Below are 55,296 nucleotides of genomic sequence, written 5' to 3'. Positions count from 1 at the left end.
CCGCGAATACGCGGCATTGCTCTGCTTCCTCCCTACCCGGATTCGATACTGCAGCCACCGGACCCCCACCGCATCTCTGCCAGGTATGCGGCATGGCCACCGCGGCAAAGAACTGTTCAGCCTGCGTCAGCTCCCGCTGCAGTGCCACTTCCACCAGCTGAAGGGCGTCAGCGTCTGCAATCGGCTGGGTCCACGGTGACAGCATTGTGATCGGGTCCGGGGATAGCAGGATTCGGGGGGTTACGTCGAAAGTCACCCCAATATGCAGGCGGCGGTATCCATCTTCGTTCTCCACCTGGATCATGACGAGATCCCCGCGCTGCAGGAACAAGATCTGCTCTCGGTAACTCTGCACCACCGGCTCGTGGTCCAGGCGTTGCCCGTGCGGAATCCCGCTGATCCGAGCCGTTGACAAAACCGCGTCGTCGGACGTAAGCACCAGGGGAAACGTGTTTTCGAGAGCGGCCCGCGGAGCCTTACCGGTGCGGGCCTGCAGAATTCGCATTGCACCGATGTACTTGTCGACCGGCGCTGTCGTAGAGATCTCCCCGGCGAGATCTCCATTGGGCGACGTGTAGAGGTGAACAGAGCGGGGAGGAAGCATTCTGTACCTGGTGACTAGATGCGAGGCCGCGACGCGCGCGGGCCAAAGTCAGCATCGGCCTCGCGCGCGATCTGCTGGACTTTCACCGGATCTTGGCCGGTGGTCAGGATCTGATAGTCGAGCCTCAAAGCTTCGATTTTTGTGCGCTCCTGCTTGTACTCCTTGCGCAGCCCGTCTACTTCCTTCGCCGTTGACGCATTGAGCATTTCAATCTTGATGTCTTGTGCCCGCTCTTCCGCCGCCAGTAGCTTCAGGTGCGTGTCGTAAAGGCTTCGCTGCGTTTGCCAGCTCTCTGCCACATTGCCCACGTACAGCTTTGCGGGATCATAGTCGTTGCTCCCAACGCCGAAGGCGACTGCGCCGCTAAGCGCCACGACGCTGGCACCAAGATATGCCTGCTTTAGCTTGTCATGAAGTCGTAGTGCGCGAGGTGTCAGGTCAAAGTTGCGAACAAGGTGTTGATCCTCGGCGAGGACCTTTTGCTGCAGCCGTTGCAATGCACGCATGGGCGATCTCCGACTCAATGAGCGAGAAACTCGCGGATGTGCGCGAGTCTCCTGTTGAAGACTGCGTCCGGAATGCTCTTCCTATCCCGGAACGCGTCGTCTTCGGTGTCCACTTCCGCCTTGACGATGGAGAGCGCGAGGTCTCGCAGGGCGGGGGCATGTCGTACATCCGAAAGCGACTTCTCGGTCTCGGCCTGCAGCTTGGCGTCGCCAGACGGCATCACGATCTTTGCAGCGAGGAGCGCGCGCGCTGTCGACGTTGTGACTCGATGCACCAGGTCGGTCCGCCGCAAGATCTCGGCACGGGAATGCGTCTCGTAGACGAAGCCGCTGAGCTTGGGGCCGAGCTTCGGGTCGAGAGCGATGAGCGCTTCCACTACCTCACGCGTTTCGGGGTCCGGCAACATGATTCGCATTTCTTGACTCCAGTTTGTGTTTTATGTATCGTAGCATCACTACGGAAGATTATAGCGCATTCGTTCCCCCACGTTCGCCGTTGTTCTCCGTAGGGTTTCGCGTTTTCACGCACTGTTTTTGGCGGCTCTCCCTCCCCAGACCATGAATTGACCCGATTGGCTCTGCCTCGCTGCCACCTACGCCCCAAAGCGACGAAACCCTCGGCTTTGGGGCTTCTTTTTTTTGGAGTCGTCATGAAACGACTGGACATCGAAGTATCCAGCTCAGCAGAGGCCGAGTTGCTTGGTGGTTGCGTCAAGGTCATCAGCTATGACCGCCACGGGAACGTGACGGCGACGATCACGACTGAGAGCGCCGACAGCCTGGCAGATGCGCACCTCATGGCTGGCTTTCTCGAGCTGGAGCGCGCATCCAGGCTGCGGGGAGCAGTCTTCGAGCGTTATGAGATGGGGGGTCTAACCGTCATCCCGCGCTTTGTCACGTCTCAATCCGCGCTGAATTCGTGACCATCATGCTCAGCCAGATTTCCCCTTCATGCTGGCGAGTGGCTCTCCACGCGCCTCGAATCCCGGTGAGGGCTGTCCTGTTCAAGCCCGACATTGAAGACCTGGTCGAGTGGCCTGTCATCCCGGTGAACGTGGGAAAGCTACTTTCCTGCTGGGAGCGCGACAGCTACATCGTTGGTCCCGTAGGACATTGGCCCAGTTCAAAACGGGCTGGCATCGTAGCATTTCTCGATGAAAGAGGAGGGGCGATCAATGTCCCCCGCGCTGGCATTCACATGCAGCAATTCCCACGCCCCTGGTGGTCGCTCCGGCCCAAGCCTCCCGCGCCCGTCGTCTCGTTCATCAACGGAAGGCATCGCACCCGGTATCTGATCGATGCCGGGGTGAACTCTCTTCCCATCCAGGTACACGCAAGTCAGGCCGCGCTCCTGCGCGAGGTCTGCGCGTAGCCGCATACCGCTGGTCATCGGGAGCCTATATGTCCGAACAGAATGCCCCCATAACCCTGAGCCGGCGACTTGAGCTGGATCTGCATGCCGACGACTATGCGAGGCTCGAAAGAGCAGCGCAGAACGTTGGGATCTCAATCGAGGAATACCTGCGCGTGGCCGCATCCCGATGGTTGGCCGAGGCTCCGATGCCGGGCCAGTCGGCCCCATCGATGAAGCGGAGGCTCGAGTTGCTTATGCACCCGGACGACTACTCGCTGGTCGAGCGAGCTGCTCATGCTGTTGGCTACACCGTAGAAGAGTACAGCCGCCTGTCGCTCCATCTGCAGAGCAGGGGGATGTTGGAACGGTCTGTGAAGCCATCAGTGATCGAGAGACCAGCTGGTATGGTCCAACAAGTGGCGTCTTGGCTAACCTCTATTCCTCCCACGCCTGCCCACGCACCTGGCCGAACGTTGCAGCGTATCGGAGAACGCAACAACGTGGGAGTCCCACATGAGTAGCAAGTACGTGGAACTCGGTGCGGGATTCTTCCTGACGGACGTTGACAGCTTCACATTTGAAATCTGCGACGCCAACTCGTCAGACCCTGACGTCTACTACGGCCCACTTGCCTGGAATGGCGGCGTGGGTCCCGCTTCCTCCCGACGTCTCGCCTTGGTCGAGCCGTCCCAAGCCAATGTCTACCTGGCAGCGATGATGGCTTACGACAGAGACGAAGGCGAACACCCCGGAGACATGCCCTCTTGGCCAGCTACGGCAACCGTCTGCGCAGCGGGATCGGAAGCAGGCCTCGGTGATCTTCATGGTCGCCAGTTCGACAGCGAAGAAGCGCTGGTCAAAGCGGTCCGTCGCCTGACGCGGTCTATGCCGCGGAAGGTCTGGTCGGGATCGTCAAGTGCTGCTCGCCTGGAGTCTCTCAAGTTCGCCACGGAACGAATTCTCGGTAGCAACGCCGAGTCCATCAGCCGGTACGAAAAGATCCACTGACCCACCAAAAACACCCATGGACGGCTATTTCATCAAGACAATTGGTGCCAACCGCGGCAAGCCGCGTGTTTGGCTTCAGGGACTCGAGCTGGAGCGCGCCGGCTTCGCGCCGGGGCAGAGTTATGAGGTTGAAGTGAAGGGAAAGAGCGTGGTGCTCACGCTGAGCAAGGACGGGACGCGTACTGTGACCCCGAAGCAGATTCGATCCCGCACGATGCCCGTGATCGACCTGAACAGCAACCAACTGCTGGCTGCGTTCGATGGCATGGCTGCGATCCGGATGGTGGTCAAGGACGGCCAGATCTACCTGCTGCCGCTGGCATCCGAGCTGAAGAAGCAAGAGCGTCTGCAGCGCCTGAGATCGCGCATGGAGAATGGCGAGCCCTTGCGCATCGGCAGTCTCTCGCACGGCGGCGGCATCATGTCGCATGCCATCCATGCAGGCCTGCAGCGGGCAGGGCTCAAGGCGAAGCTCGAATTCGCGAACGAGATCCGTCCCGAGTTGCTTGAGCACGCGTCTGAGTTTAATGATGCCTGGTCAGACGATACCGTTCCCCTGGCCGCACCCATGCAGGAGCTGGCATTCGATGATCGAGGCCTGGCCCACGTCCCGAAGGTGGAAATCCTGGAGGCCGGTATCCCTTGCTCGGGAGCGAGCCGCGCGGGCACGGCCAAGCGCGGGCTCAAACATCCGGAGGCGCATCCGGAGGTGGGTCACTTAGTCGTCGCGGCTCTTGTGATCCTCAACAAAGCTGCTCCGGCAATTGTGACTATCGAGAATGTGCCGACCTACGCGAATACGGCCTCGGCCAGTATTCTCCGCTCTCAGCTCCGCGATCTGGGTTACACCACACACGAACGCATTCTGAATGGAAAGGAGTGGGGCGCCATCGAGGGTCGTGACCGGTGGTGCATGGTTGCCGTCACGCAGGGGATCGATTTCGATTTCGAGCAGCTGATGCCGCCGAAGGCGATGCGCCAGGTGATTGGGGATCTGCTCGAAGACATCCCACCAGAGGACGCTCGCTGGGGAACCATGAAAGGCCTCGTTGAAAAGGAGGCGCGCGACTTGGCCGCAGGCAAGAACTTCAAGATGCAGGTCTACACGGCTGAAGAAGAGTCCGTTGGGACCATCACAAAAGGCTACGCCAAAGTCCGCTCGACTGATCCGAAGCTGCGGCATCCGGATAACCCGTCGCTGATGCGTCAGTTCACCTCGGTCGAGCACGCGCGCTTCAAGCAGGTGCCCGAGCACCTGCTTGGTGACGCGTCAGAGACCTTGAAACACGAGATGCTCGGCCAATCGGTCATCTACGAGAAATTCGCCGACGTGGGGCACCACATCGGCAACTCCGTCAACCGCTTCGCCGGACGCCCCGAAGTCGAGATGCGCGACCGGATTGCTCAGGGCTTCCAGAACCAACTTGGAGTGGACCAGGATGTCGCTCAACTGGCGGCGCATGTTGTCGCCGACCTGCGGCGCGCGGAGCCTGGCGACAGCCGCTATGTCGGCCCGATTGTCGCTGTACGCGAAGATCTGGTCGTGCAGAAGATTGATGCGTGCTTATCCGGTTGTCTCCCAAGCCTTCTACCGATAGTATGTTGGGCATCTGTGCCAACCCGGGGCAACCATGGTTATTGACGTGCTTGACCGAGGCGATCTGCCGTTTCCAGGCTCGCTGCCGGAGTTTCAGCGGATGTTTCCAGACGAAGCGGCATGCATGGCCTACCTTGAGCGCGCTCGATGGAGCGATGGGTTCATTTGTGACCACTGTGGCTTGCTTGGTGAGCCGTATCGCTTTGCCAAGCGCCCCGGCGTTTTCCGTTGTCGCCATTGCACACGCGACACGAGCCTCACTGCTGGCACCGTCATGGAGCGCACGCACACACCGCTGTCGGTTTGGTTCTGGGCGGCGTATCTGGTCGCCAGTCAGACGCCTGGCATGTCGGCCGTTCAGTTCCAGCGCCAACTCGGCCTGTCGCGTTACGAGACCGCCTTCCAGATACTCCACAAGTTGCGCGCCGGCATGGTGCGCCCCGACCAGGATCGGATCGGTGGCAAGCCTGAGGAACACGTCGAGGCCGATGAGGCCTACGTCGGTGGGCGTACTCGCGGCAAAGGCAGGGGCGTGCACGACATGGTTCTTGTGGCCGGCGCTGTCGAGGTTCGGCAACGCAAGCTTGCCGGCAGCCGCAACAAACGCAAGAGCGCACGGTATGCCGGACGAGTTCGGCTCGCTCTGGTTCCTGACCGAAGTGCCCGGTCGCTGGACGGATTCATCGAGCGTACCGTTGCATCCGGCGCAACCATCATCACCGACGACTGGAGCGGTTATGCCAAGCTGGGCGAGCGCGGCTATGGCCATATCGCCATCGCGCAGCGCGGTGACATGCAAGTGGCCGAAACCTTCCTGCCGATCATTCACCTTGTGTTCTCCAATCTCAAGACCTGGCTGCGCGGTATTCAGCACGGTGTCAGCCCGCAGCACCTACAAGCCTATCTCAACGAATTCACTTTCCGCTTCAACCGCCGTTTCTATCCCTTCAACGCGTTTCGCTCCCTGCTCGGCATCGCTGGTGACGTCACCGCGCCGACCTATGCCGAGCTCTATGCCAAAAAATCGCTACCCACTACATCTAGTGGGTCTGGGAGCTAACCGGATAAGCACGGATTGATGATGTCACGGGCGTCCTCCATCAGGCCGTGTCGCTGCGCGAGATGCCGAAACTCGGTCAGGCCGTGGAGATCCGCTATCGCGACGGCTGCGCTGTCGTGATGGCCGCGACCAACACTGCCGCACTCCCAGCCCCGGCACCGACTGACTCGCCTGCTGTCCGCAGCGCGAAGGAACGACTGCTTGCCGAGACGCGACCAGCCATTCCAGATGACTACAACGCCTTCGATACGCTTCCCAAGTCCACCAGGCTGCGGATGTAAGTTTCCCTGACCGCTTTTACCACATACATGTATGAATGATTTCAAAGGCATTTCCGCCGAATTCCGGGACATGGAGGCACGTGAGGCTCGCGAGTGGCATGCTATGGAGCAACGACACGCGGAGGGGCGTGCGAATATGGTTGCGCGCGCGCGTGCTACTTTCGAAGACACTGGCGTCTACCGCTATCTCCGTGAACAGGCGGATTGCATTGAGCACGAGGGCTACTTCTGCCGATATGAGCGCGACGTTAACGTTCACCGCGCAGACGTTTCCATCGCCTTTGTCGCAAAGCACGGCGAACGTATTGAGGACCGAAGCCGGTTCGGCCATGGATTCTCAGGAGAGACAAATACCCATACCCTGAGTATCGCCGCGGACGGGGATGGCGCTGTCCGCTTCGAAACCTGGAATGAGTTTGACCGCAGTGCCCGAAAGACCTCCACGAAGGCCTTGAGCGATCTATCGCTGGACGACGTCGAGGGGGCTTTCCGGACTTTCGTGCGGGAAGCGTTCGTGGATCGCAAGCTGCACGACGACCGCAAGCTATCCCCCCGGCTTACCGGGGCTGATCTCTCGTAGACACGGGCCTGAGGCTGCGTCGAAAGCGCCAGGCCCGTTGGATTGCCTTATTCCGTGCGACGGCGTGCCGGCGCAGCAGTAAGGTCTGGCGCTGATATGCGGTTTCAATCTCTGTGATCTTTGATCGGAGCGTGGCAATCTCCACTGCAGTTGTTTGCAGCACGCTGTCCCTGTCGCTTCGCGCCTTAGCAAGATCTCGCTGCAGTTGCTCGATCTGTCCAGCAAAGCGCTGTTGCTGGCCCTCGGCCGACTCCTTGGCCGCCAGAAGTGCGTCACAACGGTTTTTCGCTTCGGTCAAGCGGCTTTCCGCCCCCTCGCGGGCGACTCTGTCCCGTAGGGCGGCTTGTTTGAAGTCATCCGCTACCGTCAACAGCCGGCGCTGTTCACTCATCAGCTGCGCGACCTGTTGTTGGACCCCATTTAGGGCTTGCGCCGCCAACTCGGCCTCCTGCCGGCGTATTTGCAGGGTGTTCTCCAACTCGGCCTTCCACTCGCCAGCGCTTGCCTCTGAGATATTGTCAAATCTGGTGTACGAGGGCTGATCGTGGCCGGCTGTCAGGCGGCGAGTTTCTGCTGAACCGGCGGATTGTCATGCGCCGGAGTTCCGTCCTTGAAGGGAACGCCCTTCAAGAGCAGTTCGATGTGTTCGGCACCGTTGATGCGGCGCCAGGTTTTCTCGGCTTCCTCGATCAGCTTGAAGGCCAGGCCAAGGAAGGTCGCTCGGGACACGCAATTGCGCGTGCGCGTCGTGCGGTGACGCACGGTCGCGAAGGTTGATTCAATCGCATTGGTCGTGCGGATGTGCTGCCAGTGCTCGGCCGGGAAGTCGTAGAACGTCAGCAGGCTGTCTCGATCTTTGGTGAGCACGCCGGTGGCCTTGGGATACTTGGCGCCGTAGATCGTTACAAAGCGATCGAAGGCGGCATCGGCATCGGCCCTGGTGGCTGCCATCCAAATCGCCTGCAGATCTGCCTTGGCGCGGCCATGCTGGGATTTTGGCAAGGCGTTCAGGACATTGCCCATCTTGTGGAACCAGCAACGCTGGGTACGCGTGGCCGGGAACACCTCTTCCAGGGCAGCCCAGAATCCCATGGCGCCATCGCCGACCGCCGCCAGCGGGCCAGCCTGCAAGCCGCGGGATTTCAGGTCCAGCAGGACTTCCACCCACGATGCCTTCGATTCCCGATAGCCGTCACCGATCGCCACGCGCTCCTTCCTGCCGTCGGGCGTAACGCCGATGATCACCAGCAGGCATTGCCCGTCCGAGCCTTCGCTGCGCAGACCCGTATGGATGCCGTCCACCCACCAATACACATACCGCGCCGCTGACAAATCACGCTGATTCCAACTCGCATGCTCGTCTGCCCACTGCGCCTTCAATCGGCTCACCACGTTGGCCGATAGCCCTTTGGCATCCTCGCCCAGCAGCACCGACAGCGCCTCGCTCATGTCGCCTGTCGAGACTCCCTTCAGGTACAGCCAGGGCAGCGCCGCACTCACCCGCGGCGACTTCCTCACATACGGCGGCACGATCGCCGAGTTGAACTTCACGCCGGAACCGGACCGGTCGCGCACCTTGGGCACCTTCACGGCAATCGGTCCGGCGCCCGTCAGCACCTCCCGCTCCGGGAGGTAGCCATTGCGAACCACGGCGCGCTGCCCGCTCAACGTCTTGACGTTACTGAACTGCTCAAGCAGCTCTGCCAGTTCCACTTCGATCGCCTCCTGGATGACCCGCCGGGCCCCGCGCCTGATCAACTCCTCGAGCCCAAGCCCGATTTCCGATAGACCGACTGCTTCTTTACCCTTATCCTTGCTCATGGTGGTGGACTTTTTTTGTGCTGGTTTCCGATCTCGACAATCAGATTCTCAGCGAAAAGCTCCACCGCCCTCGACTCCGCGCCTCAAATCCCCCGCCGTACACCACTTTCGACTTTAGCTCCTTGCCTCTGCTGCGAACCGCCTAGCTCTCTCCGCGGCGACCGCCTGATCCAACTCCGCAACCTTTTGCTGGAGCAACTCAATCTCTCTTGAGAGTGTTGTGTTGCGTGCCACGACTTCGTTGCATTGGGCTTGTGCCAGATCTCGTTGCTCGGTGATGGCCAGCACCTCGCGGACGGCTTCCTCCCGCACCTCTTGGGTCGTTGCCTCAGACTGCGCTACCGCGCTTTGCCAGACGTCAGAGGCCAACTGGCCGAAATGGTCCAGCAGGACTTCGGGCACATCTGGACGCTGGATTCGGATCCGGGCTGTTTTCCGCAGGTTCTCCCAGAAGCCGTTGATCTCTTCCTGAGCCGTGCTCATGCTCGGCGACCGCCCGTTATCCGCCAGCAAGCTGACGACCCGCTGGGCGCTTGGCCGCTGGCCGAATGTGAAAAATAGGTCTCTTGCTAGCTCCCGAATCTGGTCGCGGTAGCCGGCGCGGCCTGGGAAGCGCTCTTTGATGCGCAGGACCAGTTCGGAGAGCTGTGTTTCCGTGGAATCGACAGGGTTCATGGCTGATATTCCCGGTGCTGAGGGCTGGAAGGTTGCGAATACGACACTCGCCGCGCGTGTCGTCGATAGCGTAATTATACGCCGTAATACGTTATAGATGTTACTTCAGTCTGTTCATTCTTGACATAGTGCTACTTATGTTCATTTCTGATAGCGTAGTAACGATACGTAAGTTATACTGCCCATGCAGCTTCCGCTGCACATGCGCTCGGCCTGCTGGCCGTCTTCACGGGAGAATCAGATGACCAACACGAATAAGCCGCTGCCTTCCTTGAAGGCGATGGCAGAGAGCAAGCTGATGGACGGCGTCAGCAAGCAGACGATCTTCAAGCTCGATCCGCGCATCGTGAAGGTTCGGCCAGGACACAATGGCCGGATCAAGAACAGCGGCCTGCGTGCCCACATCGACGCCATGAAGGTCTCCATGCGGACTGCTGGCACAGCGGCTTTCCCACCGATTGACGTTGAAGTCGATGACGGCGAGATCTTTCTGGTCGACGGCGAGTGCCGCACGACCGCCGCCATCGAGCTTATGGACGAAGGCCATGACCAGCTGTACCTTGACGCTCGGCAGTTTCGCGGCTCGGAGGACGAACGCATTGCCCACATGCTCACGTCCAATCAGGGTCGGGGCTTTAATGGGCTGGAACTCGGGCACATCTACCTGCGCCTGCGGCGCTGCGGATGGTCGATTCAGCGAATCTGCGAGCGTAACGGCAAGTCGGACACTCACGTCCAACAGATGATCGTGCTCGCCGAATCCCCTTTGGAACTGCAGGGCCTGCTGGCAGCGGAAAAGGTCGGCACGGATGCCGCTGTAGCAGCCATCCAGAAGTACGGCGTGAAGCGAGCCCTTGAGATCCTCCGCGCCATGGTCGAAAAGATCGGCGGACAGAAGAAGATCACCAAAACCGCGGTGCTGGGGCGAGCCTTCTCCCGAACCACCGTCGATGACGTAGTTGCATCCCTCGACACCTTCTACAACCGCCTGTCGAAGCAACAGCTTTCTGAGCTTTCGACCGTTCTTGAGAACAACGACGCCGAGTTGGAAGGTAAGACGATTACGCTGCCCGCAGCCAGTTTGAAGGCATTGCTCGATGCGCGTCAAAAGATCGAGGGCGAACGCCAAAAGCACAGGAAGAAGGACGCGAAGGTGACTAGCGCCAAGCCTGCTACGCAGCTCGACCACGACGACGAGATGTTCGACGTTGAGGATCTCTGCAGGGGTTGATCCGTACGAAACCAAACACACTAAGCTGACGGAATGTCGGACAACCTCGCCCTGCGCCCTACCCTCATCACTCCCAGCGACGCCTACGCGACGCTGAGGAAACTCGCGCTGCCGCAGCACCTCGACGGCAGTGCCGGCACCAATCGGAATCCGGGCAGGCAGCAGATCTCCGCTGACCGGGATTGGGACGCCATCCAGGTCTGGCTGAGCCAGTACAGGGACCGGCAAGCGACTTTCCTTGCATACGAGAAAGAGGTTTCCCGCTTCTATGTCTGGGTAATCCTCACGTTGAAGAAGCCCCTATCTTCCGTTGTCCATGAGGATTGGTTGCGCTATACCGATTTCCTTCTCGACCCGCAGCCGGCTGCGCTTTGGGTTGGTGCCAAGCGGCCTCGTTTTGGACGAGATGGCCGCGTTTCGGAGGCATACAAGCCCTTTGCCGGCCCGCTCCAGCCGAAGAGCATCTCTTTTGCCGAGCGCGCCATCTGGCAGATGTTCGCCTGGCTGCGTGACGCAGGTTATTTGGCCGGCAACCCGCTACTGACGCTGTCCCGCCGTCGCGGAACGCCCGTCCTCAAAACGAAGCGCACTGACCGGATGCTGGAGGACGATCAGTGGCTTTCCCTGCTGAACTGGCTTGCCGCCTTCAAGCGCAACACCATCAATGCGCGACGGCAGTACGCACGGAACCGCTGGTTGATCGCTCTCTTCTACTCAACCGGAATTCGCAGCAGCGAAGCCTTGACTGCGCAAATGGGCGATATCGTCCGAGTACGAGACCCAGTCACGCAGAAGACCCGAGCATTCCTCCAAGTCATTGGGAAGGGATCGAAGCCACGCGACATCCCGCTGACCGACGATGTGCTTAGCGAACTGAGCCTGTACCGACAATCGTTTGGACTGCCCGTCACGCCCGCCCCTCGCGAGGCCACTCCGCTCATCTTCTCCATCCAGGTGAAGAAGCGATTCCGCCCGATCACTCGGCAAGCCCTATATACAGTCTTCAAAGGGATGTTTGAAGCAGCAGCCGAAACGCTGGAGGACAAACAGGATGCAGATCACCTCCGTGCAGCGTCGACTCACTGGCTACGGCATATGGCCGCTTCCGCCATGCTACGGAACGGCACACCGCTTCTCGTCGTTCGGGATGTGCTCGGCCACGCTGATCTGGCCACCACGTCACTCTACTCGCACTCGCAAGCGCTAGACATGCACAGAGAGGTGGAAGCTCACAACCACCTGGATCTCCACCAGGTGGGCAAGTAATGAGCGGGCTAAACCGCCCATTAATGTTTGCACAGTACACGTCGATAATTTGTCAATTCCGTATCGTTATACTTATACCCAAGGAGCAAGAAGATGAACAAGAATGCCGCCGCTACCATCGCCACCGGGCTCGCAATTCTGTTGAGTGCCAATGCGCACGCCGAGCAGAGTGTCATCTACGTCAGCCCGCCGCATATCGCCTATGAGATCCAGGTGCTGGAGAAGGGCCGCGTAATTCACGCCACTACCGTGTCGGCGATTCCCGGGAGTTCCTCGTCGTCCAAGACGGGACAGACAATCAGCTACCTGGCCTCCTGCGATCGCACCGCAGAAGCTCTCTCGTGCAACCCCGGCACGGTATGGAATGGATTCGAGATCGAATTGACGCCTGCGCTGGCAGCCAATGGCGATGTCACTACTGAGGTCGAAATCAAGGATAGTCAGGTGATCAGCATGGATACCGTCATGCAGGATGATGGCTTCCTGGTCCAGGCTCCCCGTGTCAGCACCGCTACCGCAAAGATGCGGGTCGCCATGCTGGACGGTAAAGCCATTCAATTGCCGTATGCGGACGTCTCGACCGGCGTATCGCGCGAGATCAGCATCATCGCCCGGAAGATCTGACCATGGGGCGCGACACCAACAGAGTTGTCCTCAAGGGCACCGTGGCCGGCGCTCCGGAGACTCGCAGTAAGGCCTCTGGCGAGAAGGCCGTTACGCTGCGTATCGCCACGGTGGAGCGCGTGCAGCGCAATGGCGAATTCACGGACTTCACCAACTGGCATCGTGTGGTGTGCTTCGGCATCGTGGCCGAGGAAGCCTGCAATCTGGTCCAGAACGACCGCGTCAGTATCGAGGGAAAGCTGCAGACGCGGAAGTACGAGGTCGAAGGTAAGACATCGTATATGACCGAAGTCATCGCGTTCGATGTCGACAAGCTCGCCCCCGGCCTTGCGACCGGTGAGCGCAATGCCCCCACTCGTTCTACCGAACGGCCAGCGAGCCGGCCCGCTGCCAACCCGCCTGCGGATACGGCCTGGGATGAGGATCGACCGTTCTAGCCAATGCTATGACAGCCTCCATGCAGCGAGTGTCCGTCGCATTCTTTCACATCGTCACCCAGAGTGGTCAAGATCTCGGCTGGGTTGGCTACTGCGAGCAACTGGATGAGGCAATGGTCCCGGCTCTACTGCATATGGGCGGCGAAGACGGGGCGAAGAAGCGTGCTGAGACAGATCCACCGAAGCCGCTTTCCTTTCACGGAGGCAACGTATTTGCCCCGGCCTCATGGATGTTCAAAGGCGTCCGTGACGAAACGTATGTACCTGTCGTCAAGGCCATGGACCACGCAGCCCGCGCAGCCTTTGCAGAGAGTAAGGGTACGCCAGAGAATCCGTCGCCGCGGCGGCCCAGTGCACCTAACGCATTCTGAAACGAAGCACTTTTTTATGGAGAGCGAATGATGAAGAAAACCATGCTTGTGATCAGCCTAGCTATGGCTGCTGCCCTCGCCGGCTGCACAACGACTGGCTCCAACAACACCATCACGGACCAATCTAAGGTCGCCATGATCAAGCCAGGCGTTACAACTACGAAAGATGTGGAACGCATCTTTGGTCGCCCTAGCAATGTGCAGTACCTCGAGAAGGGCGAGCAAATCTGGTCGTACCAGAACGTCAGCACTGGGGCCCTCGCCTACATTCCGTTCGCCAACATGATGGGCAACAGCATGAAGGAATCGACTCTGGTCTTCCGCTTCACCGGTAAGGGCGTGGTGAAGGAATTCCAGCAAGCCGAGAACCGCCTGTAAGGAGACCCAATTGGGGGTGTCGTTGAGGTACTGCATGTAGACGCTGCCGCCCTCCCCGGAGACGAGATCGCCGCCGCCCCTGCAGAGATGAACCCTCAGGGCTTGCGACCCCCCCGCGGCCTGCTCTTGTCGGCGTCGCCCGTGGCCGCGCTCAGGGCGGTAGGGGGTGGGTGATCCGCGGTTTCGGCCTGGATATGAGCGCGCAGCTCTTTCAACTCGGCCTGTGCCCCGGCAGCCAAGCCGACCGCCTCGGTCAGTTTGTCGCGCGTGGCCTGGTGCGCGGTGTGCGACTCAGCCAGTTCCTTGCGTGCCTCACCTTCCCGCGCCTCGGCGCTGCCAAGGCGCGCCTCAGCTCGCTGACGAGCAGTTTCTTCTGCAGCGCGCTGCGCCTCGGCGACCGCCGCGGCCTTGTCAGCCGCCGCGCGCAAAGCTTGTTCGCTTGCGAGTTGATCCCGCAGGGCCGCCAATTCGTTCTCCAAGCGAGGCACTGCTTCCAAACGCAATTCCGCCTGGGCAAGGGTGCGCCGTACGCTGGCCAGCTCCTCCTGTTGCCGCGCTGCCTCTTCCTTCAAGCGCTCGATTTCTTCGGCCTGTTCGGTCGCCTTGCCGGCTACAGTGTCGCGCTCAGTTGTGACTTCGAGCAGTTGCTGTGCGAGGTCGTCTCGCTCTGCTTCCAGTGCTTCGCCGTTCGCTGCCATCGCGGCCAATTCGCTCAGTGCTTGCGCTAGGGCGGCTTCGGCTTCAGCAGCTGCTTCCTCCGCGACTTTCGACAACTCGGCCCCCAAGGCAGAAAGTAGTCGCGAATTCGGTTCGCTGAGCTTGCGCGGCGTCGGTTTCTGCTGATCCTGCCATGCGGACCAATGGCGATGGATGGTGTTCATGCTGCCGCTACCCAATCGTTCGCGCACGGCGGTCAGCGTTGGCTTCAACTGGTCAGCGACCAGTGTTTCCGCGACCGCAGCCACTTGCTCGTAGGTAATACCTGGACGTGCCATATCGTATCGCCCCGCTCGTTTGATATCGTATTGGCCGATTATACGATACGATACGAAACGCCAGCGTGCCCCGCGGCGTTACCCAATCTATGGGAATGTCGCGCAGGTCCAGTCGCAAAAGCGGGGCTTACAGGTAACCGCCCACCAGCCCGCCAGCCCCATCCAGCATCTCGCGCAGCCAATCATCGAGGTAATCGGGTGGGTCGGGATCCTCGCGCAGCGACAGCGCCTCGGCGAACGACGCGGCGGCCTGGTTGCCGGTGACAGCCGCCGCCGCGACGTTGGCTTGTGTCACCCAGCCGCCCGCCTGGCCGGCGAGCGTGAGTGCCCCATCCAAGTCCAGTGCGCGGAGCGCCCCTCTTTCGGTGGCGTAGAGGGTCTGCCTGTAACTGTCGGCGGTGTCGAGTGCGGCGAGCGCCTCGGCCTGTCGGGCGCGATAGATCTGTGCATCCATGATTGGCCCCTCCTCTCGGTCACGTCGTCCCTTGAACGACAGACAAAAGGGGCCGATCAAGCCCCAACTTGGTTGATCACGTCTGTGACTTGGATGAAGTATCGGCCAACGGTGCGGTCGCAGCCAAGAGCATCTCTCCAAGCAAGCGGGTGAATCCTTTCTGCTGTGCCAGGTCCATGGCAAGTTCGTGCATGGGATCGTGAGTCATCTTCGACAGGTCACGAGTCACACTACCGTAGACGGCTAGCTCCGCTAGCGCTCTATCGCGCGTTCGGGTATCGCGGGTTTCGACCAGGCTAACGGGTGCGTGTAGCCGGGTCCACGCAGCGCCGTGTCTCGAGCCATGCTCGTCAATACGGCGCGCTGGCGGACCTGCGGTCACCGACGTAGTACCGGCCACCGACGAGCTTCAGCGCGTACAGGTAATAGGTGAAGTCAGCCTGTTGATTTATACGCACGGTCAGCAACTAGATGCCCATCAGTGGGTAGTCCACTATCTCGCTGCAATCGAAGACCGAGCGCGCAGCGCAGATGGAAGCGCCAAACTTCGCGAGTAGACCGGGCGCGTGACTATCAACGGTTACGACGGGGTACGATGCAAAACCTAGCGTCGAGAGCGCTACGGTGCGATGCCTACCTGCTTTGAACACCACCTCATCATGTACGTACCAGATCTCAGGCAGTTCGAACCACCCGTTCACGGGGATCTCCATTACAGTCGCGAGACGTTCAGGGTTCGCCTTAAAGCCGGACAGTCGCCGCTCTAGCTGAAGACGGAGCTTCTGGGGGTCGAGGATCACGATTACAGGCTTCACAACCTGGCCGTTCGCCAACTCCCACGCGCCGTCCCATTGGTAGTGGTGTGGCTTTATGCATTTGATCATGGACCGCATCGCAAATTTGGAGTGTTTAGATTTCCTGAGTACATCAGCCGGAGCTGGCCATAGGCTTAGTGAATCTCCCCGACCAGTTCGCCCTTTTCGTCCTTGAGCTTCAGCTGTACCAACTGAAACTGAATGACGCGGGTGTTCTTGTCCGCGGCTTGGGCGTAGAGGAACATCTCGGCCTTTGTCGGGTACACGTCTCGGATGACGGATCCTGGCACGCCATTGGTGACGATGGCTTCCATTGCTCTTGCACGACCCTCATCCGCGACCTTCAGCTGGCGGAAATCTGCGCCGTTGCTGATTGCGACGCGGTAGTTGGCGCCGTAGAAGTGCAGGTACTCACCGGGTCCGAGCGGCAAGCCCTTAACGGGAAAGGACTGGGATGGCAGATCGTAGTGGCCCAGCGAGCTGTCAGCCTGCAGCACGATGAACGGATTGGCCTTCAGAGCCGCAATCTTGCTTTGAATCTCCGGGCGCAGCGCATCGAGCATCTCCTTTTTCTTGAAAGTGTCGGTGGTCCTCCGGTATTCCTCCGAGACATCCGCGGCGAGCGCGTCATAGTCCACCGGGATATCCGTCAGTGCGAAGTACAGATATGCCAGATCCACCCCCGAAGTGGCTTTGTGATACGCGCGGGCCGGGTCCACCTGGACCGTGGGCAAGCTAGGTGCGCTCTCCGCGGGCGGTTGGAAGACCCTGACGTCTCCGCCAGACGGTGGACGCAGCGATGCCGCATCCACCTGAGGTTCGTCCTTCTTGCCGCAGGCCGCGACGAGCGTACCGGCCAGAATAGCGATTGCGAGTTTGTTCACAGGTGCCATCACCTCTCCGGAAGTTGTAGTCGTGGCGGGGGAAGGAGCGCACGCGACTTGCAGTGGCGGGGGCTTGCCCCCTGATCATCCACCTATCGGCAAAAAACAGCGGCGATTTACACCGAATCGTTACCCCTGCAGAGGGGTATTTGACGCGGCCATCTGGACTTTGAAGTTGAGCTAGCCTCCCTCATCTGCCTACGACACGGACGCGGCTACCCTACGTGAACCCGGGCAATCGAGATTGAAGTGTCCTGCATCCGGGCTGGAACCGAATCAATCCGCCACGGCGGCCAGACGAGCCGATAGCCCAATGAAGTAGACTGCCACGGTGGGCAAAGAATCAGGCCTGAGGATCGAGGCGCTAGACCGGGGTGGGCGAGGTGGCCGGGGCGCCAAGCCGCTGGCCGTGAGCCTTATAGGCAGATAAAGTATCCTGCAATGATTGCAAATCAACGACGTGGCGTGCATGACGGTATGTTCGAGGTCAACTGCCTCAAGAAGCTGGCGAGCCGTGAGGCAGGCTTCCCAACAGGGATCAGTTGGCGAAGTCAGCTGAAGCTGAATTCAAACCAGCCCAAGCTCTAACCTCGGGGGTATTTTTTTGCCGTTGACCGACTGAAACACTAGCAGATCAGCTTTCCAATGAACATCGCACTAGTAGAAGAAAAAGTTAAGACACTTGCGGGACGCATCAATCGGGATGAGTTTCTGTTTGAATTGTTGGAGTGTTACGGCAAGCCCAAAGCTTCCATTACCCGGCTGAAAATGGTTGGCAAGGGCAGCTATAACCTGTCCAAAAATGCAGAAGAGATTCTGTGGAAGAAGCAGGTCTACTTCAAAGCAACGAAGAGTGACAAACTGACAAACTACATCCTCATCCGAGGACGCGCTGGGACGCTTTCTTCTGCCCCCTGCTCGCGCTCTACGGGCTCGCCGGCCTGTACTGGCGTACCACCATAGACGAGGACACCGCAGCACGGGTCGAAATCCGGATCGGCCGGTCCTCGCCCAACGGCATCGACGCTGCAGGTAGCGTAGGTATACATTTCCGCGCAATCGCGGCGCAGCTGGTCCAGCGATACTGTTGGGTTGTCCATGACGGGGTCATACCCTACGGTCTCGACATACCAGGCCACGCATTGAGCCTGGCTCATTGTGGTGAAGTCTGGATTGCTCATAGCATCTGCTCCCTTACATTCTCATGGCTGGCGCGTTCTTGGCGGCATCCTTCCAGAACATGCCGAGCTTGCCGAGCTTCTCCTGCGCTGTGCGGCAAAACTCGCCGAAGTCCCCAGGTGAATGCGCCTCCAGGCGGTCCACTTCCGTCCGGAGAAGTCCGACCCCCTGCTCGAAATCACCCAGAATGCCCCTCATAACGCCATTGATCGCGCTGGATGTGTCGTGGCTGATGACACCCGCCGCCTTGGCGGCATCTTGTGTCTCCTGCAGCGCGCGAAAGCTCGCTACGAAGGCCTTGACTAGTGCCTTCACGGAAGCGGAAGCCGCACGCTCTCCGGACACCGAGTCATCCACCACTGCGGCGAATGCCTGCGTCGTTGCGGCTATTGACTCGACCGCGGTCTGGACGCGCCCGCGGCGAAATGCCGCGATGGCATCCGCTGGACTGGGCACTACGCTGTTCTGCGCGCTGGCAATCTGGTTCTCGTTCATGTGTTCGCCAATCGTCATGTTGCTCACGATCATGTTCTGTGATGACTCACTTGCTGCCGCTGCCTATCGGGCATTTGTGCTTTGCGCACGCAACAGCTGGGCCTCGATGGACGGTCGCATTTCCGTGCGCGTCTGGGCCGCGAGGAGTTGACCAAGAGCGACGCCAACCTTCTCCATCATCCGCAGATTCTGCAACTGCACTTCGTTGGAGTAGGCCTGCATGAAGATCATTTCGCGCTGCAGTTTCTCCGGACTCGCTTCCGCCGCCATGGCAACAACCCAGTAGGGGTTTCGGAAGCGTCGACCCGACTCGAAGTCCATCATCTCGGCGAGGCTCATCGAGCCGTTCTTCGCCTGCTTGGACGCGGTCATGTCGAAATACTTGGCCGCGTGGTCAGCCTTCTTGATCTCCTGAATCAACCGGTTGCTGCCCGGGAACGGCATACGCGAGGCGATCAGGTCAAACTGGATCTTTTCTGCGGCACTCATGTTGGCCTGGTACATCTTCTGCAAGGCGATGTAGCTCTTGCCCTGCTCGGTTGCTGCCTCGGCCTTCGTGATGTTCTGGGGCGGATGCGGGTCTAGTGACAGCCGCGCATAGGCCCGCGCAGCCTCTTCCTGCTCTGTCGAGAAAGTAAGTTCTGGATCCTTGCCAGGCATGCCCGCGCCGGTCAGGATGGATTCGACGTTAGCGTCCGCATCCGGCATGGATGAACCGCTGCAACCCGGGTAGCCCAGTCGCATCTCCACCGCGTTGCAGTATTTCGCCGTGTGAATTGCGTGCGATTGCCGACGGGCGACCTCCGGGGATGGGATGGGATCATTCAAGGCCTTGTTGAGCACGGGGCTGCTGACCGAGGATCCACCGCCACCACCTCGACGGTATCCAGACGACTTGGCGCCAGTGGCGACCGTGGCCTGGCTCGCATAGTTGCCGCTGGAGTTCGAGCACGGGTCGATTGGAAGCTCAGTTTCCCGCTCGACGCGTTCCTTCTCGGCTCGCCGCTGCGTCTCGATCTGGATCTCGCGCTGCTGATTCGCGGACTGCACAACAGCGTCTGAGATCTTGGAACCGACGTTTGCCACGTTGGTACTGAGCATATTGATGGCGTTGGTCAGGGTCCCGGCGAGTGAATTGGTCGAGGTAGTGATCGTTGTGGTGATCATCGTACTAGCGGCCTGGACCGCCCCTACAACGCATGAATCGCACACAGCGTAAGCCGACGGCGAGGCCATCGCCGCGACAGCGGCGCTGAGCGCGAAGAGCTTTCGTTTCACTGGAAGAACCTCCTAAGGGAGTCCACTAACCCGCCTGTGCTACCGGAGGATGACGAGCTGCTTTGGCCAGCGATCCCGCCACCGTTGATCACTCCCGGCAGGTTATTTCCGATGCCCCCTGGCAAGGAATTTGTCGCACCCTTGATCGCATCGTTCGCGGTATTGCGTGCTGCCTGGACGGCGGCGTCGTAGTTCTGTTGCGCCTTCTTGGTCAGGCCCTCGCAGGCCTGCTGTTTCACGCGCCTGAAAGCCTCCTGCAGGATCGTGGTAGACGGCAACTGGGTCGGGTAGCTTGGGAAGTTGTCCAGGCACATCTTCATAAGGTCGTTTGCCTTCTGCAGGACCTCGAAGCGCGTATCGATATCGTTCATGCGACGATCACGCTCTTCCTGCCGCTTCTGCTCCATAGCAGTGGACATGTCGCAGCCCTGCTGCGCCGCGCTTGCATACGGGCACGCCGCTGCGGCAATCAAGGCCACCGTCACGCAACGGGCGCGTAGTGTCATCCTTCTCATGCCTTCCCCAGATGCATAGCGTGTCCCGACGAGTGGATATCTGTATCGGTTGGCTTGTCGCCCATGCCCTCCACCTTCGTCTCCAGCACCGCGACTTTCCGCTCAAGCTGCAGGACGAACAGGGCATTGCGGAGGTTCGGTGCACCGGCCTCCGTTGCCACCCATGCAAAGGTTTTGAGCAACTGCCTGTCGGCTCCGCTGTCGGTAGTCTCATGCAGGTCATAGCAGGGATCGGCAAGCCAATCCTCAACGGCCTGCTTGTGGCGGTAGACGGCGTCCTCAATGGCATGCACGTTCATTTCCGCCTTGCCGCGACGCTCAACAGCTTCTGCCAGGGCGTGGACGCTCAGTTGCGTTTCCATCCCCACCGCGCCAAATCGCGTTGCCTGCGCATGCGCTTCGGCGATCACCGCCATTTCGCTCGGGGCGAGCTGTACGCCAAACGCGTCGGCAACGCCGCGCATGCGTGCCAGATTTTGTTCAATATGTGCCATCTTCTTCTCCAGGTCCCTAGATCACGGTCGGCTGCCAGCTAGCCCGCCGACGCTGTTCCGGAGGCAACCAGGCATACTCGAACATGGGGTACAACTCGACCGTCTTCCCTTGTTCCGGAGTGAAGATCAACTCCGCCGCCCGGGATAGCAGCAGGATCACGGGTTGCGTGCCCTCATCCTCCAGATCGACTCGCCTCCCCAGCAGGCTCTGGTCCGACGCCGAGTAGCGCGCCTTGAGCGGCGCGCCGAAGATGCGCTCGCTGAGCACGCTCGCGACGTCCACAACCATGGGAAGAAAGCCGCCATGGTGGAAAACCTCATCGTGCCCAAACTCCTGTCCGTTCAGGACAAACGAACAGCCCAGTGCACGCTCGTAGTAGACGGCGAGCGCGCGGGGATGCTCCACGGGAATGCGGAAGGGGTCCATTCGATTATGTACCGTTATATGGATACGTATGTTACAGCCAACGGAGCTTCGGGCGCACAGTCGCCGCACAACAGGCATTTGCTTCCGTGGCAAGGTGCTCCGACGCCCGTGGACCCTGCTCTTCTCGCTTGGCGAACAGGCGCAGCTTTTCAAGTAACGTTTTTGGGTCCGACAACAGTGCAGCAGCGACGACTTGCGGATCAACACCCAAGGCATCGCAGCAGAGTGTGAACGGGATGGTAGCCGCGTCGCCGGCCTTGTCGGCGATCCAGTGCTTGGCCGACTCGTGATTAAGTCTGGCCTCATGCGCCCCCCGTGTCTGATCCTGGTATCCCGGCAAAGGCCTGGCGAGATCTGCAGCTGCCAGCTCAAGCATCTCGATAGCTAGATGCTTGAAGATCGATCCGCCCGCTAGGCGTTTCTCGTCCGCCTCAAGCACGGCCAGCGACATTGCTTCTGCCCTCCCTGAGTTTGCGCAGGATCTGGTCCCTCATGTCTGCAGCCGGTTCCCCATCCGCCACCGGCACGGGGGCGGTGGCGGACATATATCGGCCCTTGAAGAACTCCCATTCCTCGGGTGACAAGCGCTCCTGAGCGGCGCTCAGGAACCGGATCAGCATCGTCATTGGGCTCCTATGCGGCCTTTGGCCGCTGCGTTTGAATGGCCTGTGGTGCCATCTCGAACTTGGACCGCGCAACATCGAGATAGTCCTTCATGGCGGCGTTGATCGCCGCTCGATCCCGCCCGACGGGATACGCCGAGTGCGGACGCGCGTCATGGGCGGCTTCCTCGGTGCCGTGTACAAGATAGTCCTCGCGCCAGCCGTTGGCCTCGATTTCGTCCTGGACGTAGCTCTCGAAGGCGCGGGCCGACAGCTCTCGCATCTGGGACCAGTAGGGCTGGGCCTTCTTCTTGTCGAAGTGTTGCGCGCTGACGGCATACTGCGTATAGGTGCGATTTTGTGCATGGGCGCACTCCCGGCGCAGCGCATCGTCGCTGCAGAAGGCGTAGGCCTGAATGTAACCGCGGATATGCTTGCCCAAGACCATCAGACGGACGTCATGATCCGCTTTTGCCTTGCCGGTCAGTCCCGCCACTGGCAGTTCTCGCAATGCGTCCTGCAGCGGATGCTTCGCCCAAATGCACTTTCGTGCGTCCGGATCGTTGGCTTCAAGTCGCAGTTTGTCGAGATACTTGCGAGAAGTCTGCTTGACGACTTCCATCGACGCACCGGGCTGCGCGGCCAGCAGGATGTTTTCCAGCGAAGTGAGAAGCGCACGCTCTTCCTTCGCCAGGTCATTTTGCACCGCGCGCAGGACTTCCTCGTCTGACCACGGCCTGATACTGATCGTATCGACCAGTTTTAACAGCGGACGCATCTCTTCCATATCCGCTGGCAGCTTGTTCCAGTTCGCGTAGATCACCGTCTTGAAGTCACCGCGTCGACGGCCGCGCTGCTGAGCAAGAAACAACTCAGAAGCGAAGTACGTATTCGTAAGCGTGGGCGCCATGGGCGCACGCTTGTCAACCGCCTCCGCTTTCAACTTGTCGCCAACATAGTCATCGAACGCGTGCCACCATTCATGCGCCAACGAGCCGGCGCCGCGTAGTCGCGTGAGGTTGATAACCTTGCGAGCGCACTCATAGTGCGCGAGGGCCCGCCCGACGCCGCGCGAGCCGAAAGCCAGAGCCAGAGTGCCGTCAAGGCTTAGGGCCTTCTTGTCGACATCCAGCACGCGCGCCAGCGTGCACAATGCATCGTAGGCACGGTTCAACACGTCTTGCCGTTCGGTGTCTGGAAGCCAGTTTCCGAACTCGCAAGCGCGGAAGCCAAAATCGTCCAACAGATCATCGGGCGCGATGTTGCGGCCACGGCGCTCGTCCGGCAGGCCGTCACGGATCACCTTTGCGAGGTGCGGACGCGCCAGCGCTTGCTTGTCGGTATCTCCGCTTTGGCGGTTTTCCATGGTCTGACGGCGCTTGTCCGCGACCTGTTGCCGTTGGGCTTCCAGAAAGTCGTAGAACCCTTCCGAATCCATGTCTCGCGGTCGCAGCCACTCTTCTCCGATCCTGAACTGCTTCGAGTGGTACGGATAGACGGCTCGCCTGAATCCATCCTCAGCGTCGAACAGGTAACGGTTGACGAACCGGAAGCCACTGCGAGATGCCGCGTAGAGCATGTCGCCATACTCGCTGGGCAAGGAACGCGACGTGCCATACTGTCGCTCCTCTCGCACCAATACGCCGGCATTGACCAGGCCATCCTCGAACGCAGGTAGGTCATCTTTCGTTTTCATCTTCGCCGCGACGTCCTGCAGCTTTCGCGCCATGTCGACATAGATTTCGACATGGTCAAGCTGCTTCGGCGCGGCAGGAAACTCGCGGCGCATCGTCTGGATGAATAGCGCGACTCTGGCATCGACGCCGCTCTCACGATAGTCGGCGACGGACCGGGACGGCCAAACGTTATCTTTCGTGACCAGTTCCAGCTTTTCCCGGTCATTCATATCGGCAAGATCTTCGACTCGCAATGCCGAGCTGTAGAAGTCCTTGCGGGCCCCGCCGATCTTTTCACCAGCATCTAGGATGCGCTCGCGTGCCCCGTCCGGATTCTTGGCGGCGCGACGACGGCGTACGGGTTGCTCTTCGACACGCGTGCCGTCTGCGGCATCGGTCTCCTGTGCTGCAGCTGCGGCGCTCTGATCGCTCTCAATGGCGGCTTCCGCTTCTTTCCAGAGGCTTGTGAGCGGAAATTGATGACCCAAGGGCGCATCCACCATCAGGTGCTTCGCCTTGACACCAGCCCCTGCGCCCGCCCATGTCTGGAAGGTGTGCCCCTTGTAAATGCCAGGCATCAGGGACTCCGAGGCCGAGATCCCTTCCTTGCTGATCAGGAAGGCGACGTACGCCACGGCTGCTGCACGCGCTTCGTCTTCCGTCAGCCGGTGGCCATCGTCCTCCTTATCCTGGTCAGGCTCCATACCAGCGTAAGCGAGCAGCCGCTCGAACTCGCCCGCCTGCAGGCGTGTATCCGTCCGGATGAATTCGAACAGCCCAGCCGTTTCCAGAGTGCCACGCTCGCGGAAGTAGTCGAGATCGTTGCGGTAGACGTCATATTGATCGGTTCCACGGAAGCGGATTTCTACGCGCCACTCATCGCCGGACTGGACGGCCTGGTAGTGATTGTCTAAGTCCACGCCCCTGTAGGCCGCTGCCAGCGCCTTGGCGAGCGACTCGGTCGGAACGAGGCTGTCAGGCACTTCCGTCCAATGGCCACTCCGATAGCGCTCATTCGCCTCCAGATCGGCGGATCGCTGACGGGCGGCTTGCGGTTCGCTAGCCAGAAGGACGCCAACCAGGCCGGCAAACTGCGCCGGATGTTCGTTCCAGATCCTTACCAGCTCGGCGTAGTCCTCCACGCTAGCCTCGTCGGTCCGGTACAGCGACACAGCGGCTTCCAGCACCAGTTTGGCGCGACGTTCTATCTCCGGAGCCTCCGACGCGTGGCCCAGCGCCTGAGTTGCTGCAGCCGTCTGCCATTCCGGGTCAGCCGTGAGTTTGTCCTTGATCGCGCCGAACATCGCAGACCAGTGGGCTGGGCGTTCGGCTTCGCTGTCGGCTTGAGCTGCCGTTAGCTGAGAATCCGCTTGGGCTTCCACCCCATGGGCTTGAGCCCGTGTGCGTTCCACCTCCTGGTTCGCGATTGCGATCTTGTGCTGTGCGAACAGATAGTTACCCAGTTGCCTGACCCGGGCGGGAGACAGGCCGCTGACCGCACTGTAGTGCTCATGCTGACCCAGCCAAGCGGCGGCTGCGGCCTTCGCCAGCTCGGGCTTCTCCCGCGCGTACTGCGACAAGAAGAAGTCGGCATTGGCGATAGCATCACTAAGGCCGCGGAATCCGGAGTGCTCACCGCGGCGGATGCTGGCGACTTCACGAAGCAGGTCGACACGATGGCGCTCAGCCTCGGCGTTGTCTTGCAACGCAGTCAACACTACGCCACGGGTCAGCTTCCCCTCCACAGAGCAAACCTGCTTGCCACGGAACAGGATCTTCCTGAATCGCCCGTCCTCCTGAACAGAAAACCCGGTATCTGCAAGCGTGGCCGCGGTCTTGACTGCCTCCACGGCAGCGTCGAGATCCTCCACCGTAACGCCTGTGGCTTCATTCGCGGCTGCTTCCCGGTCTTTAGCGCGCTGCGCCTGCACTTGGTCAGCTTGGATGGCCGCCTGGCTCAGAGCCTCCTCGATGCGCGCGGCACGCGCGCCGACTGGCGCGTCTTTCGTGAGTATCTTGCTACGCAAGACATTCGCGTCTGCCGACACCTCGATGTCGGCGTCCACGCCGGCCTCCACGATTTGCTGCAAACGCGGGGCAAGTCGGCTGTCGGCGAGGGCACCCAGAATGTGAACCGCCTTCAGCTTACTCTCGCGGAGGAACGCAATGAACTCGTCTGGTGTGATGGCGGCAGCGTTCGACGGAATCCCAACGATAAAGCGGTCGCTTCCAAGGATCTCCACCACTTTCGTATAGGCTTCGGACAGGGACAGCTCGCCGCGCTGCAATGGAACCACGGGTCGCGATACCTGGAACTCGGTTTCGACCTTGATCCACTTCCGATACTGCGCCACCAGGTCAAGGGATGCTGCCTGATCTCCCACAACGTCCGGCATAACGAACATGGGAGGCGTGATCTTCTCCTCGGCAGGGTTCGCCTCGGCGATGTATTGTTGCAGCAACTCGTACTTGTTGAGCACCGCGTCAAAGTCCATCGGTCGAACATCCCCGCTCTTCAATCCTCGCTTGAAGAGGCCGAATGCGCCGGAATCAACGAACACCTGTGCACGCATGTTCACGATGCGATCCGCAAGCTCGCGCATCGCGGAATCCGACAATTCGCCGATATCGACACCAACGCCGTGCTCAGCCCGCGTCGCGGGATGGAAGTCCTTTGCCCGCGACATGCCAGACGCAAACCGGCTCACGCGCTCTTGCAAGGCCTTGACGCGCAAATCCTGCTCGCCATCTTGCTCGGCGTCAGCACCCTCTTCTGTCGCCGGCGCCTGCATGGCGCGGCGGACAAAATCACCCACCTGGCGCGTGGCCTCAGCGGAATACGGGCCATCCCACTCCTCGACCCATTCTTCCCACGCCAGCCTGCGTACTTGAATCGAAGCGCCATGGTCATCCAGTTCGGCGTGGACTTCGTGTCCGCTCCCGAGATCCACCGACCAGCTGCGCGGGTTCAGCCCATCCATTTCCAGGCCAAGGGAGCGCATGGCTACCGCAAACTGACGCACCCGAACCGCCGTCGCCCCGTCATCAAGCTGATCGTATGTATCTGCGTCGCGCGACCATTGCGACAGAACGCTCTCGGCATCTGCAAGATCATCGTGCTTGCTGTACTCGTAGCCGCCGTCCTTCAGGCGGGAGACCGTGAACACATCGGTGGTGCCAGGGCCAGCGTGTGCGGAAAGGGAAAGTTGGTCGCTACGACTGGGGTGCTTCCAGTCGGTTCCGACTTCCCCAGACGGAACTAGGCCGGCAGCCCTTGCGGCCTTCTCGGCAGCCGCGATGCGCGTTCTTGCGCGCTCAGTCGGATTGGCGATGGCCTCAAACACCGCGCGAGTCAGCGCCTTGATGGCTTGGTCAGCCTCCTCAGGAGTATCGTAGGTCCCGCTCGCATATTCGCCGTCGAAGGCGCGGATCACGGAATACTTGGTCTTTCCGCTGTGCAACGGGCTATAGACTCGTAGCGAGATATGGGTGTCATCATTGCGAGTACCCTTCTCCCAGGACGAGCCATCGCTGTACTCCTCCTGCTGCATACCATTCGCTTCCCCGATGGCCTTCGCGCTGGCAAGCCTATCACGATAGCCGGCGTCCCGCGCGGCGTTGCGAATCTGATTCAGCCTCGTCCCGACGCGGTGCAGGATCTCGGTGGTCGGATGACGTTCGCGCGTTCCGCGGGGTGGTTGCAATTGTTCGATCAGCCGCTTCGCAGCGACGAGAACAGCCTCCTTCGATTCCGAGGTAATGACATCGACCTTACTGGCCAGCGCTGCCACATGGCTTTCCAGCTCCTCGTGCCGCGTTGCAGACGGCGCGCGCCGGTCTAGGGCTCGCCACCCTTTCACCCATTCGCCTAGGGTTGCCCATTTGACATTGGTCCCCGGGGTCTTGTTCTCGCTGGCCTGGTCCCTCGCCTTCGCGCGGAAGGCTTCGTTCTCGGCAACACGCTTGCGGAACTCTTCGGCGTTGACGGACTTGGAGCGTTCGTTCAGCTGATCACGGTTGACCGTGACATACACGATGAACGGATTGTCGGTGACCACGTCGTGGTCCACCCGCCAGGCGTTCTCGCCGTTTTCGTCAACCAATATGTCGCCCTTGCGGGCCAGAAGCTCGCGGCCAGCACGTTCCTGCGCCTCTTCCGCGGCCCGTACCTGCTCTTCTGCTTCCCTTGCAGCAACGGTCAAGGCCAGGATCTGGTCCAACTCGTCGTTGATGAGGCTGCGCTGGTAGTTGAGGGATCCTCTCAGCGCGAAAAGTGCTTTGCCTTGGAAGGCAATCAGAATGTCGTAGTCCGATACGGCATCCAGGCCACGCGAATGAAGCTCGTCATAGCGGTCGGCGAGCGTCTGCAGCGCTTGCCTCTTCTGGGCGAGTAGAGGCTGCAGCGTGTCAACTCGCGCCTCCGCCTCTTCGGGCAATGTGATACCGTCCAGCACCCTCTGGAACACCTCTTCGGTATAGCTGCGCGTCTGGGCCAGTAAGGCCCCGCTGCTCGGGAAATCGGCCAGTACGCCCGCGATTTGCTCTGGCGTCACTTCTGCGCGTGCGCGGCGTGCCTGCTCGTCGCGACTCGGATGGGTGTTCGCGTCCGCTGCTTTCGCGATCAAGTCATCCAGCTCGAAATCGGCGTTTGCGAGATCCAGGTCCTCATAGCCAACGAGGAACGCGGAGGTCTCGAACTCGCGGATGTCACGGGTTGGGTCGAAGCCGGGAAACCACTGTCGCAGGTCGCTCGTCTTGAACGTCGGCACGCTACCGAGCCAAACGTTGCCCTGCAGTCTGGTGAAGCCGAACTGCGAGAGATCGCTTCTGACGTAGTTGCGCACCGCCAGGCGATGTCCCCCGTCAGGCGGGCATCCGGTTGCAATAAGCATTTCCGCGCCGTCGTAGCGCGAGAGATCGACCCAGCGACGCACCGCCATGATTACCCCTTCATGCCGATAGGCCGCATGCGCTGAACCGCCCTGTCGGCCTCAACGCTTTTGAGTACGGGCTCCAGCTTCGCGGAGATCGAATCGAAATAGTCCGCCGCTTTCTGAAGGTTCTCCCGGCTGGGCGTGATACCGAGGGCACCGTAGCGGCTCAGCCGCACCAGATTGCGGCCCGCCAATTGCAGCTTGCGGGTGAGTTCGACGTTTTCGTCCAGGGACATGATGTGTGTGTCTTATGTATTGTGAACTTCTTGCAACTCTTCATCGACCGCGGGATCGACCACGAAGGTCTCGTCCTCGGGGTCAAATAGCGTGGAGTCGTCTTCGATACGGAGAGCACTCGCGTTACGGATGCATGTCCGTAGTAGCCGAATGACACTGTCTTCGGTGTATTGCTGCCCAGTCAGCGAGTGGGTGCGGGAGCCTTCGTCAAGGCAAAATCGCGGATGGAGAGTCCCGTGAACACCGAGGTAGCAGGTGAACTCGATGTTGTCGCCGCAGAGGCGCAGAGTCGCGACGTCGCTGTCGTTGTGAGAACCGACCAGGTCCACGGTCCCCATGGCGTGGCCGGCAAGCAGCAACAAGGGCGTCGCACGTTGGCCGGCAAGGTCAGCGATCATGGAAAGGTACTTTGTCTTCGCTATCGTGACGCTCGCGTTCATGTCAGTCGATCCATGTGGTGTGTTTGCACGCGGGATAGGCGGAGCAGCTCACCAGTTTTTTTCCGGAAGGCAGGCGACGGCCCGTCATCGTCCCCTTGCCGCACTTTGGACAGGGCGCACCGTGCCCTGGCAAGGCGGAGTCGACCTCGGACCGAGGCTTTGAATCCGCTTCGTCCTGTGCGCCCATCTTCGAGAGATCGAACTTCACGGTCTTCATGCCTTCGACCAGGGAGCAACACATCTTCCGGATCATGTCGTCAAAGCTCGCCGCGGGCATCTTCCCTTCCGCGATGAGCCCCAGCGCCATTTCCCACTTCGCAGTAGTAACGGGATCCCGGAGTTCGTTCGGCAGCTTCTCGATCAACTCGATGCCCGCGTCGGTCGGATGAAATTCCGACTTCACGACCTTGATGTAGCCGCGCGCCTTCAAGGTTTCGATGATTGCGTCCCGCGTCCGCTCGGTCCCGATTCCCTTGGTATCACGCAGGATCCGGCGATCCGCCTCGTTGGTAACGAAGCGGTGAATGTTGGTCATTGCCGAAATCAACGTGCCGTCCTTGTATCGCGGCGGCGGCGTTGTCTCGGCGGAGCGGAGACGGGCGCGACCCCCAGTGAGACGCTGCCCTACCGTGTATGTCATGAGCGGCTCTACTGCTGGTAGTCCTCGAAGCGCTGCGAGTCGTCCTGGCTCGCAGCGCGCTTCGGTCGCGCGATACGCGCCTGGCGGAAGCCGAGCTGTCGGTGCAACTCCGTGTCGCACTCGTCGGTCACATAAACCGCGACCGGTTCAGCGTCCTCGATTCGTTCGCTGTCTTCATTGACTGGATTGAAGAGGATGGTGTCGAAATACACATCGCCGCCATCACCACGGTGATTGACGACGCTGCCCAGCGCGACGGTCCGGTGTCCGATCTCGCCAGAGTGCGGGTTGGTGTGCCTGGCAGTCAGTGAAATCACGACTCCTTCGCCATCGCGTCGGGGATTGATGAAGCCGAAAACATGCTGACGGCCTTGCCCCAGGAGGTCGATGTATCCCGAGAACGCGGCCCTGCTGTTCGCGTCGGAGTTTTTGTAGAGCGCGGCTTTTTCAAACCACTTTTCCCCGATCTTGCGAACACAGCGCAGGACGGGCTGCGGGCCCTGGTCGTACGACATAGCGATTCTCCGAAGTCATTTTGAAAGGGCATCGCCTGCGGTACCGCGGCTTTGCCTTGCGTATCATGCATACGATACAGAATGCAACCAAAATATAGCCGTTTGCCTCTTCCCTGTCTAGGCATCAGCCTGCTGGGAACTTCTCCAGGCGGTTTATTGCATCTTTTGGGCGACAGTCAGGCGAGGTTGACGGCCTTGGAGTCTGCGGACCAAGATGCGTCCGCCAACCACCAGAAGGCAGGCCGCGAGACCGGACGCCATCGCCATGCGGTCCTTTACTGTCTCGGAGGCCGCTCCCGGGGCGGTTGCCGGCTTGGCCTGCGCGAGCGCATGCGCGCGCATGGCGCGCAGACGACCCTTCGTCGGATCCGGCTCACGCATGAGATCTTCGCGCAAGGCGGAGGCCGCGGATGGGTTGCCTCCCACGCTAGCGGCAACCCGAACGATCTCCTCCTGGCTGGCAGGCAGATTGTCGCGGGCCGACATCGCCAGTGTAAGCACAGCGAGCGCGCATAGGGCGAAAGCTTTGGCATTCTTCACCACGCTAGGGCTCCGCAAAGAAGTCGCGCTCGTCCTGGCGGTCGCAGTACACCATCCCTCCACCCACAAGCACCAGGGCGCGCTGACCTGGCCGGAAAGACTGCACGAAGCTCGGCCAGCCGATGCGGCCGGCGACAAGCATCGATACCATCCTGAAAAGTCGAAGCCGGTAACTCCACATGGTCGCTCTCCCCTTTGTCTGAGTCGCCTAAATCGCGACACCATACCCGCAACTTGCCGGCAGCGCCGTGATGATCGTGTCGATTACCGAGTACCCGGGATATGCCTTTCCCGCTTGCCTGGTGAAGACTGTCAGCGCAGCATCGGACGTGGGTGCCAGTACGAAACTCTGAACCAGCTTTATCACCCCACTTTCGCTCTCCTTGCGCAAAACAGCAGATACGAGAAACCGACCATCATTCGCCGCGGGCCAGATGTTCTCGCTTTCAGTCGACGGAAAATTGATATGCGCATGGGCCATGGCGGCGCTTAAGGCCAATGCGATTGCCAAGCACAGTCTAATGGTGGTCATTGCTTCTCAGACATTGTTGGCAGGATGGAGAGGGTCTGCCCCCAAAAAACACGCTATCCGGAGCACGGCAAGACCCCCGTTTTACAGCCTTTGCAAGCCTGCGCCTCGATCATGGTTGCTTTCCTCGGCGTTATGCCTCGATTGCGGGGTCAACGTCATTCGTGTACGTGCGGTCCGTCTTTTCCGACGCCTGTACGCCATCAATATCGGCACGCCAAGCGGTTTCCTTCACACCGCTAGCCCGCCAGCGGCGTAGCGGCTCCTACCAGCCATCTCGGCAACTCGACCAACTCAGCGAGCCCCGCGACTCTCGCTCTACGCCTCTTCCAACGCGCTGAGCTGGACCTGCATGAACTTCGATGCCGTGGAACCCACCGAATCCCTGTACACCGCCATCGTCTTCCACGGCTTGATGAACTTCAGCACGCTCTCTTCAATGTTGAGCTTCTTGCACGATGCACTCCAGTAGTAGCTATCGATGCCCAGCAGGATCTTGGTGCCTACTGTCGTGATTACCGCCTCCGGGAAATGGGACGGCGCTTGCGACACCACCCATAGCGCCATTCCGAACTTCCGAAGCTCTAGGCAGATTTTGTTGTAGATGCTGTCGGGGTCGTCATCGAAGAGGTTGTGCGCCTCGTCCGCGCCGAGGATCTCCCGCACCTGGGGAACCGGGCCCATCAGTTTCCGACGACGGGCGATGTACTGCGCTCGGACCATGCAAAAGAGCGTCTTTTCTTCTTCTGACAAGCTGGTTAGGTCATACGACCAAACCTTTGCGTCGGGATCGAACGGAGGAGGATTTGCATTGAAGATTCCCCGCGCCTCGAAGTTCTTCAGCCGGTCGATCACCCCTTTCAGCGTTTCCTTGCTGTCGTACTTGATCAGGTTGTCGAACTCCAGTCCGTTCTCGATGGACGCGATGTACTCGTCCACCTTGTCGCGGAAAAGCGCGACCGCCGCGTCGAAGTCCTTCTGTGCCTTCTCCTTCTCTTCTGTGGAAAAGGCCTTCTCCTGCTTCACCTGGGCCCGGTACTTGCGGGCAGCAGCACTGTTCATAGCCTCCAGCGCGCCCACGGCGCGGAAGCCGGATTCGCTACCGTTCAGCCCGCCATACATGGCCTTCAAGCGCCGCTCCGCAAAGCCGATGGCATCACGCAGCGTCGGGTAGTAGAGGTTCAATTCGCCCCAGCGGCGCTGCTCCCAGATCTCGTCACGCAGCGCCTCTGTCATCTCCTTGCGCACCCACGTTGCGGGCTGGCGCTCGTGAATACCGTAGAACGCATATAGATCCGTCAGGAGGTTGCGCAACGTAGCCTCCTGGCGGTCCATCAGCTTGCGGGACGTCTGGTTGATGGTGGAGATCAGGAAGTTGATTTGGCGATTTACACCGCCTGTTCTCGGATCGGTGTCGAGGACCAGCGGGTTGTAGCCATATCGAGTCTCGCCGTCGAACCGGACCCGGGACTCTCCCTCGATGACCAAGTCGCCGTGCACATCAAGATTGTGATAGCGCTCAAACTCGTCGCCGGCAGTAGCGACAGCCTCCGAGATCATTTGCTTTAGCCGGGTACTCTTGCCGGTGCCGCTCTTCCCGCACACAAGTATGTGGGGGTTGATGATGCTCGCAGGATCCCAAAAGACGGGAACATCCGTCGACTGGTGCTTGCGTTTGTAGTCGTCGTAGCCGAGGAACACTCGCATGATGTATTAGTGCCGAATAGGTGCAGGGTTGGCGTGCTCACTTCGCCAGCCAGCCCCTCAGTAGGTAGCGCGGACACGCCGTCAGCAAGAAGGGGGATGCCGCAACGAGTCCTGCGAGAGACGTTTGAGCGCCCTCCATCCCTAGTACGGGATCAAAGCAGTTCGCCAGTTCTTCCGCCGCAAGGCATAGCCAGATCGGATGACTCGCCCAGATGATGAAAGACGCAGCGAGCCACAGGCCGAAAATGGCCACCGCGCCCCGTACGCTCATGCCGACCTCGCTGCTGCGGGGCGCAGTTCGCTAACGTTCGTTGACTCGCCGCCCGTTGCGCCTTCGTCTCGGTTCAACTCGACCCGCGCGTTCGCGCCTAGATCGATTCCCAGCTCCTTGACCGGATCCGGGTCGGCTGGCTGCTCCGCGATGACATTCGGGATCACCATAGTCAGCCTCCCATCAAGTCTCGCGCCTTCGGCCATGGCCAGAGTGCTGTACCGAATGTCGCCTCGCACAGCTGCGCCTTCCGTGAGGATCACTCGCTCGGCCTCAATGTCGCCCTCGACTTGGCAGCTGACGATCACAGCCTTCCCTCGGATGCTCCCATGGACGCTGGACGTCTTGGTCAGAATGACCTGGTGGTCCCCAGTCACAGTGATGTTTCCGCGAACCGGTCCTTGAAACACGACGTTCTCGCCGATCTCAATCTCACCGACAACGGTCATGGATGCAGGAATGAGCGTGTGAACCACCTCTGTCCCATCCACGCGCGGGAGCTTCACCTTGGTTGGAATGGCTGGCACTGTCAGAGCATTGCCCGCTTCCGACGGCCCACCTGGCGCGGGCCTGCCCTGCGTCGTTCGCGGCTGCTGCCTCTCGTCGTCTTGAAGCGACTTCATCGGAAGCTCGATTTGCTTCTTTCGAACGAGCCCCGTCGAAAGAAGAAAGCGCGTGAGGATGGGAGGATTGGTTTGCATACTGGCCTCAGTTCGGCACGTTGACGATGCGCTTGTCCGTTACGACCGTGCGCGATTGCGGATCAACGGCGACTAGCACCTCGCCGCTTGGAAGGCGCGCGCCAACGGCATGACGCGCGCCAGCAATCACCACGGACTCTTTCTCGAATGCGCTAATGCCACTCTTCTCCGCAGTCATGAATTCGACTGGAAGCGCGCTCACTTCGACTTTCGTGGACTTGGCTGTCGCAACTGTTTTACGTGCCGCTTGCATGGACGTGGAGATCTCCTCCTTCGCCTTCTGGGTGGTCGCTTTCGGCAGGGAAGTCAGCAGCGTTTCGAGATCTGCAAGGGTACGCTCCGCTTCCGCCAGTCGGACGTTCTGCGCCTCCGCAGTTGCTCGCAATGCCGCGAGCATCACGGCTGACGTGGCCTCGCGGTGAGCGTCACGCGACAACTCTTTCGGTCCTGGCCCTACAGCTCCCGATGCCGCTCGCTTGTCCGAGATGGTCACGGGCTCCGGCTTTGCGCGGGCAGGCTCTTGCTGCAATGCGCGGCCTGTTGGAGACGCCAATCTCGCCCCGCTGGAATGGATGTACAAGTAGCCCGCGACGCCAATCAAAATGAGGCCTGCGACCAGAAGCAGCTTTCCCGCTGCCGTCATCTCGTACCCACCCGGCTTACGTGCCGGACCTGTTGCCTGCGTCTTCAATGTGCCATCGGCTTGCATATCGCCCCTTGTCTATCTTTCGTATCGCATGCATGATACGGAAGTGAATGATGTCAATTTTTTGCATACGAGTCAAGAAACGTATGCGGGGCGTTGCGCGTGGGCAGCGGCGGGCAGCCATCATCCCGAGCTGCCCGCCGCGGAATTTCTACAGCACGACTTCGATATGGGGGTGCAGGCGTGCGTTGGCGGAGACGATCTTCTTGTAGTCACTGGGAAACGATGTCGCAGTGAGGGGTAACGTGTGAAACGGCGTCATGGCCGGATGCGTTACCACATGGACATGCGTGAAGCCTGGCGAGTGCAAGAGACGAGGAATGAGATCCGGACGGCGAGCGATCAATTCGCCCTCTTTCAAAGCGCTGTAGTCCATTCCGCGGCGCCCCTCTTCTGAAAGCCACTTCAACCAGTCCTCTCGGATCCCTTGCATCAACTCTTTGCTGCTTCGTATGAGATTCAGAAGATCTACGTTCGGCAGATCTTCAGGCTTCAAGACCTTTGGATATAGCGGCTTCTCAACCTCCACTGAGAGATCCACTACGATCATCTCCAGCTTCTTCTCATCCGCATACTTGCGCGCATGCATCATGCCGACCAGGCCGGACTGCCCCGACAGTCCAGAAATGAACCCGGGAATCCGATTTATGAGCGGCATCGAGAAGTCGCGTATGCGAATCTGGTCTGGAATCGCCGCCTTCTTGAAAAACAGCACAACGGCCACGTCGATGCCTGGTGCCCCTTTTGTCTTTGTCATTCAGCTCTCTCTCCCCGAATTACGACTCAGCTTTTGCGCCAGGTAGCCCGTTCAAACAGGTCTGTGATACCCAAGCGCGCGGCAATCTTGACCGCGTATGTCTTCAGCAAGGATCTCTTCTTTGCCCCGGCAAGCTGGATGCGGCTGTACGCCTCGATCAGCCGCTCCACTGGCTTGCTGTAGTTCCCCTCTCCAGCAAGCCAACGGTACACAGCAGCAGGCTCGCGCCCCACGAGCACTGCAAACTCCTTCTTGTCCGATGGGTTCTCGGGATCGAATCCGAGTTCGATCATGAACTGCCGAATGTCGAGCTGACGGACACTCGGCATGGATTCCGGATAGGCCTCGTATATCTCCAGCAACTGACAGACCGCCTTGTCTTCGATTGGCTCTTGTGGCCGTGATCTCATCTCAGCGAACTTCGCGCGTTGAAGGCCCAACTGCTCGCATGCCGCACTCACTGTCAGGCCATTTTTCAATCGCCACTTCTCGACCTCGATGTTCTTGATTGGTTCAGCCAAGTATCGGTCTGTCTTTTTCATAATTTAGGTTGTTGGTCGATTCCCTTTCGCCTGGCCAAAGCCGGAAAGGTCATCCGCCTGCATTTCCATTTCAAACAGGTCGTCATCGCCCACCAGGGCGGCATGCTCAGCTGCGACGCGCTCGATACCTTCCTTTTCAGCCGGGTGTAAATGCCCTGCTGCCTCGAGTTTGCTCAGAGCTGCCTGCACCGTGGCAGGAGGCTCCGAAACAGGTCGCGGCTGTCGAAACGGCCTCAATTCCACTACGTTGTCCGGCAACTCATTTGCGGCCTGGCTTTTCAGCGCGAGCGCGTTCTTGAGCGCGTCTCGCTCCACCCCGTACCTGTCCAGGAGTGCCGCCAGTTCGCCCTCGCTATAGCCGGCCTCCAAAGCGGTCGCGCAGATCTGCTCACGGGCTCGGCGCTGTGCAGCCAAGGCGGATTCCAGCCGATCCATCTCGCCAACATAGGGCTTCATTTCGCCCAGCGGGTCGAATTCCCGTGCCAGGGTGCCACCACCGCGCCGAACGTCGCTCATGAACACCGCTAGAGCGTCCTCCGCGCCGACGTCGAGTCGCGCGGCTGCCGGCGAGATATGAACCAGAATGCGCGATTCCAGCTCCGACATGACGCCGTTCATCTGCCGGTCCAAGTCGCAGTTTGCCTGAAGTAATACACGGAGAGCGATCTTCGGATCCGCAAGTTCCAGCGTACTAAGGGCCGCGCGCAGCGAAGCGGATAGATTCTGCCCGGTGGCGGACTCTACCAGCCCGGACACCATGGTCTGAACCCGGTCGATAAGCTGCTGCGGCCCCGTAAGCGAGAAACCTTCAGGGGTCTCGGTGGCCGCGACAGGCGGGCCATCATCGTAGCCAGATCCTTTCTCCGGGTTGGATTGCCCCTCGCCGGCCTGCGCTTCTGACCTTCCGGTGAAGAAACTGACAATACGACGCAGCAGCGCCCGAATGGCCTCAATCAGGTGACGCAGAGTCAGGCCTTCCGCCTCATGGCCCTGCACAGGCGACTTCTTCACCCTGTTAGCCAACGCAGACTTGTCCACCCATAGCTGCTCGTTGCCTGCAGTCGCAACCTCCTTCTCTGCAGGTCGTCCAAAGTAACTTTCCGTCATTACGCCCGGGGTCATAAGTGCTCCAGCGCGATTCTGTATCGCTTCAATTATACGGGGTTCGAAATACCGAGAGCCAAAATCGGGGCTCATCCTTAAGAGTGAGGGTACTACAATTTGTAAGTGTCTCCTAGAGCACTATTTCCCCCTCCATGTGCGAATGCGCGAGTCGACGTCGTTGTGAACGAAGCCACGTTGGCTGTAGAAGCCCACTCCGCCCTGGCTGGCCACGTAGGCAAGCCGCCCGAGATACTCGGAAGAGATTTCACGGGTGCTGAAATCCACTGCCCGAAAAACGCCCATGTCGTTCGGCAGATGCCGGGAGTTCAATGCACCGCCCTCGCGGCTATTGGTCGAAGCGAGACGGCAGCCGGAGTGGATGAGAAATGGGATGCTGTAGCCGTAGGCCGCAAGCCATGCCTGTTCCCAGGCAAGCAATCGAAGCAGTGCAGGGTGCGGCCTGCCGACAAAATTGGCCTGCGCGTCTCTGAGCAGATACGCAGCGGCGTTGTAGCCTTCCTGCGTGGCAAAATCGATTCGCGCCTGATCCTTGCCACGCCGAAGCCAGAGAACCGATGGCATCGGCGCTTCCTGGCCCAGCGCTTCACGCACGCCGACACAAGGCGCAATGGCGGCTGCGGCAACCGTTGCGCGTAGAAAATCCCGCCTCAGCATCACCGGGCCTTGTTCGCTGATTTCTCGATGTTGGCCTGCATGCTTCCGAACAATTGCTCGATATCTTCGATGGTCATGTCCTCTGCTGGCTGGCTCCACTTCAACTGTGCGGAGATCTCGCTCTCTGTAGCCTTCACCGCCTCCTGAGGCTGTTCGCTGCCAAGCGCTTCCTCCATTCGCACAAGCATGTCAGCCGTCTCTTGCGTGAAGCCGATGACGACCGGGTTAGTTTCGACCTGGTGAGCGGTTCGTTGCGGCGGTTCGGGGTTCACCAGATCCACCTGCTCGGGGGTGAGGCTCGCTTCGCGCCGCATCGCGCGGTCGACTGGCGTCGCATCGCTGTCGCCCTGCGGGCTATCCTGATACTGGGCTAGCCATTCATTCAGACCACCGTCTGCACCATCACTGGCGCCAGCGCCCACTGACGACACGCTCTCAGTGCGACGCTCTCCACTACCCATCGCTTGCGCTTCCGGCAAGGCGTCGTAGTCGTCCGGAATGGCCCCGCTGACGGTCTTCTCTTTGACGCTCGACAGCACGGAAGTCGGAGGCTGCGTCGACTCCGCGAACTCGCGTACCAGCTCAGCAAAAGCGTTCGAAGCTGCTTTCTCCTGCAGCGGGGGATTGTGGTACGGCTCAGTCCGAGGCCCCGCCTCCTGCCTCTCTGCATCCGGCACGATTGCCGGCGCTTCCGCGGCGAAATCGACACCGTCGTACTGGTCGATAGGTGACGTCTCGGGGATCTGCTCTTGCTCTCCACCAGTCGCCGTCCAGTACCGGCCTTTCTCGTCGGCCTGGTGGGCGCGCATGGCCGCCACCGCCGCCTGGTAGTAAGCGATGCCGCGATTCACCGCCCCTTCATTCGGATTGGCCTCTTCGATCCTCCGCCACGTCTCACGCACCGCCGTCGCGATTGGGTCTTCGTTGGCGGGGTACGTCTTTGCGCTGCCGGCACGAATCAGCTGCACGATATTCGCTATCGTGGTGAACCGCCTGTCCGTGGCCTTGATCGGCTTCGCCTTTCCTTTCAGCTCGATGAACTGAGGTCTGTCTACCTGCAGGAAGCGGTTGAGACGGAAAGGTAGTTTTGTCTTCTTGAACGAGTGGAACCATGTGAAGCTCCGCGCGCGCGTCACCTGGTCCTTGAAGATCAGAATGCCCTCCATCTCCTTGAGGGCCTTTAGCTCTTGAAGCTCGATGCGATCACGACGCTGAATGGACCCTGTCAGCGCCTGGTTGAAGTTGGTCGGGAAGAGGTTCCCCACGCTGCCTTCATAAGACCCCGTCTCGACGGTAATGGACTGGCCAGCGACTTTCTTGAATACCTCGAGGGTCTTGTCCGGATCCTCCAGGGCCAACGTGTACTTGATCTTCGTGTTGGCGATCATCGAATCGACTTCTTCCTTGTTCTCCCCTTTCGCCATGGCCGCGACGTCCTGGCCCGCCGCGATCATCATGAAGCCAAGGCTCCGCGCCTGAGCGAACATGAGTGCAATACCCTCGGCAAAGTAGTAGCCCAGTTCGTCCATCGTGATGATGTACGGAGCAGGAGAATTCGTTGCCTTGGTGTCGATGATCTCCGCGTACGTGCCTTCGAGCCTGTGCCCGAGGTTCATCGCCATCATGAGGCGAATGCTCGCAACGACTAGCTTGCCGAGGTTGGCTGCTTCCTGAGCTGACTTCTCCAAGGTCGGAATCATGACGACGAGAATGCGCCGGTTCAGGAGCACATCCATCATGTCCACTTCTGAGTATTTGTCCTTGAAGATGTAGCCGTACGTGTCCATCAGCATGGACAGCGTCCGTGCGTATTGTCCGGTCAGGTAGCCGTGCTGGTCATAGACGCCCTGGTCCCATTTGTCCGGCTTGTCGGCCAGGTCGGGGCGAAAGCCAGGGAGGCCAGTTTCGAGATAGGCCTTGATGGGAAGAAATGCATACTCGGGGATTTCCCCCTTCTTGCCTTTCAGGTACAGCTTCACGAGATTCGGAAGCGCAAGGTACTCCCGGATGACACCAATCGAGAGCGTCAGATTTCCCACGGCTCGCTCATAGCACAACGTCCGCAGCACGGCGTCCATCATGTTGACCGCCTTTTGCTGCCACTGCGCCCCGTCCCCTCCGGCCTTCGGCAACAGGGACGACGAAAGCTGTGACAGGAAGTCAGGCGTGCCCTCGTACCACGGGTTCATGCTGTTCGAGTGCTTCTCCGTGGATTTCTTTCGCTTGTACGGATCCGCACCGCCCGTCATGAAGTTGAGGACAAGATAATCGTCCTCCCGCCCAGTTCGTCGGCACATGCTCCACACCGCGGCATGGAGACTGGAATCTGCCTTGCCGTCCGAGTAGAAGAACCCAGATCCCCATGCCAGGGCATTGAAGCAAATGGAGAGCAGCGTGACGGTCTTACCGGAGCCCGTCGTGCCCATCAGCAGCATGTGAGTGCGCGCATCCGAGTTCGTGACCCATAGCTCTTTCAGGTGCTCAGCCTGATCGACGGAACGCTGGTTGCCGAGATGCAAGATCCCGTCGGCTTCCTTGCGTTTGATGATTTCGCCTGTCCCATCCTTGTTCGGCTCTGCTGCATCCAGCGTCGGGTCGATACCGCCAAGGTGCTTCGGCATCCGCATTGGCAATTGGAACCGTTGCCACGAGTACCAAAGCTGGGTGAGCACCATCACCGCTGTGATAGGTAGCCAAAGGAATGACAGGGCCACCGATGCGGCGGCAGCACCCAGCTGGAACTTCGCATAGTTCCTTGGCTCCTTGAGCCAATCCCCCATCTTCTGAGCGATGGGGCGAGGATCGAGCGTGATCCCTTGTTGGGACAGCTCCCGATTCGGCGCGGTCTGGTATGGGTTGTTCACGGTCGTTCACCGCCTCAGCGGTATTGCTTCACCAGGTCGTTCAGGTCCAGCAATTGACCGTCTCCATTCACCACGGAAGGCGTTTGCGTCAGGCCCATGGATTCGAATGCTTGGCGGTTCTTCTCCAGCCACTCCTTGCCCTTCCCACACAGATTGGGGGCGCGATTCCGCTTCGTGAACAGCTCTTCGTTCAATCTGTGTTCCTTGCCGCGCACGTCGAGTGCCATCGCGTCTCGCCACGCCGCTGCTTGCTGCTCGCGGTCGGCCTGGCACAGCGCGTCGACGGCCACTTCTTCCGATCCTGGCTTGTAGGCGACAGGCAGAACGAAAACCGGGCGATGCTGGGCAATCTCCTTGATTGCGGGCTCTGCCGCGCGACACGCGGGACATTTTGGGTCGGAGAACACGTAGACCGCGGGCGTCCCGGGCGGGAAGATGACGGGGTTCACGTCAATCCGCCCGTCTGCCAGCGTCACCGGCGACGCGCGCGCAGCTGGCGCAGAGTCCAGCGCCGTGGGCGCAGCGATCCGATTGGCTTCGGCCAGAATTGCTGCTGTCAACTCGGGTGACTGCGATTTCGCTGACGCGAGAGTTGTAATCGTGCTGTACAGGCTAAGGACAAGCACCGGCAAGCCCACATAGAGCCCCAACGTGCGCAGCCTTACTTTCAGTCGCTCCACGAGGGACCGTCGGTGGAACACCTTTACGATGAGACTCAGGGCGGCTTCGGCATCCTCAGTGTTCTGGAATCTCTCCAGGATGCGTAGCTTCTCGCCGTCGTCCTCTGTGACGAACACAATGGCGTATGGCGCTACCGCGTCCGACTCCTGCGATGTATTGCCGCTCTTGGCAGAGGCCACAGAAAATGCGTTCAGAGACGCGGAAAATGTCGACGTCAACCGCACTCGGGACATCGCCTTCAAGTGGCCGCTTCCTGCAAAGAAGCACGAGAGAGAGCCATCCGGCTCGATGCGGACAATGTCCTTCGGCTTGCGCTCAAACGAGATCTTCATATTCTTTCCTTCACGGGCGATTCAATAGGGAAAATTCTTGCTGCTGGTTCGATTGCTCAATGATCCCGGTCTCTTCGAGGTATTTGCGCAGGCCTGCCAGCGCGTTATCGACGTGCGGTTCCAGCAGCACGCATCCAGACTCCCATGCCACCTCTTCGGCCTGCATGTGGTTGAAGACGCCTGCAGATTCCATCATCGGAGCCTTCCGACCAGCGGTATTGAGCGGATACCAAAGCGCGCGGTCATGAGGCTTAAGCCAGATGAACTCGGACGAAGGCAGAGTCCCCAGCTCGCGCGCCTGGATGAGCATGGCCATCAGCAACGTGCGCGGATACCTGTGCTTCTTGACCCAGGCGTGAACTTCCTTGCACTTCATGCAGCGTTGGAATGCTGCTGTCGCCAATGAGAAATCCGGGCGCGACCCCTCGTTCGATGCGCTGTAGTTCAGCGCATCCATCAACTCACGGCACGCCGCGATATCCTTGAAGAACACCCTAAGCCCTAGCACGGCGAACAGCGCGCGCTCCGTAGGCGATAGGTTTGCCAGTTGGCCACGGTCCGCAATGGGTTGCCCTAGCTGTTGCACCAGCATCTCTCTCGCGCGGTCCTCGTCCAGGCGATCCGAGTAGATCAATCCGTGCTCGGCAACCCACTCTTCCGGGTGGACAGAGGATGCCCACTCAGGCGGATCTTCCTGAGTCAGATCTCGGTGCAGGATTGGGGCGACCGCAGAGAAGTTCTGACTCTGCGCCTCCAGCAGGCTTTGGATGGTGTAGACGTTCTTCGCTTTGAGGATGGGGTTGCGCAAGGCCTTGATGGAGAACCAGATTCCGAGGGATACCGGAAGGAACGCCCAAAGATAGCCAACGGCAGACCCTGCTACCCAGATCTCTTTAAGCGTTACGACGCGCGCATACTTGAAGTACGTCACCAGTTGCCACTGGCGCTCTTTCGCGAAGTCGAAGAGTACCGCCCAGGGGTAGATCTCGTAGCCCTTCCAGATCAGCAATCGCTGCGCCACGGCCTCATGCCGGAATGTCCACAGAAACCAGCCGAGCGTGACGAAAACCAGGATGAACACGCCGAACAGCGGAGCTACCGAGCGATCGTTCTTTATTTGATCTGACATCCGAACCTCTTTGCCGCGTTCGCCACGCGCAAAACATAGCCATAGCCGATGACGGGGTCGGGATTGTGATACTTCGCCACCCCGGTCCAGAAGTCGCGGGCCCGGTTCATCTCGTATCGCAAGACATAGCCAGCGCCACGGATAGCAAGGCACCGGTCCTGAACGATCTGTTGTGCCGTGATGCCGAAGTTGCGCTGGAAATAGCGGATCCAGAAATCGTTGTGTTGCATGATTCCGTAATCCCGTGTGCCGTCGCGATTAGGACGTGACACCACGTTGCTGCTCTTCGAACCGGAGGTTTCGACCTGGTGGATTCCACGGAGAATGCATGAAGGCACCTGGTACTCCGCCTCTGCAGCAGCGAAACATGCATCCAGTTCGCCATCGTCCGCGGCAAATACGCTGGATGCGATCACTGTGGTTGTAGCGGCGACAAGTAGCTTTCGCTGTCGCGCCCTCATTGCGTTTCCTCGATCTCTTGGATGCAAACGAGCAGATGACGCAGCTTTTCTGTCGAGAACAGCAAGGCGTACTCGCCCCCCTTTCGGATTCGATCCAAACGACGGTTTGCTTCCGGGATGGTTTCGACGTGGTGCGGCCACTTCTGCTCGATGGCAATGACGACCGGTATCGCATCGGTGAAGGGCACAACCGCAAAGAAGCGGTTCAGCTCAACATGGCACGCCTCCAAGTCGTCGCGCGACATCGCTGCGACCATCTTGGCCATGCGCGCGGCTGTGGCTGCCACTTGCTGTCTGGGCATGCTGCGGTGCTGCACATCGATCTGCCTGGCGACCATCCGTCCCAGTTCCGACTGCAGCAGCTCGATCAACGCCGCCCGAGGCTCTCCGAGCGATGAGACCATGTGTTAGGATCCCCCATGTTTACGTATCAGTGTAACGATACGCATTGTAACGCCAAACTTTAAATTGACTGGGAGGAAAAAGTGACCGAGGCGCTGAAGAAGGATTTTCCACACGTCAAACCGGGCAATACGGAGGAAGAAGAAGGTTCGGCCCAAGACCTGAGCCACCTGGCAAGCCTGGCCGGACTCGGCCTGATCGGGCACGTTGCGGACTTCGCCGAGGCTGGAAGCGATGCGGTCGTCTCCGAGCGTCCGGGCGGGAGCGTTCTGGCAACGGATCCGCGCGCCGCCCTTGAGCCGCGCAAGCGCTATACGCCCCGGTGAATTTGAGTAGCCGGCAACGCCCTAACCTGCTTGACTCGCGGGGCCGCTGGGTCGCCAGCCGGCCCACGCCTCACCGATTGAAAAGCACGAAGGGCATCCGCTTTTTCACCACCCCTCTGCGGCTCGCCTTCTGAACGGCGGAACGCTCTCCTTCCCTCGTCGTGGCACAGAGCATTGCCAGGGTGCCTTTCTCGGCATATTTCATGACGTGTCCGTGGGTGGCGCGTGCCAGGCGGCAAGTCATTTGCCGGCATCCCCTCGAAACCGGTACAGTTGAAGTGGCGGCTTGGAGGCTGCGGATCAGCTTTTGGAGCGAAATGCCATGACGGCCAGGGATGAGGAGCGCAAGGTGTTGGACCGGTGTGAGGCTGCGTCTCGCGGCGATGTCTCCGTAGCGGCCGACCAGCGCGAGGCCAATGTCTTCCGAGTTGCAGCGATGGTGCTGCAGTCACGATTTCCCATGGAGGCTGCTCGCATGATGGCTGCGAGTGACCAATATTTTCGTTCGCATCCCGCCGATCTGGTCCCCAGCGCGGAAGTGGTTCGCAATGGTTGGGTCTGGGGCTTGCCGCGATTGCGTGACATGCTAACCATGCAGCTGCGACACCACTGATATGTCCGACAGCATCGCCTTTCACACCCGCACGGCGCTTGCCGAAGGCCTTCGGGAGCTGTTCAAGCAGCTGGAGCATCGGCTTTCCCTCCTTCGTCCGCTGACCGTGTATCTCGCTGGCGGCATGGCGGTCCACCTCTATACGGCAAACCGTGTCACGACCGACGTCGACGCCGAGTTCGCGGGGCGCGTCATGCTGCCCCAGGATGTCCTCGTGGATGTGGTACTGGAGGATGGCACCCCGCGTGTCATCTACCTCGATACCAACTACAACCCGACCTTTGCGCTGATGCATGAGGACTACCAGGAGGACTCGATTCCTGTGGACCTGGGCCTAGAACACATTCAGGTGCGGGTACTCTCGCCCACCGATCTGGCGGTCAGCAAGATAGCCAGACTCGCCGACAATGACCGGGAGGACATTCGCGCCTTGGTGGCGGCTGGCCTGACCTCTGCGGATGAGATTGAAGCGCGCGCCACGCATGCGCTTGGTGGCTATGTCGGTGGCATGGCCATGCTGCAGGCAAACCTTCGCGACGCTGTCGAGATCGCGCGTGAAGCGGAACGCCATCCAACCGCGGAGCCAGTCCACACGCAGCAGCGCCCCCGAGGTTGAAGCGTCAGCGTACCAAGCGCGCGCCAGTCCAGAAAATTTCGGACTTCCAACACGACGACGACGCCCCTCCCCTCTCACTCGCGAATGCGAAAAGTGAAATTTGACATATCAACCGCGCGATTCTATGATGCGTTCATTACGTGTCGTGGTAGCTATACGGAATCGACAACATGAGCGAATTGGAATTGGTGGCGTCCAACCCCTCCCCTCGGAAGAAGGTGCAGGCCGGCGAGAAGATTGTCCAGGCATCGACCGTCATCGCGACCCGAAAGCCTGGCATTGATGAAGTGGGTTTCGGCGCGAAGTGTCTCGTATCCGCTTCCCTCCCTTACCGGAATCCCAAGCCTGAGCAGCTCATTAATGGAGCATGGCTTCGCCACAACGGGAACTACGCTCTCTGGGTGCAGGGTGGTATCAACGGCATTCCCTATGGCACGTACCCGCGCCTGTTCGTCATGTGGCTGACTTCAGAGGCCCTGCGGACTGGGAGTCGGAAGATCCATACCGGTGGCAGCTTCGCTGAGTTCTGCCGCAAGCTGAACATCGACCGGAGTCGCGGCAAGCGCGGTGCCGGCAAAATGCTGATCGAGCAAGCGGACCGCCTGCTGCAGAGTCGAGCGGCATTCGTCACGCTTCCGGCCCACCTCGTTACGGCCAAGCGCGCGGACTTGCTGACCGCCAAGCTCAAACACACGGATTTCCTGAACTTCGCAGACGAGTATTCCCTGTTCTTCGACGCAGATGAGCGGGCATCGCAGCAGGGTTCACTGTTCGAGTCCGAAATCACGCTCACAGAGAATTTCTTCAACGAGATCACCAGCCATTGCATTCCGGTTGACCTACGGGCCGTCATGGCGCTCCAGCGCTCGCCCATGGACCTGGATATCTACCAGTGGCTGGCATATCGGATGTTCAGGTTGACGCGTCCGGCCTATCCGACGTGGGAGCAGTTGTACCAGCAGTTCGGTTCGACCTATGGACGCCTGCGCGATTTCCGCAGCGATTTCGTTGAATCGCTCAAGCGCGTAAAGCTTGTGTATCCCGGCCTTCGGGTGTCCGAGGCCGAAGGCGGGACTGGCCTTGTTCTGCTGCCGTCGCCCACCCCAATCGCCCCGACCGCCCTCCCGTCGGCGCGCATCGATGACGCTCCGCCGCAGCTGATGCTCGCATAAGAAGTTGCCGGTTCCTCGCCCAGTGAGGTGAAGTGGTCGCGCCATATTTTTTGGGGTGAAGTGGTCGCGCGCCCCTTCCGCTACCTTCGCCCCCTCTCGCGACGCATTGCGATGCGGCTTTGTGCCTCTGCGCGCATTCGCGCCAGGCTCACCTCATGTTCCGGCGTACGCACTTCGCCCCGCCATCCCCGTGAGCCAGGAATGCCACTGGCATAGTCGTCTTCCAGTAATTCAACAATGCATGGCTCTGCCATTAAGGTCTGGAGCCAGCTATCGGCCATCGTTCCGCCTTTCCCATACAGCAACTCGGCGATGTAATGTGCCTGCTGAACGGTCTGGCGCAGACGCGCAATTTCCCAAAGCAGATCCCTGACATCCGGATTGCGATGTCGCAGCCCAATGTCGCGCAACTCCTCTTGCGTCAATGCTGGCAGATCCTGCGGTATCTCTTTCACGGCCATGGCATCACCGCAGCGAGAACCGCACCGTGGTCGAGTTCAACTCGATCCATGGACCGACAGCAAGGCGCAGCAATTGGCCTTCCGCCCAGTAGGACAAGTAGTCGGGTCGCCACTTCAACTCGCACAGGCACTGTGTCTCCACACCGGCAATAACCAGACCCCCGGCTGTAGCGGCAATCGCTTCGCAGGGCAGACGCAACTCTTCGCTGTCCTCGCCGAAATAGTGAGCTTCGAGAAGAAGAAGAAAAAAGGTGGTGGCGGACATGGAGGCTTCCGTATCGATACTGTATATTCATACAGTGTGCGCCGGCTAACCGGCAAGGAGTAAAGGGTGAAAGTCCCTGACAGCAGAAGATTTAGCGAATCACGCTGTCCCCGAGTCATGCGCTGTGCGCCGCGAGGCGCACGGCGAAGCGTTGACAGGGGTGCGTATAGGCCAGCCATTGAGCCGCGAAAAGCATATTTAGACCCGAGTGCCGACGTACTACTGTATGCGGAAGGCAACACGGTTGGGCGCGCTTGCGCGAGCGCCCAGCCGGCTCGGCGCGGTCTTAGACCCTGGCATGTGCGTACGCTCCTTGTGCGGGAACCGGGAGATCTCCTGACTGGCCCACGGTGGCGGTATTGCCGTGCGGTCCGCATCGGGAAGGCGAGGAGCCGAAGCCGATGATGAACGGTCAAGAGAAGTCGGACCTCCCCATAGTAGCGACGAAGCTGGCGAACAAATCCGGGCAACCGGAGGCGGAGTCGGTGGAGCCAAGGGGGAGGGCCAAGGGGAACACGGACTGGTCACACACGTCCCGGACGCTGAGCCGGATAAGCGTGTCCCAGCGGTTGGTCCGTGTGCGGGAAGCCGCAAGGCAAAGAAAGAAGGAGCGGTTCACAGCGCTGTTCCACCTGATCGATCTTGAGTTGCTACAGACGTCGTTCTTCTGGCTGAAACGAAAGGCGGCGGCGGGGGTCGATGGGGTGACATGGAGCGACTACGAGCAAGACCTAGAGGCAAACCTGAGCGACTTGCACGGGCGCCTACACCGCCAAGCCTACCGGCCGCAGCCCAGCCGCCGTCAGTACATACCGAAGGCGGATGGAAAGCTGCGACCATTGGGCATTGCCGCGCTGGAAGACAAGATTGTCCAGCGCGCAGTGGTGGAGGTGCTCAACGCGGTCTATGAGACGGACTTCCTCGGGTTCTCGTATGGGTTCCGGCCAAAGCGCAGTCAACACGATGCGCTGGATGCACTGGCCACCGGGATAGCGCGTACAAATGTGAGCTGGATTCTGGACGCCGACATCAGTCGGTTCTTCGATACCGTCAGCCATGACTGGCTGATTCGGTTCTTGGAGCACCGCATCGGCGACCGGCGCGTGTTACGCCTGATCGGCAAATGGCTGACGGCTGGTGCGATGGAAGATGGGGTGGTGACAGCCACCGAGGAAGGTACGCCACAGGGGTCGGTCATCTCGCCCTTGCTGGCCAATATCTACTTGCATTACGTCTTCGACCTCTGGGCGAACCGGTGGCGAAACCGCCGCGCCGAGGGAAACGTCGTGATCGTGCGATATGCCGACGACATCGTTGTCGGTTTCGCCAAAGCCTACGATGCCAAGCGCTTTAAGCGGGACATGCAGCAAAGGCTGGAGCAGTTTGCGCTTGAGCTACACCCGGAGAAAACCCGCCTGATCGAGTTCGGCCGCTTCGCGGCCGAGAACCGAGCCGGGCGCGGACTGGGCAAGCCCGAGACCTTCAACTTCCTGGGGTTCACCCATATCAGTGGACGGGCCAAAGATGGCAAGTTCATGCTCAGGCGGCGATCCCGGCGAGACCGGATGCAGGCCAAGCTACGGGAAATCAAAGAGGAGTTGAGACGCAGATGGCATCAGTCAATCTCGGAGCAGGGGCGCTGGCTGCGGCGTGTGGTGCAAGGGTACTTTAACTACCACGCCGTGCCGACAAATACCCCAGCCCTTCGGACCTTCCGGGCACACGTAACCGACCTATGGCGGCGAGCGCTACGGCGCCGCAGCCAGAAAGACGGGACAACGTGGGCCTTGATGAAAAGGCTGGAAAGGGACTGGTTGCCTCCAGCCCGGGTCCTTCATCCTTGGCCGGTTGTGCGGTTCACCGCCAAACACCCGAGGCAGGAGCCCGGTGCGCGAATCGCGCACGCCGGGATCTGTGCGGGGGGTGCTCAGTAATGGGCATTCCTACCGCGACATACTGTATGAATATACAGCTCAGCACGGTTTAGGCCCTAGCGGCGAAATCGTCCAGGCGGGGTGGTGTAGGGAACCGGAATTAGCTGGACTACGTGCGCTTCTGCTGGACTGGAAATCCGGAATTAGCTGGACTACGTGCGCTTCTGCTGGACTGGAAATCCGGAATTAGCTGGACTGGCGTGCAGCGCAGGGAGGCGTGCGGGCGGAGTAGCACCGCAGTCGGCCATGCTGCCGCTCCACCGACGCCGCCAAGCATTGTGGCCGACGCAATCGAGTTTTGACGACGGCATTCCGGCATGGCGGCTGTCGTCTCAAGCACGATAAGAAGCCGGCCAGGTGGATCCAGCGCCGAGGATCGGTGTGAGCCAGGGAGGACCGCTTTCGGCCACAACCGGTCGGTCGAGGTCGACATCCAATTCGAACATCCAAGGTCTCGTCCGCCCTCGCTCAATGGCTGGTCTCCGGCGAGCGAGTTTCCGGGTGGCAATGCCTCGACCCGGCCAAGACGAGACCGTCGTCCGTTGCTTCGCCGTGACATTCGGGAGGCAGCTCCACCTCGCAAGCGGTCGCGCAATTTGTGCACGCGGACGCGAGCACAGATACTGCGGCAAGATGTCCTATTATCATGTTCCACAACGGTGTGCAGCAATTAGTTGCGCGGACATATAACAACCTCAACGGGGGCAGGATGAAGTTGATAACGTATCGGGTGACTAATTTTCGCTCTGTGAAGGACAGCGGCGATATTGAAGCCGGCGACATTGCCGCGCTGATCGGTGTCAACGAGTCAGGAAAGACGAATTTGCTGCTTCCGCTCTGGAAGCTCAATCCTGCCCGCGAAGGCGAGATTCAACCGACATCGGACTACCCGAAGACGATGTTCGCGGACGTGCGTGCCAATCCGGGAGACTATCGATTCATCAGTGCCGATTTTGATGCCAGCTCTCTCAGAGACAGGCTGGCGGTGCTCACGAAACTGGACGCTGCGCAACTGGAGGTCGTGCGCGTTGGCAGGTACTTCGATGGGAAACATGCAATCTCGTTTCCGCAGTTTGCGCGGAAGACGACGGTCGCCGCCTCGGAGATCAAGAGCGAGTTGACGACCTTAACCACAGCCGTCGAGCGAACAGACGCGCTCAAGAGCGAAGAGCCACTTAAGTCGACGATCGTTGGCGCTCTTCGCACTTTGGCCGAGCCCATCAGCCAAGACTGGACTGCGCAGGACCTCGATACTGCCATCGAGTCGCTGAAAAAGTTGTTGCCAGACCAGCCAGCCAAGACGTCGACGATCGTTCCTCGCATGCAACAGACGATCGACGTGCTGACCGAATGGTTGTCCCGCATCAGGTCGCCTGCTCCCGAAGACATCGAAGGCGTTCGAGATCTTGTCTTGAATGCACTCCCCAAGTTTGTCTACTACTCCAACTATGGAAATCTGGACTCGGAGATTTATCTTCCGCATGTGGTCCAGAATCTTGAGAGAAAGGATTTGGGGGCCAAGGAAGCAGCGAAAGCTCGGACCCTCCGCGTGTTGTTCAGCTTCGTTCGCCTCCAACCGAAGGAGATCCTTGAACTTGGACGCGACTTCAAAGACCCGAGCAACCAGAATCGGCAACCCACCGAAGACGAGATTGCAAAGATCGCTGAGCGCAAGCGAGAGCGCTCCATCCTGCTACAGTCCGCTGGCACGACATTGACCAAGGAATTCAAGTCTTGGTGGAAGCAAGGCGACTACCGCTTTCGATTCGAAGCGGATGGTGATCACTTCCGCATCTGGGTGTCGGATGACCGGCGCCCGGAAGAAGTCGAGCTTGAGAATCGCAGTACGGGGCTGCAATGGTTCCTGAGCTTCTACCTCGTGTTCTTGGTCGAAAGCCAGGGCGACCACGAAGATGCCATTCTTTTGCTTGATGAGCCAGGCCTATCCCTTCATCCCCTCGCTCAGCGCGATCTATCGGCCTTTTTCGATGGATTGACCAAGACCAATCAGATCATCTATACGACGCACTCGCCTTTCCTCATCGATCCCGACCGGTTGGATCGAGTGAGGAAGATCTATGTCGCCGCGGATGGCTCGACCGAGTCGTCGCCGAATCTGCGCCAGTCGGGCGCAGACGCGGCACATGCCGGGGCAGCGTATGCGGTGTACTCGGCACTTAATCTAAACGTTGCTGAAAGCCTGCTACTGGGTTGCCGTCCAGTCGTTGTGGAGGGCGCCTCCGATCAGCACTATCTGACGATGATTAAGGCGCTTCTCATCGGTGCGGGGAAGATCACACCTAGCCGCGAGCTAGTGTTCCCGCCCGCAGGTGGAACCAAGACGCTGAGGATCACTGCTGGAATTTTGACAGGCCGAGACGAGATTCTTCCGGTAGTTTTGCTGGATGGCGATCAGATGGGCAGCAGGATGGCGGCGGAGCTGAGCAGCGGCCTCTATAACGGTGAGGAAAAGAAGGTCCTATCAACAGACGAATTCGCTGGCTTCAAAGGTTCAGAGCTGGAGGATTTGATTCCCCATCAGCGCTTCGTGGACGCTGTAGATCGCGTCTTTCGCGCCTCGGAACAGCAATTCTTGGAAGTCGCGTCAAAGGGGAAGCCCATCGTGCCGGAGGTTGAGGCTTGGGCTAAGCGTGAAGGCATCGAACTCACTCCGGGCTGGAAAGTGGAAGTTGCTAAGCGCGTGAAGGCTACCTTGCTGTCCAAGGGGATTGACGAGGTCGAAGACGACCTGATTGAGCGATGGATACTGCTCTTCGCCCGGTTTGAGCCTTCCGTCAATTGACGCTCAATTCATTCTGTGCCTTCGACCCGGTGCCTCAGCAGAGAACAACTATGCGCCTCCGATTTGTATCAATCGCACTTCTCTCCGTCCCTCCGCTCGTCTTCGCTGGTGAAGTGGCCTCTGGGGCACAAACCACGACTCTCAGTGTTGATGCCGACCTGGTCCGGTTGCTGAAAGGTGCCGTTTACGCGGGTGGAATCTTTCTCGTGATCGTCGCGGGAATCGGCGTCAGTTTCTTTGGATGGGATGTCCGTAACGCACGAGCATCGCTACTTGATGCGCGAAAGGAGACGAGAGCGCTGCTGGACGAATTGAAAGGCGACGTCGCCCACTCAAAGGAGTTGATGGAAAAGCTTGAGCAACTCGGTGCACAACTCGAAGAGCAAAGCGACCGCCGTTTGGACGTCCATCAGTCCGGACCGGCGGACTCGATCGATGCCGACACCGTACCGTTTCGCTCAAGCGAAGCTGAAGGTCTTCCCGGTCAATCATCAGCCATGCCATCGTCGGGTGTTCACGAGTCGCCCAGGAGTAATCTCGAGCTGATTCGGAACATTATTGCCGCAGGCAGTTACGAATGGACAACCATCGGGAGAATCATGAATCGTACGGGCCTGACTCGCGAGCTAGTCCTCGAGGAAGTGCGCAAGGCACGCGATATATCGATAGCCAAAGGAAAACAATCTAAGGACTTTATCTTCAAACTGGAGTCCACTCGCTAAATCTTTCAGACCGCGCGATTATATTGACCTTCACCGCGCTGCAAGCTGTCGTCACGGCGAGTCCCATGATTCGGTTACTGCCCTGTTGGGTGCAATCCGCGCGCGGCCGGGATGGGCATCCATGACAGCGCGAAAGACGGTTGTACTTCTAGAGCGGCCCTTGAAGCGACGCGGGGCCGAACGGCAGCAACGGGTCGGGAGTACGCACTGCCGAGTGGCCGCTTCCGGGCAGCCGAATTCCACTGACCGCTTTCGAGCGATGAGTTTGAAGAGCGGACGGACGCAGCCCGACCCGTAGCGGCCGTACGAAGGTGCCGGCATCGCGGCTGGTGTCGGACGCGCTTCGGACATTCGAAAGAGGGAAAGAGGTGAAAGCTGAACCACAGATGGGCCTTTGTCCTAAAAATCGATGTTTAAACCAGGCCCACCCACCGCCGACAAATAGAGATCAATCTGGCTGAAAGTATTGACGGTTCGCTTTCACATATTCCTCGACAGTCACGGGCGCGCGACCGGTTAGCTTTTGAATTACATCGTTTGTTCCGGCAAACACTCCGGAAGAGTAGTCGCGATAGACGTTGACGATATGCTGGATGAAGTACGGTGTCATTCCCACTTGCGCAAGACGTGCCTCAAACGCGTCGAAGCTTTCATTCTCGTAAGTGATCTGACGACCAAGTGCTTTGCCAACCTCTGACGCGAGCTCGGCATGGTTCATCTCAACGGCACCATAAAGGGGATAAATCTTCCCCGAATGTTCGCCAGGGTTCAACAGAATATTGGCGATGGCCCGCCCTTGGTCCTCAGCGGCAATAGGCGCATGACGGCCCTGGCCTGCCGGCACTTTGAGAAGGTCATGTTTGGCAATCAAGGAAAGCTGGAAACCGTACATCAGCCATTCCATGAAAAACGTGGGGCGCAAATGTGTGACGGGCGTGCCAGCCCAATCGAATACCCGCTCGCCATACCAATGAGAAACGGAGGCATAGCTGCCGGCATCAGGGCGTGCAGATATCTGCGACATGTTCACGATCGAGCGCACCTTCACCGCCTTGGCGGCTTCGGCGAAGTACGCTGTGGCGTCAACGAGCTTTCCGTGATGGATCGGATATACGAAGTATGCGCCTGTCACGCCTTCAAGTGCCCTTCGTACCGCAGCAGGGTCAAGCAGATCGCCCACAATCACTTCTACTCCCTTGCCGCGGAGCTTCTCGGCTCTCTCGTCCTGGGTATGAACCAACGCGCGGACGTTAGCATTCTTTGAAAGTAGTTCGGAAATCGCGTGGCCACCGGTTGCACCAGCAGCTCCGGTAATCAGAAATAGCTCGTTGCTCATTTTGTAGCTCCAAATTCAATATGTATCGCACTGCTGCGCCTCAGCAGTTGGTATGGCGAAAAGTTGGGGTGAGCTTGAGTCGCTGCCTCGCGACAGCTAGGACGTTATGCAGAGCCTTCACGTAGCAGACTCGGAGGGACTACAGTCTCAATACGCCCAGTCTCCACGTCGTAGACGAGACCCGAGACAGTAAACTCGCCCGGCAGGTTCGGATTGGCCTTCAATGCTGCAACATCGATCGCTACTGCCTTATATGGGTCATCAATCTCCATCGCTTCAAGGCCTTCCTTCGTCACGTTAAAGTGTTTTTGAAGCAAGGCTGGAGAATGATGGTGACAAGGGACGATTCCGCAGTCCGTGTGATGTAAGACTATTAGGTTCCAGCCTGGGCCAACGTCCTTTCCATTCGCCTTTGCTACTGACCGCACGATCGCCATGGTCTGCAGCGTAGCCATATCAATGCGACCGCCGACATTGCGAATTACGGCCGCTTCACCGGGCTCGGGGTCATGCCGGGATAAAGCCGGAAATGACACATAAGCCCAAAAGTAATAAAGAACGGCATCTTTATGTCGGTCGCCCACTGGCCACGAGATAGGTGCGCAACTCGGCTACGATGTCTTGCTGCGCCTCGCATTTGGCCTGTGACTGCGCGAAGGCCAGCTCAAGCTCGCGCACCTGCGTCGACAGGCTGCCAGCTTGTGCCAACGCTGCCGCCAATTGTTCCTGCAGCGCTTGGGCGTGGGCATCCTTGTCGGCGAGCTGCGTCGCCAGCACGCCGTTGCGCTGCTCGATCGGCTGCAGCGCTTCGAGCTTTTGCGTCTGGCGTCGACTGAATTCTTGAGCCTGCTGAAGAGCCTGGCGCGTATGGGACAGTTCGGCCACCAGGCGCGCGCCGTCCTGGTTCAGACGGGTGACTTCCTCCTGCTTGACGACGATGGTTTGCTGCGCCTGGCGTAATTCGGCCTGCAGTTGCTGGAGTTGCTGCTCGTGCCGGCGCTGGTCCTGGTCGCGCTGGTCCTTGACCGCTTGGCGGTAGTGATCGAGGGCTTCGCGCGCGTGCTGGTGTTTTTCCTCGAGGGAGCGCCGGTGGGCTTCGTTCTCGGCCAGCCGCTCCTTGAGGTCGGCGACTTGCTGCTCGGCCGTGTGGCGCGCGATCGTTTCTTGCTGCAGCGTCTCGCGGGCGCGGCCGTGCGCGTCTCGCTCCTGCTGCAGGGCCGTCTCGACGCGCTGCACGTGCCCGCCTAATTGCTCGGCGTCGCGGTGTGCGGCGG

61 protein-coding genes (2 of these 61 running past the window's edge) are annotated in these 55,296 nt (G+C 59.8%); 21 read left to right on the top strand and 40 right to left on the bottom strand.

Features of this window, described 5'->3' with window-relative positions; genetic code table 11:
* The 3 genes in view from RS901_RS38455 to RS901_RS38445 are tightly spaced (at most 14 nt apart) and all read right to left on the bottom strand, a layout consistent with a single transcriptional unit that may run on beyond the window.
* Positions 1-604, bottom strand: the 5' portion of a protein-coding gene (locus tag RS901_RS38455; RefSeq protein WP_316157877.1) for a hypothetical protein. Its footprint begins 131 nt before the window's first position; 604 of the gene's 735 nt are visible here — the first part of the coding sequence; its start codon is at positions 602-604; its stop codon lies beyond the left edge, outside the window.
* 14 nt (positions 605-618) lie between these two features.
* A complete protein-coding gene (locus RS901_RS38450; RefSeq protein ID WP_316157876.1) occupies positions 619-1,110 on the bottom strand; it encodes a hypothetical protein in 492 nt (163 codons plus the stop codon).
* Positions 1,111-1,124: 14 nt separating this feature from the next.
* Positions 1,125-1,526 (bottom strand): hypothetical protein, encoded by a 402-nt coding sequence (locus tag RS901_RS38445; protein WP_316157875.1) that lies wholly within the window; start codon positions 1,524-1,526, stop codon positions 1,125-1,127.
* A gap of 234 nt (positions 1,527-1,760) precedes the next feature.
* On the opposite strand from RS901_RS38445, the gene RS901_RS38440 reads away from it, so the two are divergent.
* The 7 genes from RS901_RS38440 to RS901_RS38410 all read left to right on the top strand — a co-directional run bounded on the left by RS901_RS38440 (position 1,761) and on the right by RS901_RS38410 (position 6,990).
* Positions 1,761-2,033 carry a hypothetical protein gene (locus RS901_RS38440; protein WP_316157874.1) on the top strand — a complete coding sequence of 91 codons (273 nt, stop codon included), beginning with the start codon at positions 1,761-1,763 and terminating at the stop codon, positions 2,031-2,033.
* A 5-nt stretch (positions 2,034-2,038) separates the two neighbouring features.
* Complete coding sequence (locus RS901_RS38435; protein WP_410054275.1) at positions 2,039-2,482, top strand: plasmid fertility inhibition factor family protein; 444 nt, start codon at positions 2,039-2,041, stop codon at positions 2,480-2,482.
* Positions 2,483-2,977: 495 nt separating this feature from the next.
* Complete coding sequence (locus tag RS901_RS38430; RefSeq protein WP_316157872.1) at positions 2,978-3,472, top strand: hypothetical protein; 495 nt, start codon at positions 2,978-2,980, stop codon at positions 3,470-3,472.
* A 16-nt stretch (positions 3,473-3,488) separates the two neighbouring features.
* Positions 3,489-5,114 carry a DNA cytosine methyltransferase gene (locus RS901_RS38425; protein ID WP_316157871.1) on the top strand — a complete coding sequence of 542 codons (1,626 nt, stop codon included), beginning with the start codon at positions 3,489-3,491 and terminating at the stop codon, positions 5,112-5,114.
* Positions 5,104-6,129: an IS1595 family transposase gene (locus RS901_RS38420; RefSeq protein ID WP_316157870.1), complete on the top strand. Its 1,026-nt coding sequence runs from the start codon at positions 5,104-5,106 to the stop codon at positions 6,127-6,129. Before RS901_RS38425 ends, RS901_RS38420 begins: the two co-directional genes overlap by 11 nt.
* A gap of 47 nt (positions 6,130-6,176) precedes the next feature.
* On the top strand, positions 6,177-6,410 hold the full coding sequence (locus RS901_RS38415) for a hypothetical protein (RefSeq protein ID WP_316157869.1): 234 nt from the start codon (positions 6,177-6,179) through the stop codon (positions 6,408-6,410).
* Between the two features lie 31 nt (positions 6,411-6,441).
* The gene (locus RS901_RS38410; protein WP_316157868.1) at positions 6,442-6,990 is read left to right on the top strand and encodes a hypothetical protein; all 549 of its coding nucleotides are present in this window, start codon (positions 6,442-6,444) and stop codon (positions 6,988-6,990) included.
* On the opposite strand, the gene RS901_RS38405 is transcribed toward RS901_RS38410, so the two are convergent.
* From RS901_RS38405 to RS901_RS38395, 3 genes are all read right to left on the bottom strand, one after another.
* Positions 6,968-7,468, bottom strand: coding sequence for a hypothetical protein (locus RS901_RS38405; RefSeq protein WP_316157867.1), 501 nt, complete (start codon positions 7,466-7,468; stop codon positions 6,968-6,970). The genes RS901_RS38410 and RS901_RS38405 overlap by 23 nt on opposite strands.
* A gap of 77 nt (positions 7,469-7,545) precedes the next feature.
* Positions 7,546-8,811 (bottom strand): IS256 family transposase, encoded by a 1,266-nt coding sequence (locus RS901_RS38400; protein WP_316154236.1) that lies wholly within the window; start codon positions 8,809-8,811, stop codon positions 7,546-7,548.
* Between the two features lie 114 nt (positions 8,812-8,925).
* A complete protein-coding gene (locus RS901_RS38395) occupies positions 8,926-9,486 on the bottom strand; it encodes a DNA-binding protein (protein ID WP_316157866.1) in 561 nt (186 codons plus the stop codon).
* Between the two features lie 241 nt (positions 9,487-9,727).
* Between RS901_RS38395 and RS901_RS38390 the strand changes: the two genes are divergently transcribed.
* From RS901_RS38390 to RS901_RS38365, 6 genes are all read left to right on the top strand, one after another.
* Positions 9,728-10,717, top strand: coding sequence for a hypothetical protein (locus tag RS901_RS38390; RefSeq protein WP_316157865.1), 990 nt, complete (start codon positions 9,728-9,730; stop codon positions 10,715-10,717).
* Between the two features lie 33 nt (positions 10,718-10,750).
* Positions 10,751-11,983 carry a tyrosine-type recombinase/integrase gene (locus RS901_RS38385; RefSeq protein WP_316157864.1) on the top strand — a complete coding sequence of 411 codons (1,233 nt, stop codon included), beginning with the start codon at positions 10,751-10,753 and terminating at the stop codon, positions 11,981-11,983.
* Between the two features lie 93 nt (positions 11,984-12,076).
* Positions 12,077-12,607, top strand: coding sequence for a hypothetical protein (locus tag RS901_RS38380; RefSeq protein ID WP_316157863.1), 531 nt, complete (start codon positions 12,077-12,079; stop codon positions 12,605-12,607).
* Positions 12,608-12,609: 2 nt separating this feature from the next.
* The gene (locus tag RS901_RS38375; RefSeq protein ID WP_316157862.1) at positions 12,610-13,044 is read left to right on the top strand and encodes a single-stranded DNA-binding protein; all 435 of its coding nucleotides are present in this window, start codon (positions 12,610-12,612) and stop codon (positions 13,042-13,044) included.
* A gap of 20 nt (positions 13,045-13,064) precedes the next feature.
* Positions 13,065-13,415: a hypothetical protein gene (locus tag RS901_RS38370; protein ID WP_316157861.1), complete on the top strand. Its 351-nt coding sequence runs from the start codon at positions 13,065-13,067 to the stop codon at positions 13,413-13,415.
* Between the two features lie 27 nt (positions 13,416-13,442).
* Positions 13,443-13,793: an outer membrane protein assembly factor BamE gene (locus RS901_RS38365; protein WP_316157860.1), complete on the top strand. Its 351-nt coding sequence runs from the start codon at positions 13,443-13,445 to the stop codon at positions 13,791-13,793.
* A gap of 95 nt (positions 13,794-13,888) precedes the next feature.
* Here the strand turns inward: RS901_RS38365 and RS901_RS38360 are convergent, their stop codons facing one another.
* The 4 genes from RS901_RS38360 to RS901_RS38345 all read right to left on the bottom strand — a co-directional run bounded on the left by RS901_RS38360 (position 13,889) and on the right by RS901_RS38345 (position 16,950).
* Positions 13,889-14,788, bottom strand: a complete 900-nt coding sequence (locus RS901_RS38360; protein ID WP_316157859.1) for a DNA-binding protein — start codon at positions 14,786-14,788, stop codon at positions 13,889-13,891.
* Positions 14,789-14,915: 127 nt separating this feature from the next.
* On the bottom strand, positions 14,916-15,242 hold the full coding sequence (locus RS901_RS38355; protein WP_316157858.1) for a copper resistance protein CopV: 327 nt from the start codon (positions 15,240-15,242) through the stop codon (positions 14,916-14,918).
* A 467-nt stretch (positions 15,243-15,709) separates the two neighbouring features.
* Entirely contained in the window at positions 15,710-16,126 is a 417-nt protein-coding gene (locus RS901_RS38350; protein ID WP_316157857.1) for a hypothetical protein, read from the bottom strand.
* A 65-nt stretch (positions 16,127-16,191) separates the two neighbouring features.
* A complete protein-coding gene (locus RS901_RS38345; RefSeq protein WP_316157856.1) occupies positions 16,192-16,950 on the bottom strand; it encodes a DUF4852 domain-containing protein in 759 nt (252 codons plus the stop codon).
* A 636-nt stretch (positions 16,951-17,586) separates the two neighbouring features.
* On the opposite strand from RS901_RS38345, the gene RS901_RS38340 reads away from it, so the two are divergent.
* Positions 17,587-17,904: a hypothetical protein gene (locus tag RS901_RS38340; protein ID WP_316158001.1), complete on the top strand. Its 318-nt coding sequence runs from the start codon at positions 17,587-17,589 to the stop codon at positions 17,902-17,904.
* Positions 17,905-18,135: 231 nt separating this feature from the next.
* Here RS901_RS38340 and RS901_RS38335 read toward each other — a convergent pair whose 3' ends face one another.
* The 26 genes from RS901_RS38335 to RS901_RS38210 form a co-directional block, all read right to left on the bottom strand.
* A complete protein-coding gene (locus RS901_RS38335) occupies positions 18,136-18,648 on the bottom strand; it encodes a hypothetical protein (protein ID WP_316158000.1) in 513 nt (170 codons plus the stop codon).
* 30 nt (positions 18,649-18,678) lie between these two features.
* Positions 18,679-19,893, bottom strand: a complete 1,215-nt coding sequence (traW, locus tag RS901_RS38330) for a conjugal transfer protein TraW (protein ID WP_316157999.1) — start codon at positions 19,891-19,893, stop codon at positions 18,679-18,681.
* Entirely contained in the window at positions 19,890-20,399 is a 510-nt protein-coding gene (locus tag RS901_RS38325; RefSeq protein WP_316157998.1) for a hypothetical protein, read from the bottom strand. The genes traW and RS901_RS38325 overlap by 4 nt, the downstream gene beginning before the upstream one ends.
* Before the next feature lie 5 nt (positions 20,400-20,404).
* Entirely contained in the window at positions 20,405-20,902 is a 498-nt protein-coding gene (locus tag RS901_RS38320; RefSeq protein WP_316157997.1) for a hypothetical protein, read from the bottom strand.
* A gap of 16 nt (positions 20,903-20,918) precedes the next feature.
* Complete coding sequence (locus tag RS901_RS38315) at positions 20,919-21,329, bottom strand: hypothetical protein (RefSeq protein ID WP_316157996.1); 411 nt, start codon at positions 21,327-21,329, stop codon at positions 20,919-20,921.
* A 31-nt stretch (positions 21,330-21,360) separates the two neighbouring features.
* Positions 21,361-21,780: a hypothetical protein gene (locus RS901_RS38310; RefSeq protein WP_316157995.1), complete on the bottom strand. Its 420-nt coding sequence runs from the start codon at positions 21,778-21,780 to the stop codon at positions 21,361-21,363.
* Entirely contained in the window at positions 21,761-21,955 is a 195-nt protein-coding gene (locus RS901_RS38305) for a hypothetical protein (RefSeq protein WP_133098655.1), read from the bottom strand. The genes RS901_RS38310 and RS901_RS38305 overlap by 20 nt, the downstream gene beginning before the upstream one ends.
* Before the next feature lie 7 nt (positions 21,956-21,962).
* Positions 21,963-28,547, bottom strand: coding sequence for an LPD1 domain-containing protein (locus RS901_RS38300; protein WP_316157994.1), 6,585 nt, complete (start codon positions 28,545-28,547; stop codon positions 21,963-21,965).
* 2 nt (positions 28,548-28,549) lie between these two features.
* On the bottom strand, positions 28,550-28,777 hold the full coding sequence (locus RS901_RS38295; protein ID WP_133098637.1) for a hypothetical protein: 228 nt from the start codon (positions 28,775-28,777) through the stop codon (positions 28,550-28,552).
* 12 nt (positions 28,778-28,789) lie between these two features.
* On the bottom strand, positions 28,790-29,218 hold the full coding sequence (locus RS901_RS38290) for a hypothetical protein (RefSeq protein ID WP_316157993.1): 429 nt from the start codon (positions 29,216-29,218) through the stop codon (positions 28,790-28,792).
* 1 nt (position 29,219) lies between these two features.
* Positions 29,220-29,858, bottom strand: coding sequence for a DNA topoisomerase (locus RS901_RS38285; RefSeq protein ID WP_316157992.1), 639 nt, complete (start codon positions 29,856-29,858; stop codon positions 29,220-29,222).
* Positions 29,859-29,866: 8 nt separating this feature from the next.
* On the bottom strand, positions 29,867-30,373 hold the full coding sequence (locus tag RS901_RS38280; RefSeq protein WP_316157991.1) for a hypothetical protein: 507 nt from the start codon (positions 30,371-30,373) through the stop codon (positions 29,867-29,869).
* Positions 30,374-30,526: 153 nt separating this feature from the next.
* Positions 30,527-30,916, bottom strand: coding sequence for a hypothetical protein (locus tag RS901_RS38275; RefSeq protein WP_316157990.1), 390 nt, complete (start codon positions 30,914-30,916; stop codon positions 30,527-30,529).
* Between the two features lie 205 nt (positions 30,917-31,121).
* Positions 31,122-31,445 (bottom strand): hypothetical protein, encoded by a 324-nt coding sequence (locus RS901_RS38270; protein ID WP_316157989.1) that lies wholly within the window; start codon positions 31,443-31,445, stop codon positions 31,122-31,124.
* A gap of 315 nt (positions 31,446-31,760) precedes the next feature.
* Entirely contained in the window at positions 31,761-33,149 is a 1,389-nt protein-coding gene (locus RS901_RS38265) for a helicase HerA-like domain-containing protein (RefSeq protein WP_316157988.1), read from the bottom strand.
* A gap of 267 nt (positions 33,150-33,416) precedes the next feature.
* On the bottom strand, positions 33,417-34,121 hold the full coding sequence (locus tag RS901_RS38260) for a polymer-forming cytoskeletal protein (RefSeq protein WP_316157987.1): 705 nt from the start codon (positions 34,119-34,121) through the stop codon (positions 33,417-33,419).
* A gap of 7 nt (positions 34,122-34,128) precedes the next feature.
* Positions 34,129-34,830 carry a hypothetical protein gene (locus RS901_RS38255; protein ID WP_316157986.1) on the bottom strand — a complete coding sequence of 234 codons (702 nt, stop codon included), beginning with the start codon at positions 34,828-34,830 and terminating at the stop codon, positions 34,129-34,131.
* Positions 34,831-34,978: 148 nt separating this feature from the next.
* Complete coding sequence (locus RS901_RS38250; protein WP_316157985.1) at positions 34,979-35,584, bottom strand: hypothetical protein; 606 nt, start codon at positions 35,582-35,584, stop codon at positions 34,979-34,981.
* Between the two features lie 26 nt (positions 35,585-35,610).
* Entirely contained in the window at positions 35,611-36,126 is a 516-nt protein-coding gene (locus RS901_RS38245) for a hypothetical protein (RefSeq protein ID WP_316157984.1), read from the bottom strand.
* A 3-nt stretch (positions 36,127-36,129) separates the two neighbouring features.
* Positions 36,130-37,248 carry a hypothetical protein gene (locus RS901_RS38240; protein WP_316157983.1) on the bottom strand — a complete coding sequence of 373 codons (1,119 nt, stop codon included), beginning with the start codon at positions 37,246-37,248 and terminating at the stop codon, positions 36,130-36,132.
* A 120-nt stretch (positions 37,249-37,368) separates the two neighbouring features.
* Positions 37,369-37,905 carry a YcbK family protein gene (locus RS901_RS38235; RefSeq protein ID WP_316157982.1) on the bottom strand — a complete coding sequence of 179 codons (537 nt, stop codon included), beginning with the start codon at positions 37,903-37,905 and terminating at the stop codon, positions 37,369-37,371.
* Positions 37,905-40,769 carry a hypothetical protein gene (locus RS901_RS38230; RefSeq protein WP_316157981.1) on the bottom strand — a complete coding sequence of 955 codons (2,865 nt, stop codon included), beginning with the start codon at positions 40,767-40,769 and terminating at the stop codon, positions 37,905-37,907. The genes RS901_RS38235 and RS901_RS38230 overlap by 1 nt, the downstream gene beginning before the upstream one ends.
* Before the next feature lie 14 nt (positions 40,770-40,783).
* On the bottom strand, positions 40,784-41,782 hold the full coding sequence (locus RS901_RS38225; protein ID WP_316157980.1) for a thioredoxin fold domain-containing protein: 999 nt from the start codon (positions 41,780-41,782) through the stop codon (positions 40,784-40,786).
* Between the two features lie 10 nt (positions 41,783-41,792).
* On the bottom strand, positions 41,793-42,911 hold the full coding sequence (locus RS901_RS38220) for a hypothetical protein (protein ID WP_316157979.1): 1,119 nt from the start codon (positions 42,909-42,911) through the stop codon (positions 41,793-41,795).
* A complete protein-coding gene (locus RS901_RS38215) occupies positions 42,896-43,372 on the bottom strand; it encodes a lytic transglycosylase domain-containing protein (RefSeq protein WP_316157978.1) in 477 nt (158 codons plus the stop codon). The genes RS901_RS38220 and RS901_RS38215 overlap by 16 nt, the downstream gene beginning before the upstream one ends.
* Positions 43,369-43,743 (bottom strand): hypothetical protein, encoded by a 375-nt coding sequence (locus RS901_RS38210; RefSeq protein WP_133098683.1) that lies wholly within the window; start codon positions 43,741-43,743, stop codon positions 43,369-43,371. The genes RS901_RS38215 and RS901_RS38210 overlap by 4 nt, the downstream gene beginning before the upstream one ends.
* A 114-nt stretch (positions 43,744-43,857) precedes the next feature.
* On the opposite strand from RS901_RS38210, the gene RS901_RS38205 reads away from it, so the two are divergent.
* From RS901_RS38205 to RS901_RS38190, 4 genes are all read left to right on the top strand, one after another.
* On the top strand, positions 43,858-44,100 hold the full coding sequence (locus RS901_RS38205; protein ID WP_316157977.1) for a hypothetical protein: 243 nt from the start codon (positions 43,858-43,860) through the stop codon (positions 44,098-44,100).
* A gap of 322 nt (positions 44,101-44,422) precedes the next feature.
* Positions 44,423-44,713, top strand: a complete 291-nt coding sequence (locus RS901_RS38200) for a hypothetical protein (protein WP_316157976.1) — start codon at positions 44,423-44,425, stop codon at positions 44,711-44,713.
* A gap of 1 nt (position 44,714) precedes the next feature.
* The gene (locus tag RS901_RS38195) at positions 44,715-45,329 is read left to right on the top strand and encodes a DUF6036 family nucleotidyltransferase (RefSeq protein ID WP_316157975.1); all 615 of its coding nucleotides are present in this window, start codon (positions 44,715-44,717) and stop codon (positions 45,327-45,329) included.
* A 170-nt stretch (positions 45,330-45,499) separates the two neighbouring features.
* Positions 45,500-46,501 (top strand): replication protein RepA, encoded by a 1,002-nt coding sequence (locus RS901_RS38190; RefSeq protein WP_316157974.1) that lies wholly within the window; start codon positions 45,500-45,502, stop codon positions 46,499-46,501.
* An 80-nt stretch (positions 46,502-46,581) separates the two neighbouring features.
* On the opposite strand, the gene RS901_RS38185 is transcribed toward RS901_RS38190, so the two are convergent.
* Positions 46,582-46,962: a hypothetical protein gene (locus tag RS901_RS38185; protein ID WP_316157973.1), complete on the bottom strand. Its 381-nt coding sequence runs from the start codon at positions 46,960-46,962 to the stop codon at positions 46,582-46,584.
* A 4-nt stretch (positions 46,963-46,966) separates the two neighbouring features.
* Positions 46,967-47,227: a hypothetical protein gene (locus RS901_RS38180; RefSeq protein WP_316157972.1), complete on the bottom strand. Its 261-nt coding sequence runs from the start codon at positions 47,225-47,227 to the stop codon at positions 46,967-46,969.
* 401 nt (positions 47,228-47,628) lie between these two features.
* Between RS901_RS38180 and ltrA the strand changes: the two genes are divergently transcribed.
* From ltrA to RS901_RS38165, 3 genes are all read left to right on the top strand, one after another.
* Positions 47,629-49,161: a group II intron reverse transcriptase/maturase gene (gene ltrA, locus RS901_RS38175; protein WP_316157971.1), complete on the top strand. Its 1,533-nt coding sequence runs from the start codon at positions 47,629-47,631 to the stop codon at positions 49,159-49,161.
* A 646-nt stretch (positions 49,162-49,807) separates the two neighbouring features.
* A complete protein-coding gene (locus RS901_RS38170) occupies positions 49,808-51,964 on the top strand; it encodes an AAA family ATPase (protein WP_316157970.1) in 2,157 nt (718 codons plus the stop codon).
* Positions 51,965-52,014: 50 nt separating this feature from the next.
* Positions 52,015-52,686, top strand: coding sequence for a hypothetical protein (locus RS901_RS38165; RefSeq protein WP_316157969.1), 672 nt, complete (start codon positions 52,015-52,017; stop codon positions 52,684-52,686).
* Positions 52,687-53,134: 448 nt separating this feature from the next.
* Here the strand turns inward: RS901_RS38165 and RS901_RS38160 are convergent, their stop codons facing one another.
* Together RS901_RS38160 and RS901_RS38155 are read right to left on the bottom strand one after the other, a co-directional pair.
* Entirely contained in the window at positions 53,135-54,022 is an 888-nt protein-coding gene (locus RS901_RS38160; RefSeq protein ID WP_316157968.1) for an NmrA family NAD(P)-binding protein, read from the bottom strand.
* 567 nt (positions 54,023-54,589) lie between these two features.
* A protein-coding gene (locus RS901_RS38155; protein WP_316149751.1) for a DNA-binding protein crosses the window boundary here: on the bottom strand, positions 54,590-55,296 show its 3' portion. Its footprint extends 316 nt past the window's final position; the window shows 707 of its 1,023 coding nt (coding positions 317-1,023); the start codon falls outside the window, past its right edge — the gene reads right to left on this strand; its stop codon occupies positions 54,590-54,592.

Source organism: Cupriavidus sp. BIC8F, assembly GCF_032465815.1.
Lineage (GTDB): Bacteria > Pseudomonadota > Gammaproteobacteria > Burkholderiales > Burkholderiaceae > Cupriavidus > Cupriavidus necator.
This window is presented reverse-complemented; position numbering and strand designations above follow the sequence as displayed.

What these genes read in the sequence shown, in the direction of transcription:
- RS901_RS38450 (WP_316157876.1), bottom strand. Translation starts at nt 1,110, where the DNA reads ATGCGTGCATTGCAACGGCTGCAGCAAAAGGTCCTCGCCGAGGATCAA.
- RS901_RS38255 (WP_316157986.1), bottom strand. Translation starts at nt 34,830, where the DNA reads ATGCAAGCCGATGGCACATTGAAGACGCAGGCAACAGGTCCGGCACGT.
- RS901_RS38180 (WP_316157972.1), bottom strand. Translation starts at nt 47,227, where the DNA reads ATGTCCGCCACCACCTTTTTTCTTCTTCTTCTCGAAGCTCACTATTTC.
- RS901_RS38430 (WP_316157872.1), top strand. Translation starts at nt 2,978, where the DNA reads ATGAGTAGCAAGTACGTGGAACTCGGTGCGGGATTCTTCCTGACGGAC.
- RS901_RS38215 (WP_316157978.1), bottom strand. Translation starts at nt 43,372, where the DNA reads ATGAGGGCGCGACAGCGAAAGCTACTTGTCGCCGCTACAACCACAGTG.
- RS901_RS38320 (WP_316157997.1), bottom strand. Translation starts at nt 20,902, where the DNA reads ATGGCACATATTGAACAAAATCTGGCACGCATGCGCGGCGTTGCCGAC.
- RS901_RS38390 (WP_316157865.1), top strand. Translation starts at nt 9,728, where the DNA reads ATGACCAACACGAATAAGCCGCTGCCTTCCTTGAAGGCGATGGCAGAG.
- RS901_RS38440 (WP_316157874.1), top strand. Translation starts at nt 1,761, where the DNA reads ATGAAACGACTGGACATCGAAGTATCCAGCTCAGCAGAGGCCGAGTTG.
- RS901_RS38245 (WP_316157984.1), bottom strand. Translation starts at nt 36,126, where the DNA reads ATGAAAAAGACAGACCGATACTTGGCTGAACCAATCAAGAACATCGAG.
- RS901_RS38295 (WP_133098637.1), bottom strand. Translation starts at nt 28,777, where the DNA reads ATGTCCCTGGACGAAAACGTCGAACTCACCCGCAAGCTGCAATTGGCG.
- RS901_RS38165 (WP_316157969.1), top strand. Translation starts at nt 52,015, where the DNA reads ATGCGCCTCCGATTTGTATCAATCGCACTTCTCTCCGTCCCTCCGCTC.
- RS901_RS38305 (WP_133098655.1), bottom strand. Translation starts at nt 21,955, where the DNA reads ATGACGATGCTGATCCGGTTCCTGAGCGCCGCTCAGGAGCGCTTGTCA.
- RS901_RS38435 (WP_410054275.1), top strand. Translation starts at nt 2,039, where the DNA reads ATGCTCAGCCAGATTTCCCCTTCATGCTGGCGAGTGGCTCTCCACGCG.
- RS901_RS38240 (WP_316157983.1), bottom strand. Translation starts at nt 37,248, where the DNA reads ATGACCCCGGGCGTAATGACGGAAAGTTACTTTGGACGACCTGCAGAG.
- RS901_RS38185 (WP_316157973.1), bottom strand. Translation starts at nt 46,962, where the DNA reads ATGGCCGTGAAAGAGATACCGCAGGATCTGCCAGCATTGACGCAAGAG.
- RS901_RS38395 (WP_316157866.1), bottom strand. Translation starts at nt 9,486, where the DNA reads ATGAACCCTGTCGATTCCACGGAAACACAGCTCTCCGAACTGGTCCTG.
- RS901_RS38190 (WP_316157974.1), top strand. Translation starts at nt 45,500, where the DNA reads ATGAGCGAATTGGAATTGGTGGCGTCCAACCCCTCCCCTCGGAAGAAG.
- ltrA (WP_316157971.1), top strand. Translation starts at nt 47,629, where the DNA reads ATGATGAACGGTCAAGAGAAGTCGGACCTCCCCATAGTAGCGACGAAG.
- RS901_RS38300 (WP_316157994.1), bottom strand. Translation starts at nt 28,547, where the DNA reads ATGGCGGTGCGTCGCTGGGTCGATCTCTCGCGCTACGACGGCGCGGAA.
- RS901_RS38385 (WP_316157864.1), top strand. Translation starts at nt 10,751, where the DNA reads ATGTCGGACAACCTCGCCCTGCGCCCTACCCTCATCACTCCCAGCGAC.
- RS901_RS38425 (WP_316157871.1), top strand. Translation starts at nt 3,489, where the DNA reads ATGGACGGCTATTTCATCAAGACAATTGGTGCCAACCGCGGCAAGCCG.
- RS901_RS38365 (WP_316157860.1), top strand. Translation starts at nt 13,443, where the DNA reads ATGATGAAGAAAACCATGCTTGTGATCAGCCTAGCTATGGCTGCTGCC.
- RS901_RS38445 (WP_316157875.1), bottom strand. Translation starts at nt 1,526, where the DNA reads ATGCGAATCATGTTGCCGGACCCCGAAACGCGTGAGGTAGTGGAAGCG.
- RS901_RS38310 (WP_316157995.1), bottom strand. Translation starts at nt 21,780, where the DNA reads ATGTCGCTGGCCGTGCTTGAGGCGGACGAGAAACGCCTAGCGGGCGGA.
- RS901_RS38285 (WP_316157992.1), bottom strand. Translation starts at nt 29,858, where the DNA reads ATGACATACACGGTAGGGCAGCGTCTCACTGGGGGTCGCGCCCGTCTC.
- RS901_RS38235 (WP_316157982.1), bottom strand. Translation starts at nt 37,905, where the DNA reads ATGCTGAGGCGGGATTTTCTACGCGCAACGGTTGCCGCAGCCGCCATT.
- RS901_RS38280 (WP_316157991.1), bottom strand. Translation starts at nt 30,373, where the DNA reads ATGTCGTACGACCAGGGCCCGCAGCCCGTCCTGCGCTGTGTTCGCAAG.
- RS901_RS38250 (WP_316157985.1), bottom strand. Translation starts at nt 35,584, where the DNA reads ATGACAAAGACAAAAGGGGCACCAGGCATCGACGTGGCCGTTGTGCTG.
- RS901_RS38340 (WP_316158001.1), top strand. Translation starts at nt 17,587, where the DNA reads ATGAACATCGCACTAGTAGAAGAAAAAGTTAAGACACTTGCGGGACGC.
- RS901_RS38335 (WP_316158000.1), bottom strand. Translation starts at nt 18,648, where the DNA reads ATGATCGTGAGCAACATGACGATTGGCGAACACATGAACGAGAACCAG.
- RS901_RS38420 (WP_316157870.1), top strand. Translation starts at nt 5,104, where the DNA reads ATGGTTATTGACGTGCTTGACCGAGGCGATCTGCCGTTTCCAGGCTCG.
- RS901_RS38350 (WP_316157857.1), bottom strand. Translation starts at nt 16,126, where the DNA reads ATGATCAAATGCATAAAGCCACACCACTACCAATGGGACGGCGCGTGG.
- RS901_RS38370 (WP_316157861.1), top strand. Translation starts at nt 13,065, where the DNA reads ATGCAGCGAGTGTCCGTCGCATTCTTTCACATCGTCACCCAGAGTGGT.
- RS901_RS38170 (WP_316157970.1), top strand. Translation starts at nt 49,808, where the DNA reads ATGTTCCACAACGGTGTGCAGCAATTAGTTGCGCGGACATATAACAAC.
- RS901_RS38195 (WP_316157975.1), top strand. Translation starts at nt 44,715, where the DNA reads ATGTCCGACAGCATCGCCTTTCACACCCGCACGGCGCTTGCCGAAGGC.
- RS901_RS38325 (WP_316157998.1), bottom strand. Translation starts at nt 20,399, where the DNA reads ATGACACTACGCGCCCGTTGCGTGACGGTGGCCTTGATTGCCGCAGCG.
- RS901_RS38315 (WP_316157996.1), bottom strand. Translation starts at nt 21,329, where the DNA reads ATGGACCCCTTCCGCATTCCCGTGGAGCATCCCCGCGCGCTCGCCGTC.
- RS901_RS38220 (WP_316157979.1), bottom strand. Translation starts at nt 42,911, where the DNA reads ATGTCAGATCAAATAAAGAACGATCGCTCGGTAGCTCCGCTGTTCGGC.
- RS901_RS38355 (WP_316157858.1), bottom strand. Translation starts at nt 15,242, where the DNA reads ATGGATGCACAGATCTATCGCGCCCGACAGGCCGAGGCGCTCGCCGCA.
- RS901_RS38260 (WP_316157987.1), bottom strand. Translation starts at nt 34,121, where the DNA reads ATGCAAACCAATCCTCCCATCCTCACGCGCTTTCTTCTTTCGACGGGG.
- RS901_RS38160 (WP_316157968.1), bottom strand. Translation starts at nt 54,022, where the DNA reads ATGAGCAACGAGCTATTTCTGATTACCGGAGCTGCTGGTGCAACCGGT.
- RS901_RS38270 (WP_316157989.1), bottom strand. Translation starts at nt 31,445, where the DNA reads ATGACCACCATTAGACTGTGCTTGGCAATCGCATTGGCCTTAAGCGCC.
- RS901_RS38290 (WP_316157993.1), bottom strand. Translation starts at nt 29,218, where the DNA reads ATGAACGCGAGCGTCACGATAGCGAAGACAAAGTACCTTTCCATGATC.
- RS901_RS38410 (WP_316157868.1), top strand. Translation starts at nt 6,442, where the DNA reads ATGAATGATTTCAAAGGCATTTCCGCCGAATTCCGGGACATGGAGGCA.
- RS901_RS38200 (WP_316157976.1), top strand. Translation starts at nt 44,423, where the DNA reads ATGACGGCCAGGGATGAGGAGCGCAAGGTGTTGGACCGGTGTGAGGCT.
- RS901_RS38375 (WP_316157862.1), top strand. Translation starts at nt 12,610, where the DNA reads ATGGGGCGCGACACCAACAGAGTTGTCCTCAAGGGCACCGTGGCCGGC.
- RS901_RS38380 (WP_316157863.1), top strand. Translation starts at nt 12,077, where the DNA reads ATGAACAAGAATGCCGCCGCTACCATCGCCACCGGGCTCGCAATTCTG.
- RS901_RS38345 (WP_316157856.1), bottom strand. Translation starts at nt 16,950, where the DNA reads ATGGCACCTGTGAACAAACTCGCAATCGCTATTCTGGCCGGTACGCTC.
- RS901_RS38225 (WP_316157980.1), bottom strand. Translation starts at nt 41,782, where the DNA reads ATGAAGATCTCGTTTGAGCGCAAGCCGAAGGACATTGTCCGCATCGAG.
- RS901_RS38400 (WP_316154236.1), bottom strand. Translation starts at nt 8,811, where the DNA reads ATGAGCAAGGATAAGGGTAAAGAAGCAGTCGGTCTATCGGAAATCGGG.
- RS901_RS38360 (WP_316157859.1), bottom strand. Translation starts at nt 14,788, where the DNA reads ATGGCACGTCCAGGTATTACCTACGAGCAAGTGGCTGCGGTCGCGGAA.
- RS901_RS38265 (WP_316157988.1), bottom strand. Translation starts at nt 33,149, where the DNA reads ATGCGAGTGTTCCTCGGCTACGACGACTACAAACGCAAGCACCAGTCG.